This is a genomic window from Streptomyces sp. NPDC031265, from assembly GCF_055570295.1.
Genome location: NZ_JBVIHM010000028.1, coordinates 64,640 through 108,132, shown reverse-complemented (window position 1 = coordinate 108,132; position 43,493 = coordinate 64,640). Strand labels below are relative to the sequence as shown.

31 protein-coding genes and 2 pseudogenes are annotated in these 43,493 nt (G+C 70.6%); 8 read left to right on the top strand and 25 right to left on the bottom strand.

All coding sequences use genetic code 11. The features are described 5' to 3' along the window. The first annotated feature begins 1,363 nt into the window (after positions 1-1,363). Positions 1,364-3,961, top strand: coding sequence for a rifamycin-inactivating phosphotransferase (rph, locus tag ACZ499_RS32275; RefSeq protein ID WP_468679737.1), 2,598 nt, complete (start codon positions 1,364-1,366; stop codon positions 3,959-3,961). 596 nt (positions 3,962-4,557) lie between these two features. Here rph and ACZ499_RS32270 read toward each other — a convergent pair. Together ACZ499_RS32270 and ACZ499_RS32265 are read right to left on the bottom strand one after the other, a co-directional pair. After that, positions 4,558-5,547, bottom strand: coding sequence for a PI-PLC domain-containing protein (locus tag ACZ499_RS32270; protein ID WP_468679736.1), 990 nt, complete (start codon positions 5,545-5,547; stop codon positions 4,558-4,560). 477 nt (positions 5,548-6,024) lie between these two features. After that, a complete protein-coding gene (locus ACZ499_RS32265; RefSeq protein ID WP_468679735.1) occupies positions 6,025-6,651 on the bottom strand; it encodes a TetR/AcrR family transcriptional regulator in 627 nt (208 codons plus the stop codon). 53 nt (positions 6,652-6,704) lie between these two features. On the opposite strand from ACZ499_RS32265, the gene ACZ499_RS32260 reads away from it, so the two are divergent. Then, positions 6,705-7,283 carry an HXXEE domain-containing protein gene (locus ACZ499_RS32260; RefSeq protein WP_468679734.1) on the top strand — a complete coding sequence of 193 codons (579 nt, stop codon included), beginning with the start codon at positions 6,705-6,707 and terminating at the stop codon, positions 7,281-7,283. Between the two features lie 70 nt (positions 7,284-7,353). On the opposite strand, the gene ACZ499_RS32255 is transcribed toward ACZ499_RS32260, so the two are convergent. Further along, entirely contained in the window at positions 7,354-8,880 is a 1,527-nt protein-coding gene (locus ACZ499_RS32255; RefSeq protein ID WP_468679733.1) for an alpha/beta fold hydrolase, read from the bottom strand. Positions 8,881-9,018: 138 nt separating this feature from the next. Here ACZ499_RS32255 and ACZ499_RS32250 point away from each other — a divergent pair, with 138 nt between their 5' ends. Further along, complete coding sequence (locus ACZ499_RS32250) at positions 9,019-9,969, top strand: MerR family transcriptional regulator (protein WP_468679732.1); 951 nt, start codon at positions 9,019-9,021, stop codon at positions 9,967-9,969. Positions 9,970-10,580: 611 nt separating this feature from the next. After that, positions 10,581-11,042 carry a hypothetical protein gene (locus ACZ499_RS32245; RefSeq protein WP_468679731.1) on the top strand — a complete coding sequence of 154 codons (462 nt, stop codon included), beginning with the start codon at positions 10,581-10,583 and terminating at the stop codon, positions 11,040-11,042. Between the two features lie 161 nt (positions 11,043-11,203). On the opposite strand, the pseudogene ACZ499_RS32240 reads toward ACZ499_RS32245, so the two are convergent. Continuing rightward, positions 11,204-11,290: pseudogene (locus ACZ499_RS32240) on the bottom strand (DUF4232 domain-containing protein); the annotation flags it as partial. A gap of 91 nt (positions 11,291-11,381) precedes the next feature. Here ACZ499_RS32240 and ACZ499_RS32235 point away from each other — a divergent pair. From ACZ499_RS32235 to ACZ499_RS32225, 3 genes and pseudogenes are all read left to right on the top strand, one after another. Next, positions 11,382-11,609: pseudogene (locus tag ACZ499_RS32235) on the top strand (ISAzo13-like element transposase-related protein); the annotation flags it as partial. Positions 11,610-12,619: 1,010 nt separating this feature from the next. Next, positions 12,620-13,045 carry a DUF3592 domain-containing protein gene (locus ACZ499_RS32230; RefSeq protein ID WP_385534323.1) on the top strand — a complete coding sequence of 142 codons (426 nt, stop codon included), beginning with the start codon at positions 12,620-12,622 and terminating at the stop codon, positions 13,043-13,045. Positions 13,046-13,793: 748 nt separating this feature from the next. After that, on the top strand, positions 13,794-14,480 hold the full coding sequence (locus ACZ499_RS32225) for a phosphatase PAP2 family protein (RefSeq protein WP_468679730.1): 687 nt from the start codon (positions 13,794-13,796) through the stop codon (positions 14,478-14,480). 7 nt (positions 14,481-14,487) lie between these two features. Here ACZ499_RS32225 and ACZ499_RS32220 read toward each other — a convergent pair whose 3' ends face one another. The 21 genes from ACZ499_RS32220 to ACZ499_RS32120 form a co-directional block, all read right to left on the bottom strand. After that, a complete protein-coding gene (locus ACZ499_RS32220) occupies positions 14,488-15,870 on the bottom strand; it encodes a glutamate-1-semialdehyde 2,1-aminomutase (protein ID WP_468679729.1) in 1,383 nt (460 codons plus the stop codon). 7 nt (positions 15,871-15,877) lie between these two features. Then, positions 15,878-16,429: a dTDP-4-dehydrorhamnose 3,5-epimerase gene (gene rfbC / locus ACZ499_RS32215; RefSeq protein WP_468679728.1), complete on the bottom strand. Its 552-nt coding sequence runs from the start codon at positions 16,427-16,429 to the stop codon at positions 15,878-15,880. Continuing rightward, the gene (locus ACZ499_RS32210; protein WP_468679727.1) at positions 16,426-17,658 is read right to left on the bottom strand and encodes a polysaccharide pyruvyl transferase family protein; all 1,233 of its coding nucleotides are present in this window, start codon (positions 17,656-17,658) and stop codon (positions 16,426-16,428) included. Before ACZ499_RS32210 ends, rfbC begins: the two co-directional genes overlap by 4 nt. Next, entirely contained in the window at positions 17,655-18,602 is a 948-nt protein-coding gene (locus tag ACZ499_RS32205; protein WP_468679726.1) for a glycosyltransferase family 2 protein, read from the bottom strand. The genes ACZ499_RS32210 and ACZ499_RS32205 overlap by 4 nt, the downstream gene beginning before the upstream one ends. Next, positions 18,599-19,909, bottom strand: coding sequence for a hypothetical protein (locus tag ACZ499_RS32200; protein ID WP_468679725.1), 1,311 nt, complete (start codon positions 19,907-19,909; stop codon positions 18,599-18,601). Before ACZ499_RS32200 ends, ACZ499_RS32205 begins: the two co-directional genes overlap by 4 nt. A 5-nt stretch (positions 19,910-19,914) precedes the next feature. Beyond that, positions 19,915-21,276 carry a DUF4910 domain-containing protein gene (locus ACZ499_RS32195; protein ID WP_468679724.1) on the bottom strand — a complete coding sequence of 454 codons (1,362 nt, stop codon included), beginning with the start codon at positions 21,274-21,276 and terminating at the stop codon, positions 19,915-19,917. Next, positions 21,264-22,289, bottom strand: coding sequence for an NAD-dependent epimerase/dehydratase family protein (locus ACZ499_RS32190; protein WP_468679723.1), 1,026 nt, complete (start codon positions 22,287-22,289; stop codon positions 21,264-21,266). Before ACZ499_RS32190 ends, ACZ499_RS32195 begins: the two co-directional genes overlap by 13 nt. A 3-nt stretch (positions 22,290-22,292) precedes the next feature. Then, a complete protein-coding gene (locus ACZ499_RS32185; protein WP_468679722.1) occupies positions 22,293-22,940 on the bottom strand; it encodes a PIG-L deacetylase family protein in 648 nt (215 codons plus the stop codon). Next, entirely contained in the window at positions 22,937-23,731 is a 795-nt protein-coding gene (locus ACZ499_RS32180) for a glycosyltransferase family protein (RefSeq protein WP_468679721.1), read from the bottom strand. The genes ACZ499_RS32185 and ACZ499_RS32180 overlap by 4 nt, the downstream gene beginning before the upstream one ends. After that, positions 23,728-25,002, bottom strand: a complete 1,275-nt coding sequence (locus ACZ499_RS32175; protein ID WP_468679720.1) for a class I SAM-dependent methyltransferase — start codon at positions 25,000-25,002, stop codon at positions 23,728-23,730. The genes ACZ499_RS32180 and ACZ499_RS32175 overlap by 4 nt, the downstream gene beginning before the upstream one ends. Continuing rightward, positions 24,999-26,240 (bottom strand): glycosyltransferase, encoded by a 1,242-nt coding sequence (locus ACZ499_RS32170; protein WP_468679719.1) that lies wholly within the window; start codon positions 26,238-26,240, stop codon positions 24,999-25,001. The genes ACZ499_RS32175 and ACZ499_RS32170 overlap by 4 nt, the downstream gene beginning before the upstream one ends. A gap of 2 nt (positions 26,241-26,242) precedes the next feature. Then, positions 26,243-27,547, bottom strand: a complete 1,305-nt coding sequence (locus ACZ499_RS32165) for an O-antigen ligase domain-containing protein (RefSeq protein ID WP_468679718.1) — start codon at positions 27,545-27,547, stop codon at positions 26,243-26,245. 1 nt (position 27,548) lies between these two features. Beyond that, complete coding sequence (locus ACZ499_RS32160) at positions 27,549-29,081, bottom strand: right-handed parallel beta-helix repeat-containing protein (RefSeq protein WP_468679717.1); 1,533 nt, start codon at positions 29,079-29,081, stop codon at positions 27,549-27,551. Positions 29,082-29,089: 8 nt separating this feature from the next. Beyond that, a complete protein-coding gene (locus ACZ499_RS32155; protein WP_468679716.1) occupies positions 29,090-31,048 on the bottom strand; it encodes an alginate lyase family protein in 1,959 nt (652 codons plus the stop codon). Further along, a complete protein-coding gene (locus ACZ499_RS32150; protein WP_468679715.1) occupies positions 31,045-33,234 on the bottom strand; it encodes a bi-domain-containing oxidoreductase in 2,190 nt (729 codons plus the stop codon). The genes ACZ499_RS32155 and ACZ499_RS32150 overlap by 4 nt, the downstream gene beginning before the upstream one ends. A 24-nt stretch (positions 33,235-33,258) precedes the next feature. Further along, positions 33,259-35,187, bottom strand: a complete 1,929-nt coding sequence (gene asnB, locus ACZ499_RS32145) for an asparagine synthase (glutamine-hydrolyzing) (RefSeq protein ID WP_468679714.1) — start codon at positions 35,185-35,187, stop codon at positions 33,259-33,261. A gap of 3 nt (positions 35,188-35,190) precedes the next feature. Continuing rightward, complete coding sequence (locus ACZ499_RS32140; protein ID WP_468679713.1) at positions 35,191-36,720, bottom strand: Wzz/FepE/Etk N-terminal domain-containing protein; 1,530 nt, start codon at positions 36,718-36,720, stop codon at positions 35,191-35,193. Continuing rightward, on the bottom strand, positions 36,717-38,111 hold the full coding sequence (locus ACZ499_RS32135) for a Wzz/FepE/Etk N-terminal domain-containing protein (RefSeq protein ID WP_468679712.1): 1,395 nt from the start codon (positions 38,109-38,111) through the stop codon (positions 36,717-36,719). The genes ACZ499_RS32140 and ACZ499_RS32135 overlap by 4 nt, the downstream gene beginning before the upstream one ends. Then, on the bottom strand, positions 38,108-39,388 hold the full coding sequence (locus ACZ499_RS32130) for a glycosyltransferase family 4 protein (RefSeq protein ID WP_468679711.1): 1,281 nt from the start codon (positions 39,386-39,388) through the stop codon (positions 38,108-38,110). Before ACZ499_RS32130 ends, ACZ499_RS32135 begins: the two co-directional genes overlap by 4 nt. Then, a complete protein-coding gene (locus tag ACZ499_RS32125) occupies positions 39,378-40,694 on the bottom strand; it encodes a nucleotide sugar dehydrogenase (RefSeq protein ID WP_468679710.1) in 1,317 nt (438 codons plus the stop codon). The genes ACZ499_RS32130 and ACZ499_RS32125 overlap by 11 nt, the downstream gene beginning before the upstream one ends. Before the next feature lie 73 nt (positions 40,695-40,767). Beyond that, entirely contained in the window at positions 40,768-42,246 is a 1,479-nt protein-coding gene (locus ACZ499_RS32120) for a sugar transferase (RefSeq protein WP_468679709.1), read from the bottom strand. Between the two features lie 1,045 nt (positions 42,247-43,291). Between ACZ499_RS32120 and ACZ499_RS32115 the strand changes: the two genes are divergently transcribed. After that, positions 43,292-43,369: a hypothetical protein gene (locus ACZ499_RS32115; protein ID WP_468679739.1), complete on the top strand. Its 78-nt coding sequence runs from the start codon at positions 43,292-43,294 to the stop codon at positions 43,367-43,369. Positions 43,370-43,493 lie beyond the last annotated feature (124 nt).

The window sequence follows — 43,493 nt, the reverse complement described above, 5'->3', positions numbered from 1 at the left end:
CGTGGCGGGCGTGGTGGGCCGCGCTTCCGGCGAGGCGCTGGTCGCCGGCGAGGCGGCCATCGTCGATGAGCACCCCGCGAGCGCCACCGTGGCGACCGCAAGTCCGCCGGTAAGCAGCGATCTACGATCCGGACGTCCGGCTCTGTCCATCGGTCGGTTCCCCTCGATACCACTCAGCCACGTTCCTGCGTCTTGACCAGGCCAATGGTCCAGCGCGGTGTGGGTGCCTCGCAAGCAGGCACAAGCGAGAGCGGGCTACGTTGCTCCGGGCAGCCCACAGAACCGGCTCGGGCGGCGGCGTGCACCCCTGATGCCGAGACCCGCCCTGCCCGACTGGAATCTCGACGGCGGGGTGCTGTCCATCTTCGTGAACATCAACCTCGACGCGATCCGGGTGCCTCCCGAGACGATGAACAACCGCTGTCGAAAGAAACTCGCGAACAAAGCCATCCCGGGGGCTCCTGGCCCCGGGAGTCGTGCGGGAGGACCCTGGACATGTGGTGAGGAAGAACGTCCGGAGGTGCAGCCAGTGCGGCAGTCCGCTGCCCGACGACAGCCGGCGGTCGCGTCGGTACTGCTCAGCGACCTGCCGCACGAAAGCGTGGCGGTGGAAGCGTGAACGAGAGGAGTGGTGGCGGAGCAACGTCGAGTTCGCCGCCGCCCTACGCGAAGGCCGTCCGTATCACCGGCCGAGGAAGCGGTGCCCGGTCTGCAAGGGCTGGTGGTTCACCGGCGAGGCCACCGGCGGCAACCGCAAGCGGGTGGACGCCGTGTACTGCTCCCCGAGGTGCCGCACCCGGGCCTACCGCCAGAGGCTTTCGCGTTCAGAAGGCGTCACGTCGTGACGCCTTCACGTGACGCTACGGGGCTCAGAAACAGGCTCTGAGAGACGGTTCCAGCCCACCTTTTCGCGAGGAGCTTGCCAGTTCCAGCCGCCGGCGAAAAACAAAGGCAAGGAGAGCACTCTCCTTGCCACTCTCAAGTTATAGCGCGATGGGGGGCTTGCGGCAAGACCCGGTTCTCGGCGCAGAATCGTCGGCCGGGGCCACAACGCGCGGAAATGGGGGCACGACGTGCGTGTGTTGTTGTCGACGTATGGGGGACGGGGTGACGTCGAACCAGTGGTGGGACTGGCAGTGCGGTCGCGGGCGCTCGGGGCGCAGGTTCGGGGGTGCGCGCCGCCCGAGAGGGCGGAGCGGCCGACCGGCTCATCGAAGGAAAGGCAACCAGAGATAAGGCAACCAGGGATAAGGCAACCAGAGATGAGGACGTGCCCGACAAGAGGTGCGACAGATCTGGAGGCGCCGGTGATTCGATGGGCCGCTGCCGTGCGACGGAGCATTGCCGCCTTGGAGGTGTCGCGATGATTGAGCAGTACGTGTTGGATCTTCAGGAGGTTGACGAGACGCAGGTCGCGGTCGTTGGCGGCAAGGGCGCGCATCTGGGAGGCCTTTCGGGGATCGAAGGCATCCGCGTGCCGGGCGGCTTTTGCGTGACGACGGACGCCTTCCGGCGGATCATGGCGGAAGCGCCCTCGATCGAGGATCGGCTCGATCGGTTGTCGCGCTTGAACCCGGACGACCGGGAGGAGATCCGCACGCTCAGCGCGCAGATTCGCCGGACCATCGAGGGGATCGCCATCCCGGGCGATCTCGCGGCGGCGATCACCCGTGCGCTCGCCCGGTTCGGCGAACAAGCCGCCTACGCCGTCCGATCCAGCGCGACGGCAGAGGACCTGCCGACGGCCTCCTTCGCCGGCCAGCAGGACACGTACCTGAACGTCATGGGGCCGACGGCGATCCTCCAGCACGTCAGCCGGTGCTGGGCCTCGCTGTTCACCGAGCGGGCCGTCACCTACCGCCAGCGGAACGGCATCGACCACCGTACGGTCCACATGGCGGTGGTCGTGCAGCAGATGGTCTTCCCGCATGCGGCCGGCATCCTGTTCACGGCCGATCCCGTCACGGGCAACCGGAAGGTCGCCACCGTGGACGCCGGCTTCGGCCTCGGTGAGGCACTGGTCTCCGGCCTGGTGAACCCGGACGTCTTCACGGTGCGAGACGGCGAAGTCGTCGCCAAGGCGATCGCCGCCAAACAGCGTGCCGTTCACGCCCTGCCGGCCGGCGGTACGCAGGAAGTGGCGATCGATTCGCAGCGGCAGGAGCAGCCGGCGCTGACGGATGCGCAGGTAGTGCGGCTCGTGCAGCTCGGGCGGCGGATCGAAGCGCACTTCGGCCGGCCTCAGGACATCGAATGGTGCCTGGTCGACGACGGTTTCCAGATCGTTCAGAGCCGGCCGATCACGACGTTGTTCCCCATTCCCGAGGCCGGCGACCAGGAGAATCACGTCTACGTCTCCGTTGGTCATCAGCAGATGATGACCGACCCCATGAAGCCCCTGGGGCTTTCCGTGTGGCAGCTGACGGCCATGGCGCCGATGCACGAGGCCGGCGGGAGGCTGTTCGTCGACGCCACCCGGCGCCTGGCCTCGCCCGCGAGCCGCGCCGCCCTCCTGGACCTCATGGGGAGAGGCGATCCGCTGGTCAGGGACGCGCTGGAGACCGTACTCGACCGCGACGACTTCGTCCCGTCGCTCCCTGACGCGGGCCCCGGCGAGCCGCCCGCCAGTGGCGCACCCGCCCCGATCGAGACCGATCCGGCCATCGTCACCAAGCTGATCGAGCGCAGCCAGGCGTCCATCGACGCCCTGGGGCGCGACATCCGGACGAAGACCGGACCGGCGCTGTTCGACTTCCTGCTGGAGGCCTTCGAGGAGCACAAGCGAGTCCTCGGTGATCCGCTGAACTTTCAGGCGATCATGGCGGGGATGGAGGCGACATGGTGGCTCAACGACAAGCTGCAGGAGTGGCTGGGCGAGAAGAACGCGGCTGACACGCTCACGCTGTCCGCCCCCGGCAACGTCACGTCGGAGATGGGACTGGCGCTGCTCGACGTCGCGGACGTGATCCGCCCGCAGACGGAAGTGGTGGCGTTCCTGCAGGGCGTCGAGGACGAGGGCTTCCTGGAGGAACTGGCGGAGCTCGCGGGCGGGACCGAGGCGCGCGACGCCATAGAGGCCTACCTCGACCGGTACGGCATGCGCTGCGTCGGCGAGATCGACATCACGAGGCCGCGTTGGCGCGAGCGCCCCACCACGCTCGTGCCCGTGATCCTCGACCACGTCAGGAACTTCGAGCCGGGCGCCGCCGAGCGGCGCTTCGAGGAAGGCCGGCAGAAGGCGTGGGAGAAGGAACAGGACGTGCTGTCACGCTTGCGGGCCCTGCCCGACGGGGACCAGAAGGCCGACGAGGCCAAGCGGATGATCGACCGGGTCCGAACCTTCATCGGGTACCGGGAGTACCCGAAGTACGGCATCATCAGCCGCTACTTCGTCTACAAGCAGGCACTGCTGGAGGAGGCCGAGCGCCTCGTGCAGGCGAACGTGCTTCATGAGAAGGAGGACGTCTTCTACCTCACGTTCCAGGAGTTCCACGACGTCGTGCGCTCGAACCGGGTGGATGATCAGCTCATCCAGCAGCGCAAAGACGCGTTCCGGTCGTACCACGCGCTCACACCGCCCCGGGTGCTCACCTCGGATGGCGAGGCCCTCACCGGGGCGTACCGGCGCGACGACGTGCCGGCCGGCGCCCTGGTCGGCCTACCGGTCTCCGCCGGGACCATCGAAGGAAGGGCCCGCGTCATCCTTGACATGGCGGAGGCCGATCTTGAGGCGGGCGACATCCTGGTCACGTCCTACACGGATCCCAGCTGGTCGCCGCTCTTCGTCGGAATCACGGGCCTGGTGACGGAGGTGGGCGGCCTGATGACCCATGGCGCAGTGATCGCCCGGGAGTACGGCTTGCCGGCCGTCGTGGGCGTGGAGCAGGCCACCCGCCTGATCCGGGACGGGCAGCGGATCCGCGTACATGGAACCGACGGGTACGTCGAGATCCTGCCTTGACGGCCCACACCGGGAACATGTCGCCTCGTCCGGTATCACCTGCCTCACCCGAGGTGGGCAGGGGCTTCGGCTTCCAGCGGGGCTGGGCAGCGTCGGAAGAGTTGTCCAGGGGGGAGGGAAAGGGGCGCCGGGGGACGCGAGTGAGGGAGCGGACCGGGCGCTCCGGGAGGCGGTCGGCGGGAGTAACGGGAACGGACGAACGCTTGGCACGCCCCCGGGAGGTGCCCTTCCCGTGCTGCGGAACCCCCTGCTTCCTCCAGCGCAAGTGGCCAGTGGAAACCGGGGTGGTGACGGAACACCGAAGGCGTGAGATCCCAGCTTTCCGGGCGCCATTTGCGCGTCCTTTGTTGTCTGGGCTCTCCTTCCCCTCGCGAAGAGGGGCCTCTTCCGCTGTCCGACCACCCCTGGGAGCTCCGCCGGGGGCTTTGCTCGGTGCCGGAGGCGTACGAGGAAGCACTGCAGCGCTGTGAGCAGACCGGTCGCCTGACGGGGTGAGTCCCTGAGATTCCAAGGCTCCCCGATTGACGGGTGATCAGTTCTCGATGAGTGGGACTCCCGTGGGCCGGGCCCTGGCGGACCCGGCCCGGGGGTGTCTGTTACCTGAAGAGGCGGTCGCTGCTGGTGGCCATGCGGTGGGTGGAGCTGTGGCGGTTCACCCAGTCGCGGACGAGGGTGATGGCGTTGGCGCACTGCCAGCTGTCGTCGTACTCGCGTACTCCGGTGAAGGCGCCGTAGCCCGCGATGATGCCGTCCACACGGGCATCGCCCAGGAGTTTGTCGACGTACCACGGGTCGTTGTACGTGGTCGTCCACGACAGGGTGGCCGCGAGCCGTCCGGCGGCACGGTCCTGGGCGCCCTTCTTCAGTTCCGCGCACGTGTTGTAGCTGGGTTCCGTGCAGTTGCCGAAGCCCTTGGTGATGTCGCTGTCGCCGTAGTCCATCGCCCGGCGACCGGCCGGGAACCCGGAACCGGACCGGTTGAAGGCGCTTTGGGCCTGGTCGCGGGTCCCGGTCGTCGTGATGCCCTCCAGGCTGCCTAGCCTGCCTTCCAGGCTCTTCCAGCCCCGGCCGCCCACGTCCGGAGTGCTGCCGCCGTGGTACTCGTAGAAACCGTAGAGCACCTGGATCCCGGCAGCCGTCAGCCGCTGCGCCTTGTCGCGCAGTCCGGCGACGCTGCACCCACGGTTCGGCTGTTCTCCACAGTAGTTCGGGTCCTTGATGTCCAGCCAGACCAGCGACAGCCGGCGCCCTGCGTCGGCATTGGAGACGATGCGGTCGATCATGCTGTCGAAGCTGGGGCCCCGCCGGTTGTCACCGGCCGAGGAACAGTCGTGATAGGCGCGCCATTCGTTCGGGTTCCACCAGGCACAGACATCGATCTCGATGCCGTTGGCGCCGTGCTTGAGTGCGGCGTCCACGCCGTCGAGGGTGTCGACCCGGTGCGCGATGGCGTAGATTGCCTGACGCTGATCGGCTGCCGCCGCCGGGGTTGTGCCGAGCGTAGTGGCGCCGAGGATCCCGCACAGCGCCGCCACCAGCGCCAGTACCATCCGCGGGCCGGTGCCCTGTCGAAGGTGAGTGGTCAAGAAAGGTTCCCCCTCATGTAGGTGTCCTGAAGCGGAGAGCGGTGGTTTGAGCTGCTTGTCCGTGTCGGGGCGGAAGGTGGCGTGAGCTGTTCCTCGTCATGAAGTGTCGGCCGACGGCACATGTCCCCCCGATCCGGGTGTGCCGTCAGCTGGCGCACCGCGGACTTCGGCCCGCTCGCCGGCTTGGTCGATGCCGGTGGGTGCGGTGCCTGGACTCTCCGAGCCTGCGGGGTGCTGCGCCAGGCCGCCAGGGAAACCTGACATTTGGAGACGTTGGAACGCGGAACATGGCGTGTTCGGGCAGTCGGTTGTGCCCTGATGGCCCTGACCCGCGCGCCTGACCTTGGATGAGACGAACGGTGATGCGTCAGCCTTCGGCGCGATTTTCTCAAGGTGGGGCGTGACAGCACAGCGGCCTGGCTGTCCTTTGGCGGCGGAGTCGGTCTGGCGGAAGACGCCGATCTGCGAGAACTGACTTCATCGTGGGCGCAGGTTCTCGACGGAGGCGAGCTGGATGCCGATGGGCTGCAGTACCGCGTCGACCACCGCCTCCACGAACTCTTCTTCGGCCGGGAGTTGCCGTAGCAGGATCCGCATCCACACGGCGCCCGCGACGAGGTCGACGAGAAGGGCGGGGTCCGCGTCTGCGGACAGTTCGCCGCGGGCCACGGCACGGGCGAACAGTGGCCGTTCCCGTTCGAGGCGGTCGGCGAAGAAGTCCCGGGTGAGGAAGGCGAGTTCGTCCTGGGCGCCGCCGCTGAGCATGGCACGGGCGACGGGGCCGGTGCGCTCTCCGTTCACCAGGCGGGCCATCTGTCCAGCGAGTGCGATCAGATCACCCCGGAGGTTTCCGGTGTCGGGGATGTCGATGTCGAGCAGCTGGGAGCGGAGCAGTGCGGCCCGCAGCAGTGGCCCCTTGGACGGCCACCACCGGTAGATCGTCGTCTTGTTCACCCCCGCCCGCTGTGCGACAGCCTCCACGGTCAGCCGCTGGTAGCCGCGTTCGATGAGTAGTTCCAACGTGGCCTCGTGGATGCGTTCGGCGGCGCGCGGACCGGTGCCTGCCGTGCGTCGCCGGGGACTGCTCATGCTGGATTCACTCATGACGCTAGTGTAAAACACAACGCAACGTTGCGTTGTGATTCTGGGGAGGAAGCATGGCTCGTGTACGGCGCAGGACAACTGCGGAACCGGCGGCGTCCGCGGAGGCGCACGTCGTACCCACCAGTGTCTACTGGGGGTTGTTCGCCGCCTGGGCGGTCAACGATGTGGAGGAACTGCTCACGATGGCCCCCTGGTCCCGCTCCGCCGGACCGCGCCTGAAGGCCCGCTTCCCCCGCGTCCCGGACGCGGTGTGGAACCGGATGGAAGTCACCCAACCCCAGGTGAACACCGCGATCGGCCTGATGGCCCTGGTGATGGCAGCCGCCGCGGCAGACGGTGCCCGCACCCGGGGCCACAGCGCCTTCTTCCGCACCGTCCTGACCGGCTTCGGCCTCCACGGCGTGGTGCACCTCGCCCAGTCGGCGGCCTATCGCGGCCTGACCCCGGGCGTCGCGACCTCCCCAACCGTGGTCATCCCCTACAGCGTGTGGGCACTGTCCCACCTGCGTCGCGCGGGCCTCCCACCCGCCTCCCCGGCCCTCGGTCTCGCCCTGTTCCCCGTGGCGGCGGGCACGGTGCACACACTGGCGCGGCGCCTGACCCGGACGACGAGGCAGGCAACGCAGGCGTGAACCCCCGGGCCCCGCAGCCGGGTTGCGGGCCGCCGCACGGTGCGCTGCGGCCCGCGCCGCCGTCAGGCAGTCAGGTCCTCAGGTGTGCAAGGACCGAGCGCAGGGCGTGGTGGATCGCCTCGCGTGACTCGTCGCCGGGGTCGCGCGTCTCGAAGCCGTGGTGGCCGTTCGGGACGTCGACCACCTCCACGTCCGCCCCGCAGTCCTTGGCCGCGGCCAGGAACTCTGCGACGGTCGTGGCGATCTCGGCCATCTCCAGGCCCACCCGGGTCAGTACGATCGGCAGGTCGCCCGCCTCACGCACCGCGTCCACCGGGTGGAACCGGCTCTGCCCGAGCCCCCAGTTCGGCAGCGGCGCCATGATCGGGTACGTGGCCGCCAGGCAGCGCAGCCACGCCGGGGGAGCACCCAGCCACGGCGCGGAGAGCAGGCCGCCGGCCGAGAAGCACCACAGAGCGATACGGTCCGCGTCGACCCGCGGGTCGGCCCGCAGCAAGTCCACTGCCGCCGCGACATCCTGCGCCGAGAGCGGATAGCCGGTGAGGTCGTGCAGCCGGTGGTCGAGCACTGCGCTCACCACTCCCTCGCCGGCCACGAGGCGGGCGTAGCCGGTGTGCATCGGCCAGTCCCGCGGGGTGGGCAGGGCGTCGGCGGGCACCGGGCCGCCGTGGATGAACAGCACCGCGGGCAGCGGCTCGCCGCCGGTGGCCTCGGGCACGTACAGGTCGACGTTCCCCTTTCGCTCGCGCGCCACATCGGGCACCTCCAGCGGGAACGGCCGCAGGTGCGTGGGCAGTTCGGCGCCGGCGGGGGACAGCCGGTGGCCTTCCCCGACGGCCGCAGCCAGCAGCGCGCCAGTCAGTTCGGCGGGGGAGGAGAGCATCGGCCAGTGCCCGGTGGGGAGTTCGAAGAACGACACCTGCGGGTCGATGAGGGCCTGGAGGGCGGGGTGGCCGAGGTTCACCTGGTTCTGGACCAGCTCGATACCCGCCCCGTTACCTCTGCACAGCACGGCGCTGGTCGGCACGGCCGCGACCGCCCCCGTCAGGTGGAGCGGCTGGAGGAGGGTGCCGAGCGGCTGCGGCGCGGCGAGCCGGGTCAGCTGTTCCAGTGCCTGGTCGGCGACACCGGCGGTGCTGCCCCACCGCTGCCACTCGGCGGCGCTGGTCGGGGCGGGGAGCAGACCTGCGGCTGCCTCACCGCCCTGCTCGGCGAGCTGCGTCAGCTCCTCGCGCAGCGCCTGGTCGGGTACGGCGGCCAGCGCGGGAAGGCCGTCCATCGGCATGCCCGCGTCGACGTAGACGATCCGCCTGACGTGCTCGGCGCGCCGGTCGGCGGCGCCGAGCACGGGGTGGATCCCGTAGTCGTGGCCGACGAGCACGAGGTCCTGGTCCGCGCCGACGGCGTCGATCGCCGCGAGGACGTCGGCGATGTGCGTCTCCAGGTCGGTGCCGGGGCCCGCGGCCGCCCGGCGCTCGCCGAGTCCGGCGAGCGTGACCGCATGCGCCTCGGCGCCCGCCGCGGTCAGCCGCGCCGCCGTCTCCTCCCACACGTAACCGCCGGTGAACACACCGGACACCAGGATGAACGCGGTCATGGATCTTCCCTCTCCCTCTTGCCGAGAACCCCGTACGCGGTGGTCCGCGTGGTTTGCGCGCGGACGGCACCCCCGTTGTCCTTGATCGGCCGTCCGCGCTCACCGGTACGGTAGGAACTCCCCCTGAGGGAGGTTCAAGTGTCGATTTCCCCCGACGGCCTGTGGAGCATCGGTGAACTCGCCGAGCAGGCCGGTGTCACCGTCAAGACAGTCCGCTTCTACTCCGACCGCGGGCTACTGCCGGAGGCAGCCCGCAGCTCGGGCGGGCACCGCCGGTACGGTCCGGCCGCGCCGGACCGGCTTCGGCTGATCCGCTCGCTGCGCGCGCTGGACCTGCCGCTGCCCGAGGTGCAGCGGATCCTCGCCGAGGACGACGGTACGGGCGGGCAGGCACTGGAGGCGGCCGTAGCGGGACAGCTGCGGGAACTGGGCGGCCACATACGGGCGTTGCGGTGGCGCGAGGCGGGCTTGCGGCTGGTTCAGGAGTGCGCGCCGCAGGAGCGTGCCGACCGGCTGCGGCTGCTCGGCGCGGTGGCCGCCCCGCCGAGCACCGACCCGATGGTGCGGTTCTGGCGAGCCTGGCTGCCGCCGCGGATGTCGGCCCGCGCCCGGTCGGCATTCCTCGACGTGGCGGTCCCGGCGCCGCCCGACGACCCGGCGCCCGCTCAGGTGCTGGCCTTCGCCCGGCTCAACGCGTTCGTGACGCAGCCGTGCATCGCGGGCGAGCCCTGCCAGCCGGCGGCGCACACCTCCTCGCCGGACTTCCGCCCCGAAGTGCTGTACGCGGGTCTGGCCGAGGCGTACGAGCTGGCGGGCGCGCAGCTGCGGTGGGGGCGGACGCCGCGCGCGGGGGAGGCGCTGGACTGCTTCGTCGAGGCGTACGCGGCCTCCCGGCGCACGCGCGACACACCTGCCTTCCGTCGCGCGCTGGGCCTGTGGCTCACGTCGGATCCGCGGATCGACAGGTACTGGGAACTGGTGGCCGAAGTGGCCGGCCCCAAGGACGGTCGGCCGGTGCCCACCCCCGGAGTGGCCCACGACTGGCTGCTCGCGGCGCTGACCGCCCAGCCCGCCGCAGCGAGTGCCTGAGCCTGGGGGCTGCTGACGGCATCGTCGGCCAGATCCGTGACGACCTCGCCGGACGCATCCGCGGGGCCATCGGCAAGAGTCCCCGGGCGGCCGTCACCGTCATCGACTCCCAGCCGGTCAGGGCAGCCGGGACCGTCTCCAGGGCTGCTGGGGGTTACGACCCGGGCATGAAGGTCAACGGTCGCCAGCGGCATCTGGTGGTCGACACCGGCACCCGCGGTCTAGAGGCGGGGATCCGATCGCCGCCCGGGTGCCGCAGCGGGACGGGTGCCAGTCCCTCACGGGCACGATGGCGCCAGTGTCATGTCCTGTGCCCGCGACCAGCTCCCTCGGGGGCGGGTCCGCGGCGAGCTCGGCGTCAGCGGACCGTGCCGGCTCTCCGCAGGCCGTGACCGGTTTCCGGCCGTGCTCGGCTGGTCGGCGGGTCCGGTCGGCAGGCCCCGGCGGTCAGGGGAGCCGATGCCCCCCGGGGCCGTGGAGCATGCCCGATCCTGCACATTGGCCGCCTGCTGGACGGTCGAGGCGTCACGGGCTGTGCGGGGCAGCAGGTACCGTAGGAGCACCGATCTCATGAGCCTCCTGACGGGCTGCGTGAACCCAGGAGGAACAACATGACGACGAACCGCGGACGCAAGGACGTGATCCGGGACCGGATGACCACGACCGGCGAGTCGTACAACGTCGCCGCCCGCAATCTGAAGGCGATGAAGGACATGGGCTCCACCGGCGAGGCCGTCCGCACGCAGCGCTGGCGGCCCGCGGACTCGCTGGACCTTCCGTGTCCCTGCGGCGGGACGTGCGAGCCCGGCGAGAAGTGCGATCACTGCCACGCCCGGTACCGGCACGTGGCACGCGCCCCGGGCAGCCTCACGGACGTGGAGGTCTGGGCGGACCGGTACGACTGCACCGGCTGCTCCTCCTCCTACACGCTTGGCGTCACCCTCCCCGGCCGCCCGTGGGGCATCGCCGAGACGGTCATTCAGGGTGCGACCGCCGAACCAGTCGTCCGGGCCCGGGTCTTCCCCGGCGTCGTGCACCCGCTGCTGCGTCCCGGGGCACCCGAGCAGGACTGACGCGGGGCCGCAATGACCTGGCCTTCCTCTCTGCGGAGAGGGAAGCGCGGTGGACACCAGCACCGCGCGGGCACTCAGCGGGTCGGTTCAACCACGGCGGTCGGCCATCGGCCAGCGAGGGATGCCGCCGAAGCAACGATCAGTCTTCCAGGGCGTGCGGGTCAGCCGCCCTGACCGGCGTTTCCGACCGGGCCGACCTTCACCGGGGAGCCGGTGCCGTCCGTTGCGGGCAGCGTGGCGCCGCCGGGCCGTGTCGCGTACGGCGTGGCCGTGGCGTACATCGGGGCCTCAGGCGAGGACGCCGACGACTCCTTGGGCCCGTGGCAGGAATTGATCCGCGTGGACGAGTTGGAGGCCGGCGAGGAACCTTTGGGTCGGGTGCGCAGGTCCGGTGGTGGTCGGAAGAGGGTTGTGGACCTTGATCCGGGTCTGAAGCCCGCGCTGCTGGCAGTGGTGGAACCTGACGAGCGCGGCGATCCGATGTCGCCGTTGCGCTGGACGGTGAAGTCGACCAGGAACCTCGCGGCTGAGCTCACCCGCCGGGGGCACAGGGTGGGCGCGGACACGAGAAGAAGGGACTCGTCGGCGACTACAAGAATGCAGACCGTTGGCGCCGTGTTTGAGTGCGGCGTCCACGCCGTCGAGGGTGTCGACCCGGTGTGCAATGGCGTAGAGCGCCTCACGCTGATCGGCTGCCGCCGCCGGGGTCGTACTGGGCGTGGTGGCGCCGAGGATCCCGCACAGCGCCATCACGAGCGCCAGTGTCATCCGTGGGGCGGTGCCATGTCGAAGGTGAGTGGTCAAGAAAGGTTCCCCCTGATGTGGGTGTCGTGAAGCGGGCAGCGGCAGTTCGAGCCGCTTGTCCATGTCGGGGCGGAAGGTGCCGTGAGCTGTTCCTCGGCATGAAGCGTCGACCGACGGCACATCTCCCCTCTGATCCGGGTGTGCCGCCAGTCGGAGCACCGCGGACTTCGGCCCCGCCCGCCGACGTGGTCGATGTCGGTGGGTGCGGTGCCTGGACCTTCCGAGCCTGCGGGGTGCTGCGCCCCGGCCGCCAGGGAAACCCGGCACTTGGAGACGTTGGAACGCGGAAGATGGCGTGTTCGGGCAGTTGGTTGTGCCCTGATGGCCCTGACACCTGAGCGCCTGACCTTCGATGAGACGAACAGTGATCCGTCAGCCTTCGGCGAGATGTGCTCAAGGTCGCGCGAGACAGAGCAGCGGCCTGTGCGTCCCTCGTGCGCGGGAGTGCCTTTGACGCTGCGGCGGATCCAGGGGGCAAGCGTGAGCAACGTTGGCATCCGCGCCCAGGATGGCGCCGGAGGCTCAACCCGCTCGGCGCGCCGAAGCGATCCGCAGCCATGCGGTGCTACCGCCGAGGTCTCCAGCCGCGGTGACCACTTCACACGCTGGCCAACTACGGGTCGACGACGTCCCACGTGAGTGTGACCGTCACCGCCTGTCGTGGGAAGGTTGAGCAGTTTCATCGTGAATGGGTCGTCAGGAGAAGCCCCGCGCGAGGATTGTCACTGCGCTCCGTCTGCAACCGATGTCCCGGCTCAGGCGTCCGGCAACGCATGGAACGTGAATGGTTTTTCTGTCTCATTCCGCTGACGATCGGCACGGTTTTCCTCTGCTTCGGTGTGTACGGGCTCCGTCGTGCCAAGGCGCTGCGACGCAGTGGTGTGAGTGCCAGGGCGCGGATCGTCCGGCATGACGTCGTGCGCAATGACGACGGTGCCAGATTCCACTACCCGGTCGCGGCCTGGACGGCTGGGGACGGGCGCACCTGCGAGTACGCATCCAGGTTCGGCCGCGCGGCCGTGGGAAACGGCTTCGGCGTGGGGGCGCACGTCATGGTCCGATACGATCCGCAGGCCCCCGACCGGTTCGCCATCGAGGGCTGGGACACGAGAAGTGTCGACCTGCTGTTCACCGCGCTGGGGGCGGTGTTCACCGTGGGCACCGTGACCGTCCTGGTCGTGCGGCTCCTCACTCTCTGAGTGTGGGCCGGCTCCCAGCCTGCCTACCCTCGCGATGCGTCGCTGCGAGCTCGATGGGCGCGCGCCGCTGGATCGACGCAAACGCAGCGCGTCTGCTCCGTAGGCCCCCGCGGGTTTGGTGGGCGGCCGCCGCTTCCAGCTGCAACAGAGGCCGGCGCTGCGATAGCCAAGGCATGGATCGAGCACACGGACCTGCCGACGGGATGTTACGTGGACTATCCGACGGCGGTTTGCGCGACCGCATTGTTGGTTAGGGTGGCAAGTGGAGACTGATTCTGCTGCCCTTGGCCAGGGTGATGGACAGGGGGCGAGTTCGGGGCTGCGCAGGCTGACAGCTCCCGGGCGGGCCGAGGCACACGACGGGGGGCTCGTGGGTGGGGAGTTGGCGCCCAACAGAAGCCGAAGGCCACGTCGGCCGGTGTCAGCGGCGTTGGATCGCTTGGCCGGAGCGGGCCTGGAATTCGGCCTCGCCCAGTTCGCGCTCGACGTGTTTGCAACCTTGCTCGGTCCAGTCGCGCGCAGCCCGTACATCTGACGATCCCCGACCACGTCGGCCGGCGACGGCGGGCAGTTCTCGGGGCGCGGCATCGGTAGCGGCGGGTGACATGGAGTCGGCCCCGACGGGAGATGGGAGGGGGAAGTTGCATAGCATCTGCCGGATGGTCTGCGACGGTGTGGAAGTCACGATCCGGAGCACCATCTGCCGATCACGGCAAGCTACCGCAGGCCGACCGGACGCGGTGGGCGTATGACCGGCCGGCCGGCGCCCGCGGTGCTGCCCCCATCGCTGCGCGCATGGCTCGGGCTGATCGCGGCGCTTGCCACGCTGGTGGTCGTCGTGCTCGGGGTCCTGTACGCCGGCCACGACAAGCCCGGCATGGTGGACAGGTGGTTCATCCAGCCGACGGCGGACAGTGTGCGGCCGCCGTGGCGGTACGTCGCTCTGACCCTGGACTTCTTGGGGGAGCCCGCCGGATCGGCGATGCTCGTCCTGGCCGCCGTGACGGGCTGTCTGCTGCTTCGGTGTCCTCGCGCGGCGGTGCTCATCGTCGCCGGCGTCGGCATGGCCGTGGGGACGGCGACACTGCTCAAGCATCTGGTGGGACGCACCATCCACGGCGAGGGCAACCTGTCCTACCCGAGCGGGCACACCGCCTTCGCCACCGCGCTCGCCCTCGTGGTGGCGCTGCTCGCGACCGGCCGACTCGGCCTCGGCAGGACGGCCGGCACGTCACTCGTGCTCGCCGCGGCGCTGGTCGCCGGCGCCGCCATGGGCTGGGCGCAGGTCGCCCTGGGCGCGCACTACCCGACCGACGTCCTCGGCGGCTGGTGCACCGCGCTGGCGGTGATCCCGGCGACCGCGTGGCTGGTCGACCGGATGGCCGACTGGCTGGCTGACCGGATGGGCGACGCCGGTCGGCGGGAGCGTCGCTGACGTCACGTCATGCCAAGCGGCGGAATACGGGCTTCACCGGCCGCCCGGCCAGCCAGGGGGTGGGGTCAGCGGCGTCCAGTGCCTTCCGGTACACCGCACATGCCTGGGCCACCACATGGATGGTGCGGTCGATGTCGGCGTCGCTGAGCGCGCTGCTCACCACGAACGACGGGGCCAGGACTCCGCCTGCGAGGAGCCGCCGCAGGAACAGGGTGCGGTACTGCTGCGATGGCTGCCGGTTCTCGTCAAGGGTGGCGAAGACCAGGTTGCTGGCCCGGCCCCGGACGACGATGTGGTCGCCGACGCCCATGCTGGCCGCGGCGTCGCGGACACCGGCGGCCAACCGCTCGCCGAGGGCGTGCAGCCGCGCGGTGATGCCCTCCTCGGCGTAGGTGGTGAGCACGGCCATCGCGGCTGCCAGGGAGTGTGTTTCCGCACCGTGGGTGCTGGACAGCAGGAACACCCGGTCGCCGGAGTGACGCAGCCCGCCCAGCTCCATCAGATCGCGGCGCCCGGCCAGCGCTGAGACGGCGAATCCGTTGCCCAGCGCCTTGCCGAACGTGGAGAGGTCGGGGACGACGCCGTACAGGCCCTGGGCGCCCGCCTCGGACCAGCGGAAGCCGGTGATCATCTCATCGAAGATCAGTACGCAGCCGTGCCGGTCGGCCAGCTCGCGCAGGCCGGCGAGGTACCCGGGAGTGGGGTCTCCCCTGCTCGAACGAAGTTGAGAGCTTGGGGAAGGCTCGGTGTGGGTGGCAGGTTCGAGGATCAGGCAGGCGATCTCGTCCTGGTACCGGGCGAGCAGTTCCTCCGTGGCGGCCAGGTCCCCGTAAGGGAACGCCACGGTGAGCTCGGTGGTCGCCGCCGGAACACCGGCGGACATCGGCGTGGTGCCGATGAACCAGTCGTCGACGGAGAAGAAAGGATGGTCGGCGCAGATGGCAACCCGCGGGCGCCCGGTGGCGGCGCGGGCGAGGCGCACCGCGGCGGTGGTGGCGTCGGAGCCGTTCTTCGCGAACTTCACCATGTCGGCGGTCGGCACCGTGGCCAGGAAGAGTTCCGCGGCCTCGACCTCCACGATGGACGGGCGGACGAAGTTGCTGCCGCGGTCGAGTTCCCGCCGCACCGCCTCGATCACGCGTGGGTGGGCGTGGCCGAGGCTGACCGATCGCAGGCCGGAGCCGTACTCGACGTAGCGGTTGCCGTCGACGTCCCACACGTGGGCACCGCGGCCGTGGCTGATGACCGGGGCCAGGTTGTCGGGGTACTGGTCGTCGCCCTTGGCGTAGGTGTGCGCGCCCCCGGGGATCATCGCGTGCAACCGCTCGTTCGCCAGCCGCGACCGGGGCAGGAGGAACTCTTCGGTGTCTTCGGTGTCTTCGGCGTCCACGCGGACCTCACCTCTCCATTTGCTTCAGGACCTCGGCGAGGCTCGGCGCCTGCCGGTCCCGCTGGGACATCGATGTGACCGGCAGCGGCCAGGCAATGGCGAGCTCCGGGTCATCGAAGGCGATCGTCACGTCCTCGGCCGGATCGTGCGGGCGGTCGATCCGGTACGAGGTGTCAGCGGTTTCGGTCAGCGCCTGGAAGCCGTGCGCGCACCCCGCCGGGATGTACAGGGTCACCTGCGTCTCGCCGGACAGTTCGAAGAAGGCCCGGTTGCGGTAGGTCGGCGAGTCGGGCCGCAGGTCCACGATGACGTCGAAGACCTTCCCGTACGAGCACCGCACGAGCTTGGCCTCGCCCGCACCCGAGCGCAGGTGCAGGCCGCGCAGCACGCCCCGGGCCGAGCGGGACAGGCTGTCCTGGATGAAGGTGTCCGGGTCGAGGCCCACCGAGCGGACCAGGTCGGCGTCGAAGGTGCGGCAGAAGAAGCCGCGCTCGTCGGCGTACGGCGTCGGCTCGAACAGGTACGCGCCGGCGATCTCCGGGACTTCGGTCGCTTTCAAGGAGTCTCCCGCAGGGCGTGGGCGTGGTCGGTCGCCGGGAACAGGACCGCGGTCAAGGCGGTGAACTGGTGCTCAAGTTGCCGGGCGGCTGCCAGGTTCCGCTCGGTGAGGGTCCGCCGCAGCTCGGCCGACCGCTTCTCCAGCGCCCGGAACTGCCCGAGCAGCCGGTCGGCGTCGACCTCGCGCGCCGGGTGGCAGTACGCGCCAAGTCCCATCTGGGCCATGAGCGCGTCACTCTTCGCCGCATAGCAGAGGGCGAGCACCGGCGTGCCGGTCTTCAGCGCGCAGATCAGGTTGTGGTACCGGATCGCCACCACGGTGTCGGCAGCCGCCATCTCCTTCATCAGGTCGGCCAGCGAGGACGGTTCGGCAGCGGTGACCAGCGGCGAGTCCACCGCGTCGAGGATCGCGGCGACCACCGACGCATCGCACTCGTCGCCGGTGAGCAGCCGGACCGGCCTGCCCTCCTGGACCAGCGCTCGGACGAACCGGATCGTCCCGTCGAGGTAGCGCCGGTATATCTCCTCGGCCCGGGCGCGGTCGTCGTTGCCGCCGTGGAAGTCCATGACACCGACACAGACCGGGCCCGCCGGGCTCGACGGCGCGCTCGCCGACGGCGTCGGCAGGGAGAAGGCGAGGTCGGGGTAGACCTCGTCACGCGCGGTGTCCACGCCCATCGCCCGCATCGCGTCGCGGGACTGGGCGTCCCGGTACGACCGGTACGCGGCCAGCCGCGCCGACCAGCGCACCAGGGCCCGGGTCGGCCGGTTGCCGATCTCGGCGGCGCCGACGCTGACCAGTGCGATCCGTGTGCGCAGCAGCCGGCCGCTCGCGCAGAGCAGGAACAGCGAGTACGGGAAGCCCCACGGCCGCAGCGGCAGCGTGGCCTCCAGGACGCCCATGCCCGGCACGATCACCACGTCGTGCCGGCGCACCCAGGCGGCGGTGCGGAAGACGTCGACGAGTTTGCCCAGACCCTTCGCCGCGATCGCGCCCGCCCGCGACGCGGTCCGGTACTCACCGCGGTACCAGTGCAGGCGCGTCGCGGGGATCCCGTAGCGGGCCGTGACGGCCTCGGGTCCGCCGCACAGCGCGTCCACGACCGCCTCAGGGTGCTCAGCGCGGAGGTACCCGAGTACGGCCTGGAGCGACCCGTCGTTGCCGAGGTTGCCGGAGCCGAGCAGGCCGAAAACCCCCACGCGCGCCGGTGCCTTGTCCGTGGACGTCATGGCTGCCTCCCCTCACGGCCGGCGACGAGGGCGTCGACGGAGACAGTGAGCCCGCCCGGGTCGACCGGGGCGCGGTCCTCGACCCGCTCGCCCGCGCCCGGCCGGACCCGGCTGGTCATCCACGCGGCCAGGTGGCGGTAGCACGCGCGCCGTTCGGCCGGGGACAACGGCGCCCGCCGGATCGCCGAGGCGAAGCCCCAGACGTACTCGGCGAGCAGTCGGGGCGTCGGGTGCAGCGGCCCGGCCCGGCGCGGGTCCAGGTTGACGCACCGGGAACGCTTGGAAGGGTTCGCCCGCTCGGCGCGGTTGGGGTGGTCGCGGCGGAAGTACAGCAGCTCAGGAACTTGGTGGAAGGGCCCGTGCAGAGTGATCTCGGCGACGAACGTGCGGTCCGCGTGGTGGTAGCTGTCGAGCGGCTTCACCCGGCGCAGCATGTCGGCCCGCATCACCCCGTAGAAGTCGTCGCCACCCGGCTCGAACAGCAGACTGCGGAAGCGCTCCGGCGCGTGCGGCGAGTCGGTGGCGAGCCCGTACTCGTAGGGGACCTTCACCTGGCCGTCTCCGTCGATGACCGCCTGGCCGGTGTGCGCGAGGATCACGTCGGGCCGCTCGTCCAGTGCCTGAACGCAGCGCCGCAGCAGGTCGCGGCCGTAGAGGTCGTCGTGCGAGGCCCACTTGAACAGCTCGCCGCGGCACTCGTCGAACACATGGTTGTGGTTCGGCGTGGCGCCGATGTTCCGGGGCAACCGGAGGTACCGGATGCGCGAGTCCTGCGCGGCGTGCCGGCGGCAGATGTCCTGGGTCCCGTCGGTCGAGGCGTTGTCGGAGATGACCAGCTCGAAGTCCTCGTAGGTCTGGCCGAGCAGGGCGTCGAGCGACTCGGCCAGGTACTCCTCGCCGTTGTACACGGGCAGGCCGATGCTCAGCCTGGGTTGGGCGGTCATGAGGTCCTCACTTCGGGGATGGGGTTGTGGTGGCGCTCGCGCAGGGCGGACCGCAGGTGCAGCCACCACACGGCCGAGCCGCTGACGGTCGCGGCGGCGACGCCCCAGGCCGAGCCGACCGTGCCGGCGACGGCCGCCCCGCCGAGCCCGCCGCTGACATAGCAGGCGGAGGCGAACAGTTGGGAGCGCAGGCTGCGCCGGGCCGCACCGAGCGCGCGCAGCCCGGCCGCCGCGCCGGTGCCGAGGCCGGCGCCCGTGACGGCGAGGGTGACCGGCACGATGAGCTGCGAGGCGGAGTGCCAGACGCCGCCGAGCACGAACTGGCCGAGCCGGTCCGGCATCAGCAGCAGCGCCCCGCCCCAGAGCAGCGCGGCGGCGGCCTGCCCGCCACCCAGCAGGAGGCAGAACCTGCCAAGGCGGTGCGGGGCTTGCCGCAGCACCCGTGCCGCCTCCGGGACAGTGACCAGCGAAAGACCCATCAGCACGGCGAGGAACGGGCCGAGCAGGAGCTCGGCGCCCCGCACCGCACCCACCGCGCCGACCCCGACGATCGCGCCGAGCCCGTACGCCCGCAGCTGGCTCGCGCCACTGAGGCTGACGTTCTCGACCAGGTACCGGTAGCCGAGATCGCGCTGCTCGCGAAGCCACCCGCGCGCCTCGGTCATCCGGGGCCGGATACCGGACTGGATGTAGCCGTACCCCGCCGCCACCGTGGCGGACGCGCCCCAGGCGAGCACGAAGGCGGCCACGCTGCCCACGCGGGCCGCCACCACCAGGGCCGGTACGAGCGCCACACCCCACACGACGTCATTGACGAACGCCTTCCGCCCGGTGCCGGCGGCGAAGAACGAGAACCGCCAGGCGTCCTGCAGCAACAGCCCAGGCATCATGAGACCAAGTGCGGCGAACGCGAGCCCCACGCGGCCGCCGAGGCCGAGCCCGACCACCAGACAGGCCGCCCCAATGGCTGCGCCGACACCCAGTGCGGTACCCGACGACCTGGCCACCGCCCCGCGCCAGGACGCGTCCGACACGCCGCTGAAGCGCACCACGAGGGGATCGGTGGCCAGCCCGCGGGAGACGTTGAGCACCACGCCGTAGGTCACCCAGGCGAGGCTGAACACGCCGAACGCGGTCACCCCCAGCGAGCGGGCCACGTAGATGCCCACCACGAAGTTGCTCACGCTGGAGGCCGCCTGGTCGGCCAGTCCCCAGGACAGGCGGCCGACGAGCGCCCGCTTGGCGGTCCGCCGGGCTTCTCCGGGCGCGTCTGCCGCTGTCGTAGTCCTCTCCCCCTCGGTGGTCATCGGCGTCATGCCTTGATCAGCCCGGCGCCGTGCAGGGCGCCGGCCGCGGCGGCGACGGCGCTGAACGACAGCCCGGACCGCTCGGCGACGTCCAGCAGACTGTGCTCGCCGTCGGAGAGACTGAGTACCCAGAGCATGGCCATCTCGGCCTGCTTGGTGTCGCTGCGGCCGCCGAGCGCGTCGTACAACCCGCGCCGGCCCAGTTGTGGTTCGCCGTAGGGGCTGAGGTTGACGTACCGCCGGTTGCGGTCCAGGACGGTGAATGCCTCGCGGCAGACGGCGAGCGTGTCCGCCATCGCCTCCGGGGAGACGAAGTCCAGGTTGTCGGCCGAGGTGTGGTATTCGGGGTAGCCGGCGTACGGGGTCCGGCTGAGCGAGCCCACGCCGAGGTCGAACCCGGGCGAGCAGAACTGCCGCTCGTCGTAGCCGTACGGAGTGAACTCGGCGACGTGGTGGGGGCGTTCGGATGCGAGCAGCACGTGCCGCATCACCCGGTCGATCTCCGCGTCGCCGCGCCTGCTCTGTTTGTACGTCAGCCGGCCCGGGTCGCCGGCGCAGGCCAGCACCAGCCCGTGCTTGACCCTTCCCCCAGCTCTCGGCTCCTTCCCCAAGCTCTCGGCTTCGCTCGAGCAGGGGATACCCCATTGAGCAGGGGATACCCCATTCACCCGCTCCGCGTTGCGGGCCAGCCAGGTGATCGCCCCGATGGTGCCGGGCGCGAACAGGAACCGGTAGGTGTACCACGGCGTCTGCTCCGCCAGCGCCCGGGCCAGGAACGTCGCCACCGCGACGCCGGCCAGGTTGTCGTTGGCCAGCGACGGGTGGCAGACGTGGCAGGAGACGATCACCTCGTCGGCGACCTGCCCGGGGACCACGTGCTCGGCGTAGGTGAGGTGGCCGTCTGAGAGCGTGGAGTCGATGCGCACCTCGTACTCGCCGTCCGGCAGTGCGTCCAAGGTCTCCTGAGCCAGGCAGAACCCCCATTCCGGCTTGTAGTAGCTGGTGCGGTACGGCACCCAGGCCGGGTGGTCCGGGAGGGTGTGCAGGTGTCCGCGCAGCTCGGCCAGCGACATGGTCGCCGACACCGGCACGCTGTAGCCGAGCACGTGCAGGCTGGACGCCGCGAAGTCGACGACCCGGTTGCCGTCCGTGTCGGCGATGTACGCGTCCCGGATGTTCCACTCCTGCGGCACCGTCCAGTCGAGCACCTGGGTCCCGGTGGGCACCTCGTGCACCTGCAGCGGAACGTACTCGCCGACGATGTCCAGGGTGGCGCGCACCCCGTCGCCGGTGATGCTCCGGCACAGCGGGTACAAACGCTCCACCAGCGCGTGCATCTCCGCGCCGACCGAGGTCATCGGCGCCACCGCAAGGTGTCGTCGACGGAACCGGCCTCGGACGCCGCGCGCAGCACGGCCAGCCGGGTGAAGCGCCGCTCGAAGTCCTCCTTGGTCAGCCCGTGTTTGCGGTAGGCGTCGGCGAGTTCGAGCGCGCCCCGCTTCACCGTCCACTCGCAGTCGAAGCCGGGCACCGCGGCGCGGAACCGCGAGAAGTCCACCCGGTACGACCGCGGATCGGCACCGGTCTCCCCGGTGATCACCACCCGCGAGCCGGATACCGCCTCGGCTACCTGCTCGGCGATCTCGGCGACCGTGACGTTGTTGATCTCGCTGCCGATGTTGAACGCCCGGTCGTGCACCGCTTCCCGCGGCGCGATCAGCGCGGCCGCGAAGGCCCGTGCGATGTCGGCGGCGTGCACCAGTGGGCGCCAGGGGGTGCCGTCGGAGAGTACAAGCACCTCGCCGGACAGGAGCGCGTGGCCCACCAGGTTGTTCAGCACGATGTCGGCGCGCAGCCGGGGTGAGTAGCCGAAGGCGGTGGCGTTGCGCATGAACACCGGGCTGAAGTCGCCGTCGGACAGCGCGTGCAGGTCGTCCTCCACCCGCACCTTGGACTCCGCGTACGGCGTCACCGGGCGCAGCGGGGCGTCCTCGGCCACCAGGTCGTCACCGCCCGCGGCGCCGTAGACCGAGCAGGTCGACGCGTACAGGAAGCGCCGCACTCCGGCGTCGCGGGCCAGCCGGGCCAGCCGCACGGACGCGTGGTGGTTGATGTCGTAGGTGAGCTCCGGCGCCAGCGATCCCAGCGGGTCGTTGGACAGCGCGGCCAGGTGGACCACGGCGTCCACCCCGGCCACGTGTTCGGCCGTGACGTCGCGCAGGTCCACCCGCCGCCCCGGCGGGTCCGCGGGCGGCGGGCCGAGCACGCAGTCGGCGAACAGGCCGGCGTCAAGGCCGACGACCTCGTGCCCGGCGGCCGTGAGTACCGGAGCCATCACGGTGCCCAGGTAGCCCTGGTGTCCGGTCAGTAGTACGCGCAAGGTTCATTCCCCCAGGTTGAGCGTGAGTTTGGTGACGGCGAACGCCTCGGCGTAGCGCGCGTGGCATTCGATGCCGCGGATTCGTGCAAGACCGAGGAAAGCCTCCCGGTCGTACCAGGGCCGGTTCCGTTGCGAGGGGTAGTGCTCCTGCAGCAGCCGCACTTTCTGTTCGGCGATCTCCGGCGACAGCGGCTGGTACGCCGCCGGACGGCCGAGATCGCCGTCCCATTTGACGATCTCGTAGCCGAGTACGAGGTGGTCACGGAATGCGGTGGGTATCAGCTTCGCCAGACCGCGGTGATCCTGGTGCGCGTCATCGGTGCGCGGGGCCAGCACGAGATCCGGATCGGTCCGCTCGCGCAGCTCCTCGACCGCGGCCTTGGCCTCGTCCCAGTGCGCGGGCAGCCGGCCGTCCGGCAGCTTGAGCACGGTCAGCCGCAGTTCGGCGCCTGGGCAGAAGGCGGCGAGCGCGGCCTGCTCCTCCTGCTCCCGCTCGCTGCCGCCGCCGGAGAGCACCAGCGCGTCGATGCGGATACCCGGCCGCGCGAGGCACAGCGTCAGCAGCGTGCCGCCGGCGCCGATGGCGATGTCGTCGCAGTGCGCGCCCACCGCGACGATCCGGCCCAGGCGCCCGGCCCCGAGCCGGATCACGCGGTCGCCCCCGCCCCGTCCCGTTCCCATACGGCCCACGGGCGGTCTCCCCGGGCGTAGGCGGCGTCGAGCGCGGCCCGCTCCTTCACGGTGTCGGTCGGCTTCCAGAAACCGCGGTGCTGGTGCGCCACCAGCCGCCCGCGCTTGGCCAGTTGTGCGCATCCGTCGGCGACCAGGTCTCCGTTCTCCGGGATGTGGTCGAAGACCTCCTGGCGGAGCACGAAGTAGCCGCCGTTCTCCCACAGCGGCATGTCGCTCACCGCGGTGATGCCCCCCACCAGCCCGTCCTCGCCCAGGTCCACACAGTGGAACGAGGACTGCGGCGGCACCACCATCATCGACGCACCGGCGTCGCGCCGGGCGAAGGAGTCGATCATCTCCGGCAGCGGGGCGTCGGTGAGCACGTCGGCGTAGTTGGCGAGGAACATCTCGTCGCCGTCCAGGTGGTGCCGCACCCGGCGCAGCCGCTCCCCGATCGGTGACTCGGTGCCGGTCTGCACGAACGTGATCGTCCAGGAGGCGATGTCGGTGGACAGCAGCTCGGTCTGCCCGCCCCGCAGCACGAAGTCGTTGGACGTCGTCTCCTCGTAGTTGAGGAAGAAGTCCTTGATGTGGTGGGCCCCGTACCCGAGACACAGGATGAACTCCGTGTGCCCGAAGTACGCGTAGTAGCGCATGACGTGCCAGATCAGCGGCCGCGGGCCGACCATCGCCATCGGCTTGGGCATGTCGTCGGAGTCTCCGTTGCGCATACGCAGCCCATAACCGCCGCAGAACAGTACGACCTTCATGACTTGGCCTCGACAATGCTCAGTTCCGGGATGGGAAAGACCAGCCGGCCGCCCCAGGCGTGCACGAAGGACAACTGCTCGACCAGCTCGGCCCGCAGGTTCCACGGGAGGACGAGGACGTAGTCCGGTCTGTCGGCGGCTATCTGCTCGGGCGGCAGGATCGGGATGCGGGTGCCCGGGGTGAACCTGCCGTGTTTGTAGGGGTTGCGGTCGACCGTGTACGGGAGCAGGTCGGGCCGGATGCCGCAGTGGTTGAGCAGGGTGTTGCCCTTGCCCGGGGCGCCGTAGCCGACCACCGTCTCGCCGCGCTCGGCGGCCTCGATGAGGAACCGCAGGAGGTCGCGGCGCACCTTGGCCACCCGAGCGGAGAACTCGGTGTACCCGGACAACTCCTGCAGCCCGGCGGCCTTCTCCCGGTCCAGCACGTCACTCACCCTTCCCCAAGCTCTCGGCTCCGCTCGAGCAGGGGATACCCCATGGGACGGCTCGCCGGCCGCCTCGGCCGGCCGGGCCCACAGTCGGATGGAGCCGCCGTGCGTGGGCAGCAACTCGACGTCCACGAGGGCGAGTCCGCCGCTCGCAAGCGCCCGGATCGCGGACGCCACCGTGTAGTACTGGAAGTGCTCGTGGTAGATCGTGTCGTACTGGTTCTCCTCGATCAGGGTCAGCAGGTGCTGCACCTCGACGGAGACCCAGCCGTCGTCGGCGACCAGGGCGCGCAGCCCCTGGGTGAACCCGACCACGTCGGGGATGTGCGCGTACACGTTGTTGGCCACGACCAGGTCCGCCGGGCCGTGCTCGGCTCGGACGGCCGAGCCGGTGGCCGGGTCCAGGAACTTTGTGAGCGTGGGCACACCCGCGTCCCGCGCCGCGGCGCCGACGTTCACCGACGGCTCGATACCGAGGCAGCGGATCCCGCGGTCCACCACGTGCCTCAGCAGGTACCCGTCGTTGCTCGCGACCTCGACCACGAAGGCGTCGGTGCCGAGACCCACCCGCTGTACGGCGTCGGCGACGAACGTGCGCGCGTGCTCCACCCAGGAGGTCGAGTAGGAGGAGAAGTACGCGTACTGCGTGAACGTCTCCTCCGGCGTGATCAGCGGAGGGATCTGCGCGAGCCAGCAGTCGGTGCAGACCCGCAGGTGCAGCGGGTACGCCGGCTCCGGCTGATCCAGTTGGTCCGCGGCGAGAAAGCTCTCGCACGGCGGGGTCGCTCCAAGATCGACGACGCTCGCCAGCGCCGCTGAGCCGCAGAGTCGGCATCGTGTCATTTACTGCCCCCCATTGATTCCCTCCCCACCGGCGGCGGGCTGTCCCCGCCGCCGGACCGACCCGCGATCGCGGTGCGGTACTCATCCACCAGGCGCTCCAGCCCGACGGCCGGGCTGAAAGCCTGCTCGTAACGGCGCCGGCCCGCCTGGCCCATCTCCCGGTTGGGGGCGGGCTCGGCCGTGATCCGTCGCAGGCAGGACGCGAGCGAGGCGGGCTCGCCCGGCCGGTGCAGCAGCCCGGTCACCCCGTCCTCGACGAGTTCGACGAAGGCGCCGTGACCGGCGGCGACGGCCGGGACCCCCGCCGCCATCGCCTCCACGACCACCAGGCCGAACGCCTCCAGCCACGTCGAGGGAGCCACCACGGCGACCGATTGCGCGATGGCCTGCCTGCACTGGGCCGGGTCGTACAGGCCGACGTACCGCACGTCGTCCCGGCCCGCCGCCCAGGCGGTCACCTCTCGCTCCAGTGGCCCCGCGCCGGCGACCATGAGCGGCACGCCCACACCGCCGTCCGCGGCGATCTCGTCCCACGCGGCCATGAGCAGCCGCACGCCCTTGGCCTCCGCGAGCCGGCCGAGGTAGAGCAGGTGCTCGCCTGCGCCCGATCGGCGGGCGCCCGGTTCGGGCACGAAGTTGTGCTTCACCGCCAGCCGCTCGGGTGGCATGCCGGCCCGCACCAGGACGTCGCGCTGCGCCGCGGAGATGCAGAAGAACCGCTCCACGCCGGACCACCACCGCCGCCGGTTGACCGACAGGCTGACCGCGAGCGGCACCGTCGCCAGCCGGGAGCTCCGGTAGCAGCCGTGCCGGACGGCGGGCAGCGGCGCCGCCCCGACGCACTCGGTGCACGGCCGGCCGTCCCGCTGCAGCGTGCCGGGCGGGCAGACCTGGGTGTAGTTGTGCAGCGTGGCGACGGCGGGCACGCCGGCGTCGGCGCAGGCGGCCAGAACCGCGGGCGACAGGAGCGGGAAGACGTTGTGGACGTGGACCACGTCCGGCCGTTCGGTGCGGAGCCGTGCGGCGAGCTCCGAGCGGACCGCCGGGTTCCACGGCACAAGCAGTGGCACCGCGGCCTTGGCAAGCAGGGACCGGGCGGCGATGTCGTCGCTGCGCCGCTCGAACACCTCGACCCGGTGGCCGGCCGCGCGCAGCAGCTCCACCTCCTGGTCGACGACCTTGTTCTCCCCGCTCGGCTGCGCCGAGGAGTAGCGGTTGTGCACCACGAGGACGTGCATGCTCAGGTCACCTCCGATCTCTGGGCCCATCGCGGGATGCGTCGTCGGGGGACTGCGGGCGTCGAGAGGGGAGTGGCCGCGGCAGGTGCCGCCAGCAGCGAGGCGGCCACGGCCAGATGCAGCAGATAGGGCGAGGCGTCGCCCAGCCCTGCCTCGGTGTACGACGCGATCGCGCAGTAGCTGATCAGGAAGATCGCGCAGGCCCTCGACAGCGACGGTGGCCGCAGCAACGCGACGCCGGCAAGGACGATGATGATCGCCGCCACCAGGCCGACGCCGGTCAGACCCTGCTCGTTGTAGACGGCCAGCCAGCTGTTGTCGATCGGCAGCCCGCCGAACGACTTGTCGCCCAGGCCCACGCCGAACAACTTCTCCGCGGTCGTGCGGGGCGCTGCCAGCAGGGCGTCCCAGACCTTGGCCCGACCGGTGAGGTTGGAGAAGTTCTCCTGGCTCTGTCCGCGCAGGAACCACGCCTGTAGCGCCGAGGCGAACCCCACCGCGGCCACCACGGCGCACAGCACCGCCCAGGTGAAGAACCGGCGGGCTGCGGCGCTGGTCAGGACGAGCGAGCCGATCGCCAACGTAAGCCCGATGAACAGGCCGAGCGTGGCCGTGCGGGTATGGGTCAACGCGAGCAGGATCAGTGACGGCACGATGACCACCGCCGCGCTGGCCCGGTCGGTCCGGCGGCCCAGTACGAGCAGCACGGTGAGCCCGGTGATCACCGCGGCGTACTGTCCGATCTGCGGCGGGGTGAGCGGCCACAACGCGCCGACAAGGCGCCCGCCGTAGAGCTCGGGCATGGCCGCGCCCGGTGAGACGAGCAGGCCGGCGGCCACCGACCCGAGCACCGCGAAGTACATCCGGATGTGGTGCCGGACCAACGTCAGGCCGCCGTCCCACCAGCGGCTGAGCAGCCACAGCGTGCCGACGAAGAGAGCCAGCCGGGCGCACCGGAACAGCGCGCCGAACCCGGACTCCAGGTGCGCGCTGGAGATCACGCTCGGCACCAGCAGCAGGGTGAGCAGGAACAAGAAGGCGCCGGCTTGGATGCGCAGCCGGAGATTGAGCACCAGCGCCAGCGCGAACGCGGCGACCAGCGCGCCCATGGTGACCAGCTGGATGAGGGAGCGGGGCAGCGGGATGATGGTCTTCGCCCCGGCGGAGCCGAGCGTGTTGAGGATCAGCAACCCCCAGACGATCCCGACGACCCTCGGTGTGCCGGCAGGGCGCGGTTCGGCGCCGGGCTGCGTGCCCGCCGTATCCGGTCCGCCCGGCAGCCCACCGCGCATCAGGTTCCCGCGCATCTCAACCACCGGCCTGTGGGGCGAAGGTGCTGCCCGCGTCCTGCTGGTACGGCGTGCCCTGCCACTGCCCGGAGTCGAGCACCCGGCTCGGGTCGTGGGCGACGAATTTCCATGGGCCGGTGTAGACGTTGTCGTGCCAGCGGTTTTGCTGCTTGAGGGTGATCGCCTCAGCCACCCGTTCGCCCTGGTACGGCGACCAGTCCGGATAGGTGCCGTAGTTGGCCAGCACCGCCATGCGGTCGCACTTGACCGTGCAGTCGACGACGGTCCTGTCCAGCACGAAGCGGTTGTTGTGGATGTCCACCCGCTGGGTCTTCCACCGGCAGTCGGTGTAGAGCGGTGGGGTGGTGATCGCCGGCCGCGCGCAGCGGTCGGAGTGCGGCACCAGCAACGTGCAGTCGCCGGACGAGGTGTTGGCCGGGCTGTTGCAGAACCGGTCGGCGTTCTCCCACAGGGTGATTCCGGACCAGTTGTTCTCCAGCACGTTCCGGTCGATCTCGATCTTGTCCGTGCGGGCTCGGATCCGTGGTTCGCCGCCGGACTCGGACAGGTAGATGGTCGGATACGGGAAGGTGTCGCCGCGGTCGGCGTACTTGCGGCCCTGGACCCAGTTGTTCCGCAGGATGGTGTTGTTCCGGATGACCGCGTTGTAGCTGGTCTCGTAGATCAGCGCGGCACCGTCGTTGGCTTCGAGCACGTTGGCCTCGATGCGGAAGTCGTTGTTGTTGGTGTCCGCCCATAACCCGGCTCCGCGGTTGTCGTGCACCCAGTTGCCGCGTATGTCGGCGCCGTTGACGGCCCAGAACTTGACGCCTCCGGTGCAGCCGCAGCCCGGCTTGCGCCGCTCCCAGTCGTCTGTGTTGTTGGCCACGATCTCGTTGCCCTCGATCACCAGGCCGCTGATGGGGTCGCCGTCCTTGTACGCGTTCATGCCGTACTGGCCGTTGCCGCGCAGGCAGCTGGCGCGTACCTGCTGGCGGGCCCCGGCCATCAGCCCGGCGCCGGAGTTGTGCTGGATCGTCGCGTGCTCGATCACCCACCCGTCGGCCGAATCATGGTTGACCACGCCCTCGTTCTGCGGCGCGACGAATCCCTGCACGGTCAGGTAGCGGATGGTGACGTTGCGGGCGGTGCCGCCGAACGCGTACTGGTTGGTCTTGCGGCCGTCGAGCACCGCGCCTGGCGCGCCCAGGTAGCTGTTCCCCTCCTTGGGGATGACCTGGGCGTAGCGGTCCGGGTCGAGCGTGTGCTTGCCCGGTCGAAGCCAGAACGTGGTGTTCGGGGGGCTGCTCTTGGTCTTCGCAGCCAGGTCACCGGCCACCGCGGGGTCGACCGTCACCGCGCCCGCCGGTGCCTTCGCCGGCCCGGCCGCGGGCTTGGCGCACACCCGGGCCACGGATCGGGCTGCGGACGTGGATGGCGCGGCCTTCGGCTCCGCCCCGGCGCCCGGCATGCTCTCACAGCCGGTCGTCGCCAGCAGGGCCAGCGCCAGCAGCGCCGCCGCCGATGCCCAGTGCCGCCTCTTGATCCCCACGCGCCCCCCTAGCCGCGGAACCTGAGCACGGTGGTGAACCCCTGCGCGCCTTCGGCGAAGCCGGTGCCGACCAGCGTGGTGGTGGGTTCCTTGCGCCCGAAGCCGGCGGAGTACCAACCCAGCGGCGGGTCGGTCTCGCCGCGATGTGCCCGCCAGGACAGCTGCCCGGGCAGGTCGAGTACGGCGGAGCGGTCATCGCCGTCCCGGGTCCAGGTGAGCACCGCCTGGTTCCCCGCCAGGTCCGCGGCGATCGCCGGGCCGAGGTGGAACGCCAGGTGCACGGCCCGGCGCGGGCCGCGCACCTCGTCAACCATCCGCAGCTCGTTGGCTGCGGCGGTCAGCTCCACCCGGCGGCGGTGCACGGAGGGCTGGTATCCGTCGTGCTCGGCACACCAGCGGGCCACACCATCGCCGGATGGGTCCGCGACCAGGACGCGGCTGCGGGCATGCCGGGTCCACAGGAACGGGCCGCCGGAGACGGACTGGTCACCGCCGTCCAGTCGCAGGGTGTTGTGGCCGAGGGTCGACCGGAAGTACTTCCGCCACTCGGGCTGCCCGTGGTAGCAGTACGTCCCCGGGTCGGCGAGCACATCGATCCCGTCGTGCCGGACCTCCACGGACAGCGCGTCCGCGTGGGCATGCGCGGCGATGGACAGGAAGCCGTGCGGACCACCGTCGCAGCGGCACCAGATCTCCGCCGGACCGCGCAGGATGGTCATGCCCGCGTCGGCGAAGTGGCCTGGTCGGCTTGGAGGGCGGGTCACGGCCGGTGCGGTTCCATCTTTCGAGTACGGCCGGATGAGCGCGGCCAGCAGCGGGGTGCGCACATCGGTGGCGGGCACGTCCGGCCACCAGGTGAGCCGGCCGAACACGGCGTCCCCGGTGGCCAGGAGCGAGGCCCAGCGGTCGGTGCCCGCGCCGTCCACGACCAGACCGTGGCCGTCGTCCGCGTCCCCCTGGCGCGGCGGCCGCAGCCGGCTGTCCACGATGGCCGCGAGCGCGTCGGTCATCCGCAGCAGCACCAGCCGGATGGACGCGGGGACCGGCACGCCGGCGGCATCCGCCTCGGCCACCGCGGCCAGACCGAGCTCCAGCACCAGTCCGTGGTACTCGGTGGCCAGTTCGCGGTTGAGGCCGGAGGCGAAGGTGTTGCCGCGCAGGTGCCGCTCCAGCGACCGCAGCGCGCCGGCTCGCCAACGCGCCGAGGAGGGGAACCACCCGAACGCGCAGGCCGCGGCGAACTGCCCGGCGGCCTCGGCGATGACGTGGTTGTTCGCCGAAGACCCCCGGCTGGGGAAGGCGGCCAGCCAGCGCTGGTGGTGCCAGATCTGGTTTCGCGCCACCGGGTTGTCCTCGAACAGCCCGGCCGCGCCCGGCCAGCCGTCGAGCAGCCGGCGGATCCACACCCAGGAAAGCAGCCGGATGCCCAGCTCGATGCCGCTGATCCAGTGCACGCCGCGCAGCGGTGCGTTGGCCGCCCACCACAACCGCAGGTGCTGGGCCACTCGCTCGGCGTACCGCTCGTCCCCGGTGACCGCGTAGGCGGCGGCGAGCACGGTGAGGTACTGATGCCGGGACAGCTCCCAGATCTGCTTGATGTCCCCGACCGCGTCCTCGTTGCGGTACGGCACGTCGAAGGCGTAGCCCCACGGAGCCCGGCGCCCGGTCTTCGGGTCGCACCACCAGTCCGGGTCGGCGAGGTCGTGGCGGTCCACCCCGAAATACTCGGCGTGCCCTTCCATCAGCCGGTCCGCGGCCGCGATGAGACGTTTCGCGGCGTCCGGTGGCACTGCGGCGATGGTCCCGGCGGGCAGTACCGCGGTGAACCGGGCGCCGGTCGCGCTCGGGCAGTTCGGCCGCGCCGACCGCCACCGCCGCCTGCGCACCGCGTCGCCCACCCGGCCGCCGACCTCCCGTGGTCCCATCCGGGACAGCCGCCGTAAGTACCAGCCCGCGCTCATGGTCATCGCGCTCTCGCCAACGTCACGGGTGCGCCGCCGACCAGGCCGGCCTGCACGGCGAGGGTGGCCGCCGTGGTGGCGACCAGCGACTCCAGCGGCACCGGCATCGGCCCGCCGGTCCGCACGGCCTTGATGAACGCGGCCAGCTCGGCGTTCTGGCCCTTGTCCCGGGCCTTGGGCAGCCGCGAGCTGACCCATTTCTTGCTGCTGTACACCGAGGCACGGACGAAGTCGTCGAGTCGCAGCACCTTGCCGTCCGCGATGAGGTCCAGCGTCTCCTTGGGGAAGCCGGCCGCGCCGGTGGTGACGTAGCTGATGGTGGCGGTGGACCCGTCCGGGTAGCGCAGCACGACCTGCAGGTCCTCGTTGCCGGACGTGGCGAACGCGTACACCGATACCGGGTCGGCCCCGAGCAGCCAGCTCGCCGTGTCGATGAAGTGTCCGCCCTCACCGGCGAAGCGGGAGCCCTCGGTGCCTTGTTGGAGGTACCAGCTGCCGTGCTGGAGCCGGCCCGCGTTGACCAGGTAGCGGAGGCTCGCCGGACCGCTCCGGGCGCCGAACCTCTGCCGAGCCTCCCGCAGCAGCGGCGCGAACCGGCGGTTGAAGCCCACCTGCAGCCGGTCGTTGCCGGACTCCTCCACCGCCGCGAGCACGCCGGCCAGCTCGTCCTCACTGAGCGCCAACGGCTTCTCCACGAACACCGCCTTGCCGGCAAGGAGCGCCCTTCGGGTCAGTTCGGCGTGCGAGCTGTGCCGGGTGACGACGAACACCGCGTCGATGGACTTGTCGCCGAGCACGGCGTCGAGATCGGTGGTCGCCCCGGCGAAGCCGAACTTCCGCTTCGCGTTGGCCGCCGACAGCGCCGTCGTGGTGACGACCGTGGACAACTCGACGCCGTCGCGCTGTGCCAGGTGCGGCAGCAGCATCGACGTCGCGTAGTTTCCCGCGCCGACGAACGCCAGCCGCACCGGCGCCTTGGCGGACCGGGCCGGGGTGGATGCTCCGCCGCTGCGCCGCACCGCGGGCACGGCCACCGCCGGGGCCTCCGCTTCCCCCGCTTCCTCTTTCTGCTCGGGGTACCGGAACAGCACAGCCACGGCCTTCAGGTCGCCGTCCTTCAGGCGCTGGTACGTCTCGACGGCGTCATCGAAGTCGGCGATGTGGGAGACCAAGGGCTCCACGTCGACGCGGCGGCGGGCGAGGAGATCGAGGAAGCACGCCAGGTTGCGGCGCTCGGTCCAGCGCACGTAGCCGATCGGGTAGTCCCGCCCCTCCAGCTCGTACTCCGGGTCGTAGCGCCCGGGGCCGTAACTGCGCGAGAACCGGACGTCGAGCTCCTTCTCGTAGTACGCGTTCCACGGCAGGTCCAGGCGGCACTTGCCGATGTCGACGACCCGGCCGCGGTCCCGGCAGAGCCGGGCGGCCAGCTCGACGGGCTGGTTGCTGCCGCCGCCGGCGGCCAGATACACCTGGTCCACGCCGTGACCGCCGGTGAGCTCGGCGACGGTGGCTTCCACGGCCGTGGACGCGGGATCGCCGCAGGCCGCAGCGCCCAGGCGCTCGGCGAGCTCGCAGCGCACCGGGTCGGGGTCGGCCCCGACGACGCGGACTCCCGAGGCGGCAAGCAGCTGGACCACCAGCTGCCCGATCAGCCCGAGGCCGATGACCAGTGCCACGTCGCCGAGTTGTGACTCGCCGCGGCGGACGCCCTGCAACGCGATCGACCCCACGGTGCCGAAGGCGGCGTGCCGCGGCGCGAGGCCGTCCGGCACCCGGGCGTAGAGGTTCTTCGGTACCCAGTTCAGCTCGGCGTGCAACGCGTGCTCATTGCCGGCGCAGGCCACGAGGTCGCCGACCTTCACGTCGTCGATCCCGGTGCCGACCTGCTCGACCACCCCGCACAGCGAGTAGCCCAGCGGCGTGTAGGAGTCCAGCTTGCCCATCACCTTGCGGTAGGTGGCGGGCACCCCGTTGGTGGCCACGCTCTGCATGACCTTGGCCACCTGGTCCGGCCGGGAGCGGGCCTTGCCCAGCATCGACATGCCGGCCTCGGACACCTTCATGAGCTCGGTCCCGGTGGATATCAGCGAGTAGGCGCTGCGGACCAGCACACCGCCCGGCTTGCACCCCGGCACCGGCACATCGAGCACCGCCAACTCGCCACTCTTGTAGTTCTGCACAACTTGTTTCACCCGAGCTCCTCTTGTTTCAACGCGTCAGGCCGCCCGGCTCTGGCCGGAGCCAGAGGTCGCGCCGCGATACCAGTACTCGAGGGTCAGCACATGCCACAGATGCTTGGAGAAGTCCCGCTGCCCGGCGGCGTCCTCGGCGACCATGCGCGCCAGCGCGTCGCGGCGCAGGAGCCCGGAATTGACGAGCACGCCGTCGTTGACCACCTCGCGCACCAGCGGTGCCAGATCCCGGCTCATCCAGGCGCGCAGCGGGGCGCTGAACAGGCCCTTGGGCCGGTACACGATCTCCCGGGGGAGGATCGAGGTGGCCGCCTCCTTGAGGACGGCCTTGCCCTGTCGTCCGACGATCTTGCGATCACCGGGCACGGCGAACGCCGCCTTGACCACCTCGACGTCCACGTACGGCACCCGCACCTCGGTCGACGCGGCCATGCTCGACCGGTCCGTGTACGTGAGGTTCAGGCCCGGCAGGAACATCCGGGCGTCGCCCAGGCACATGCGGTTGACGAAGTCGTCGAGGGCGTTGTCCTGGTAGATGTCCGCGTGCTCGGTCAGCACGTCCTCCACCGTCCCGGCCAAGTCCGGATGGACCAGGGCGAGCAGCTCGTCCTGGTCGTACATGGTGTAGCTGCGCCGGAACGCGGTCTCCTCCGGCAGATCGGCGAAGGAGAGGAACCGCTTCGCGAAGCGCACCGACCGGTACCCCCGGCGGGAGGTGGCGACCGGCAGCCGGTCCACGGCCCTGGACAGACCGCGCCTAAGGGGGCGCGGGATGCGCTGGTAGCGCAGCGCGAGCAGGTTGGCCAGGTGCTTGCGGTAACCGGCGAACAGCTCGTCGGCGCCCATCCCGGAGAGCATCACCTTGACCCCGGCCTCCCGGGCGGCCGAGCAGATCAGGAAGGTGTTGATCGCGGCGGGGTCGCCGATCGGCTCGTCCAGGTGGTAGGTCATCTCCGGCAGCAGGTCGAGCACATTCGGAGCGATCTCGATCTCATGCAGGTCGACACCGAACTGCTCGGCCACCTGCCGGGCATAGCGCAGGTCGTCCGGCATCGCCTCGAACTTGGCGTCCTCGGCGCGGAACCCGATCGTATAAGCGGAGATCCCGGGTCGGTCGCGGGCCGCCAGCGCGGTCAGGTAGCTGGAGTCAAGACCGCCGGAGAGGAAGGTCGCCACAGGTACGTCGGAGAGCAGGTGGCGCCGAGTCGACTCCTCGACGATGGCGGCCACATCCGGCTGCTCGCCGCTCAGGGCCTGCTCCCGGGCCTCGGCGGCGATGTCACGCAGGTTCCAGAACCGGCCGCGCTCCACCCGGCCGTCGGGCCGGCACCTCAGCCAGCTCCCCGGCGGCAGCTTCTCCGCTTCGCGGAACGCGCACCGCGAGTCCGGCACCCAGTAGTACAGCAGCGAGGCCACCAGCGCCGCATGGTCCACCTGCAGCGACCCGCCGGTCACGGCGGCGAGCGCCTTGAGCTCGGAGGCGAAGACCAGGCCCGTACCGCGCCGGAGCAGGAACAGCGGCTTGATGCCGAGCTGGTCGCGGGCGAGCACCAGTTCACCGGTTCGCTCGTCGAAGATCGCGAACGCGAACATGCCGCGCAGCCGGGGCAGGCAGTCCGTGCCCCAGCGTCGCCAGGCCTCAAGCAGCACCTCGGTGTCTGAGGTACCGCGGAAGCGCACCCCGGCGGCTGCCAGTTCGGCACGCAGTTCGGGCGCGTTGTACAGCTCGCCGTTGTACGTAAGGGCGAGGCCGCCCGAGACCATCGGCTGGGCGCCGGTCTCGGACAGGTCGATGATGGCCAGTCGGCGGTGCCCGAGGTGCACTTCGCCGTCACCGGCGGGGTGGTTGTACCGGCCCGCCCCGTCCGGACCGCGGTGGGCCAGGGTGTCGGTGAGCCGGTCGGTCACGGCCTTCCCGTCCGGCCATTGGTAAGTACCTGCGACGCCACACATGTTCTACCGCGCCTCCTGGTCGCTGTCCGGGACCCGTGCGGCCGGCATCGGCGGCCGCTCCGTCCGCCGCCGGCCCGTTCCGTTCTGACGGGCCAGCCGCTCGTTGTGGCCGCGCAGCGCGGTGTGCAGCCCGTCCCACAGTGTGCCGTCGGTCCGGTCACGCGGATCGGGGTCGATCAGCACCACACCGATCACCGGAATGCGCTGGTCAGCGAGCTGCCGCGCCACGGTGTGCAACCATGCGGCGCTGCCGTGCCCGGCACGCATGACGAGCACGGTCTGGCTACCGAGGTACTGGAGGTCGGTCCACGCCGTGCCGGGAGCGACCGAGCCGACGCCGAGCCGGCGCTCCTCATGCAGCACGGCCGCGGAACGCTCGCCGCTGACCACGGTCGGGCCTCCTGGCTTCTGGCGGCTGTTGGCGAGCTGCGGGCCGGGCAGACCATCGATGATGACCACTGGGCCGTCCGGTGCCAGTGCCTCGGCGAGGTCCAGGGCGATCACGCTCGTGCTGTGCGCACAGCCCAGTTCCAGCAGCGACACCGGTTCAGCGGAGCCGCGCACGGTACGGGCCAGGGTCGTGGTGAGCCGTTCGCGCGCCGCCCGGGTCCGTCGTCGCCGCCACAGCCTGCCCGACCGCAAGGACGCGCGGGGCAGCTCCGCGATGACCGAGGCGCCCAGGTTCGCCGCGATCTCCCGGCGCAGCACGGGGCGGTCCGCCACCACCGTGCCGACCGCGGCCAGCGCGAGCCCGAGGACGAGCCCGAGGACGAGTCCGATCGCTGCGTTGGTGACAGCGGCCCTGGGCAGGGAGTGCCGCACCGCGCGCGGGCCGTCCACGATCTGCGTGCCGGCGATGAGCTTGGGCGTGCCGGTGCGTGCCTCCGCGGCGCGCTGGTCGAAATCGGCGATCCGCGAGTTGAGCTCGGCCCGGCGGGCGAAGAGCGACTCGATGCTCGCCGACGCTTTCGGGTCGCTCCCCGGCGATCGGTTCCCGATCGCCTTGTTGACCTGGGCGAGTTCGTCCCGCATGCGGTCACGCTGGTCGAGCAGGGCCTTGGCCTCGGCCTTCGCGGCCTCCTGCATCCGTCTCACATGGTCCGCGACGAAGGCATCGGCCAGCGCCTTGGCCCGGGACACCGCTTCCGCGTCGCTGTCACCTGTCACATCGATCTGCAGCAGGTTGTTGGTCAAGCCGGTACCCCGGTAGTCCCGCATGAAGTCTTCCGGGTTTTCCGGGGACTTGAGGGACTGCAGGGCCTTGCTGGCGATCCGCGTGGTCCCCAGCAGCGCGACGTCGGTGCGGATCAGCGTTCCGGGGTCGTTCGGCTGGTCCTCCTGATGTGCGACCAGCACCTTGGTCACCGCGGTCGGCGGCGGCGGCATCAGGACCGCCATCGCCGCGCCGACCAGCAGCCCCAGCAGGGCCATGGCGCACCAGAGGCGGCGGCGTCTGCGCACCGCCACCACCAGCGCCTGCAGGTCCAGCAGCGGAGCGGCGGCCGACGACTCCGAAGTCTTGCTCGTCGTCACACAGAACCTCCCCTCGCGTGGCCGCGAACCGCGAGCGCCGGCGTGGCGTGATGCGGAGGAGGGCCGGCAGTGCGCGTCGGACGCGCCCGGACCGTGGTGGCGACGACGATGCCGACGACCTCATGCCCTGCGTCCGCACACGCCTCGGCGATGCCGGCGAGCTCCTCTGCGGTCCAGCTGCCCGCGCTGAGCACGACCAGGGCACCGGACTCGGTGTCGCGGTCCGGCACCATCGGCTGGGACACCGGAACTCCCATCACCCGCAGCATGGGGTATCCCCTGCTCGAAGAGGGGGAAGGACCGCTCTTGGCCTCGGCGACGAGCTGCCCTGCGGCCCGGTGGGCGATCTCGTCGCCGTCCGGTACGACCACCAGCAGCCGCCGGGGGGCCGGCAGTTGGTCCCGGAGGCGAGCGCACACCCGCCGGTAGCGGATCTGCCTGCTGGCCTCGTCGCCGGACGTCTGCGGGGTCGGTATGTCCCACCGGGTGTCGATGCCAAGCAGCTGGCGGATCCAGGCCCGTGGGTCACGGCCTTTCGGCCGGTGCGCGGGCTGTTCATCAGGTACGTCGACGGTGCCGAGGAGCGCCGAGCCCAGTGCCGCGGCGATCTCCGGTTCGGTGCGCAGTCGGCGATTCACCCGTGCGGCGGCGAGATGGCCGATGACCGCGAGCACGAGGAACAGCAGCGCCCCGGCGACGATGAGCTGCATCCTCGTCGGCGGTGCCTCGCCGGTCGGCCGGGCCGCCGGCCCCATGACGACCATGCCGGCCTTGTTGACCGCCGGATCGGCCTGGTCCAGTTTCTTCATGGCCTCCTGCAGCGCGGTACGCAGCTTCTCGAGTTCGGTGCGGGCCTGCACGCTCTCCACGGTCTGTCCGGGATCGGCCGCATTGGCCAGGTCGGTGATGCGGCGGTTGGTCTGCTCCACCTTCTGCCGCAGTGCCTCGGGCCCCGCTGCCGCGTCGGGGTCGGTGTTGTCGCCTGCGATCCGCGCGGCGAATGTGACGAATTGCTGGGCCAACTGGTCGGAGAGCCGCTGCGCGCGCTCCGGGGTGTCGGCCGTACCCGAGATCTTGATGATGTTCCCGTCGGCGGCCTTGGCGCTCACTTGGTCCCGCAGCTCGGCGCCGCTGACGCCGGTCCAGCCGAGCGTGGCAGCCGCACGGTCGACCACCGCCGAACTGGTTGCGATCTCCGCCTGAGTCAGCAGTTCGCGCTCCTCCCACTGCCCCGGCAGCAGTACCGATGCCGACGCCGTGTACCGCGGCGGAAACAGCATCGAGGTGCCGTAGCCGACGAGCGCGCCCACCACGGTGAGGATGGCGAGAAGCCGCCAGCGCCGACGGAGAATCCGCCCGACCGTGACCAGGCGTATCGGGTCATCGCTCAACGGCGCGGCCTCCTGCTTGTCCGGACCGGGTAGCCCGCAGATGCCGGAGTGTGGTCACTGCAGGCAACGGCGTAGGCGGCGAGCAGCGACGCTTGCGAGTTCCGCCAGGAAAGCCGCCCGCTGATCCGCTCCTGGCCGATCTTGCCCATCCGGGCCCGCTTCTCCGGATCGTCAAGCAGCAGCGCGATGAGCTTGGCGAATTCGGCCTCGTCGTTGGCGGGTGCGTAGACGGCGGCGTCACCGGCCGAGACTCGCGCCTCCCGGAGGTCGAAGGAGACGATCGGTCGGCCCATCGCCATGTACTCCAGGACCTTGTTCATGGTCGACACGTCGTTGAGCGGGTTGCGCGGGTCGGGGGAGAGGCACACGTCCGCGGTGGACAGGTAGCGCACCAGATCGGCGTCCGGAACGCGCCCGGTGAACTGCACCTGCTCGGAGAGCCCGAGCCGCCGGGACAGCTCCACCATCGCGTCGAAGGCGTCGCCGGCGCCGACGAACACCGCATGCCAGTCGGTCCGCCCGAGCTCGTCGCGCATCTTCGCAAGGGCCCGCAAGGCGTAGTCGACGCCGTCCTGAGGGCCCATGACGCCGAGATAGCACAGCAGATGAGGCTTGCCGCGCTTCAGCTCCGGCTCGGGCGGTACCGGTTGGAACCGGTCGGTCTCGGGCGCGCTGCGCACCACGAAAACGTCCGCCGGTTGCCGACCGCCACGGCGTATCGCGACGTCCCGGTAGCTCTCGTTCGTGGCGAGCACGACGTCAGCGGCCCGGTAGGTCAGCCGTTCCAGCGCGCACACGGCGCGGTAGAGCAGATCTTCGCCGCGGTCGAACCGGGAGAGGTACAGCTCGGGTACGAGGTCGTGCTGGTCGAAGACGAACCGCGCGCCGCGCCGCTTCAGCCACAGTGCGGGCAGGAACAGCAGGTCGGGCGGGTTGCAGGCGTGGACCACGTCGACCGGACCGACCTTGCGGGCCAGCCGGGCCGTATGCCACAACGCCGATCCGTACTCCCGCAGGTAGCCGGCCGGCCCTCCGGTGGCCGCGCGCAACGGGTAGCGGTGGATCCGCACGCCGTCGATCTCTGCCTCCGGCTCCGTGTCCCGCGTACGCCCCCGGGGACAGATGACGTGCACCGTCCAGCCCGCGTCGCGCAGCGTCGTGCACTCCTGCCACACCCGCCGGTCGAACGGCACCGACAGGTTCTCCACCAGGATCAGCGCGCGCCGGTCCGGCCGGTCGCCGCCGGCTGTGTCACCGAACGATGTGTTACCAAGCAAGGCCCACGTACCCCGGTTCGGCCCGGCGCGCCTCGGCGTCGGGAAGGTGGATGAGGTCGACGATCACCGGTCCTTCGCCATGGGGCAGCGCCGCAAGCACGGCCGGATCCCTGGTCCCGACCAGGCACACCTCGGCGTGCTGGAGCACCTCCTCGACGGAGTCCGCGAGCAGCTGCGCGAGGTGCGGCAGCCGGGTCTCGATGTACTCGCGGTTGGCGCCCATCAGCCGGGAGAGGCTGACGTTGGCGTCGTGGATCTTCAGGTCGTACCCCTTGCCGAAGAGCCTCTCCGCCAACTCGACGAGCGGGCTCTCGCGGAGGTCGTCGGTGCCGGGTTTGAAGGACAGCCCGAACAGGCCCACCCGGCGCCTGCCGGTGCGCTCGACCAGGTCCACCGCGCGCTGCAGATGGTCGGAGTTGGAGGGCAGCACATGGGCGAGGATGGGCACCGAGACGTCGGCCCGCTGCGCCGCGTGGACCAGGCTGCGCAGGTCCTTGGGCAGGCAGGAGCCACCGAAGGCGAAGCCGGGCCGCAGATAGGCGGAGCTGATGTTCAGCTTGCGGTCGGCCAGGAACACGTCCATCACCTGGTGCGAGTCCACCCCGAGCGCCTGGCACACCGCACCCAGCTCGTTCGCGAAGCCGATCTTGAGGCCGTGGAACGCGTTGTCCGCGTATTTGATCGCCTCAGCCGTCGGGACCGGCACCCGGAACACCTCGCCGGGCAAGCCGTCGTACAGCGTCATCACCGCGTCGCCGCTTGCCGGGTCGAGCTCGCCGATGACGGTCTTGGGCGGGTCGAAGAAGTCCCGCACGCTCGTGCCCTCGCGCAGGAACTCCGGGTTGACCGCGACCCCGATGTCCACCCCGGCCGTGCCGCCGACGTACTTCTCCAGGATCGGTACCAGCAGGTTCAGGCAGGTGCCCGGGAGCATGGTGCTGCGGAACACCACGGTGTGCCGCCCGCCCCGCTCGGCCAGCGCGGCGCCGATCTCCTCGGTGACCCGCTCCAAGTACGTGGTGCACAGGCTGCCGTTGGGCTCCGACGGCGTGCCCACGCAGACCAGCGACACCTCGCTGCCCATGATCGCCTCGCGGACGTCGCCGGTGGCGCGTAACGCTCCGCTCCGCACGACCTCGGCGATGAGCTCGCCGATCCGCTCCTCGACCACCGGGGCCTTGCCTTCGTTGACCAGGCCGACCTTCACCTGGTTCACGTCCACCCCGATGACCTCGTGCCCCATGCTGGCCAGGCACGCGGCCGACACGCAGCCCACGTAGCCGAGCCCGAAAACGCTGACCCTCATGACCCGTTCCTCCCCCCAGGCAGGCCGTCCCGGCCTGCGGTCCGCGCGCCGGCCGGACGACGACCGCCGCGCATCAGTAGGCCCCCTGCCCGTAGAGCACCGCACGCAGCGTCTTCCACAAGATCACTGCGTCCAGGGCGAGCGACCAGTCCTCCACGTACCGCAGGTCAAGGCGGACCGCCTCCTCCCACGGCAGGTCGCTGCGTCCGCTGATCTGCCACAGGCCGGTGAGCCCGGGCTTGACAAGCAGCCGCCGCCGGATGTCCGGACCGTACGCCGCGGATTCCTCCGGTAGCGGAGGCCGCGGACCGACGAGCGACATCGATCCGGTGAGCACGTTGAAAAGTTGCGGGAGTTCGTCGATCGAGTACCGGCGCAGTACTGCTCCCACCTGGGTCACCCGCGGGTCCCGGCGGAGCTTGAACAGCAGGCCGGCGCCCTCGTTGCGGTCGGCCAGTTCGGCACGTGCCCCGTCAGCCCCGGCGACCATGGTGCGGAACTTGAGAATGGTGAACTCGCGGCCGTCCTTGCCGACCCTGCGCTGGCGGTAGACCGCCCCACCCCGGCTGTCCACCAGCACGAGCAGCCCGACGAGCACCATCAGCGGCGCGAACAGCATCAGCAGGATTGCCGCTCCCATCCGGTCGACGACCTCTTTGACCGCCCGGCGGCCCCCGGTGAAGGTCGGCATGCTGACCCGCAGCAGCGGGATTCCGAGCACCGCGTCGACGTGCAGCCGCGGACCGGCCACCTCCATCAGTACGGGAGCCACGACCATCTCGGCGTCGCTGCCTTCGAGGTTCCAAGCCAGCCGCTGCAGCCGGTCCGGTGACCAGTGCGGGTCCGGTGTGACGGCGACGACACGGTAGCCGTCGCGACGGACGTGGCCTGCGACGTCCGTCAGCCGGCCGACGACCGGCACCCCGTCCAGTTGGTCACCGTCGAGCCCGAGACCATCCGTCGTGCATACCGCATCCACCCGCCAGCCGAGGTGCGGGAACTTGCGGGTTCGGGTGATCAGGTCGCGCACGGTGGCCGGGCTCCCGGCAGCGAGCACCGGTCGCAGGCACCGTCCTTCCTTCCGCTGTTTGTGCAGCCAGAGGCGCAGCAGATACCGCGCGGACATGGTGGTGAGCGCGATCGCGGGAATCGCGACGAAGATCCAGAGCTTGATGTTGCGCGAGGTGAGGGCGATCCCGCCGAGCGCCAATACGACGGCCGCCGTGAACAGTGAGCGTCCGAGCCGGCGGAATTCCTCGGCGCCCTGGCCGAGTACGGCCGGAGCCCACGCCCGGCTCACCGCAAGCGTTCCCAGCACCAGCAGCTCGGTTCCGAAGGTGAGAATTCCCCACTTTTCGTGCCAGTTGGCCGCGTCCCGGGCCCCGAAGAGGATGCCGATCGCCGCCACCACGAAGGCGGTGGCCAGGGTGTCGCTGGTGATCACGGCACGGCGGTACCGCTGCTCCCAGTCGATCTCGGGCTGGCTGATTGCCCCGTTCGCCAGACGTCTTCGCGTCGACGGAAACGGGCTGACTAATCCCCCCTGCCGCACAGGACCCCCCAGGTCACCAGTGGTTCGACGTGTTCGCCCAACACTGCCCCTCCCCCCGGGAGGCCCCCGCCCCCCCGCACTGTTTCTCCCCTCGGGAGGCCCACGCCCCCCGCACATGAAATCCCGGCTATTCAGCGCTACTTGAGCAACCCACCCTGGCGACAGCAGACCGCATGTCCTGCCAGACTCCCGAGGCGCGCGGGAACCCGTCGAAACCTCGGGTGCTCCCCGCACCCGAAGCCCCTGTCGGGCTCCAAGAATTGATCACCCCCATGTCTGGCGCCGGGGACGTGACTGCTGACTGTCCCTAACGTCGGACCTATAGATCATTATTGGTCGCCTCGTACCCGAGCAGCTGAAGCACGGACAATCTAGAGCATCGGAGCCAGTATGTAGAGGGGATGTGTGTAATTTGTGCTCAGCTTTCTTTGGGCTGGATCCACCGATCAGTGACCGCCTACAGGTGCCTTGACGCCACCGTGCGCTCCAGCAGCGCGCCCGACCCCCGGGCGCGGCTTCTGCGCGGTAGTGTCCGGCGAGCTGCAGCGGGCCTTCTACGGCGCCCAGTTCGGCAACAACTTCCCGCTGTTCGTGCACTACAGCGTGCCACTGTGGGTGCCCGAGGCGGGCGGGGCGATCGACCGGGACAACGGGGCGGACGACTTGATCGTGTCGGTGTTCGCGGCATGTCCAAAAGCGAGCGCAACCGCCTCAAGGTCCGGGTGCATGCCGCGATGTCGGCCCAGGCACTGATGGGAGGGGCGCGGACAAGAACAGCTGGTGCTCGAAGTACGGGGCAAGCCTGGATCAAAATTTGTTTACGCTCATTTGACGCCCATCTACTCGTAGAGCCTGGCTGGAACGCCCGAAAACAGGACCTGAACCTGGGGTTTATCCCGCAGGGACCAATTGCGCATCTTCCCGATGACGCATTACGTGGAGTGCATGGCGATGGCTGGGGTGCGTCAGGGCTGGGACGTCGTCGGAGCCGACCCGATCCCGCTCCGGGTCGTGTGGAAGCCCGCCCTCACCGACGCCGACGAAGATGTGGATCGCCGGACTCGGCGCACTCGGCGGGCCTGTGCTACATCTGCACACCCGGTACAACCTGTCGCTTCTGTGAGCTGGTCCGTCGGCACAACCGTGGGGGGGGGGGGGGGGAGACCCCCGCCCCGCCCCCTCCTTTCTCCCCCGGGCTCCACTCCCTTTTTCTTTTTGTGCTTTCAGGGCCACAGTGGGAGAAGGGA

Coding starts and splice junctions, on each gene's coding strand:
- ACZ499_RS32210 (WP_468679727.1), bottom strand. CDS start 17,658: ATGACGTCCACGGACAAGGCACCGGCGCGCGTGGGGGTTTTCGGCCTG.
- ACZ499_RS32230 (WP_385534323.1), top strand. CDS start 12,620: ATGGAACGTGAATGGTTTTTCTGTCTCATTCCGCTGACGATCGGCACG.
- ACZ499_RS32165 (WP_468679718.1), bottom strand. CDS start 27,547: ATGCGCGGGAACCTGATGCGCGGTGGGCTGCCGGGCGGACCGGATACG.
- ACZ499_RS32170 (WP_468679719.1), bottom strand. CDS start 26,240: ATGCACGTCCTCGTGGTGCACAACCGCTACTCCTCGGCGCAGCCGAGC.
- ACZ499_RS32260 (WP_468679734.1), top strand. CDS start 6,705: ATGGCTCGTGTACGGCGCAGGACAACTGCGGAACCGGCGGCGTCCGCG.
- ACZ499_RS32200 (WP_468679725.1), bottom strand. CDS start 19,909: ATGACCACCGAGGGGGAGAGGACTACGACAGCGGCAGACGCGCCCGGA.
- ACZ499_RS32115 (WP_468679739.1), top strand. CDS start 43,292: ATGTGGATCGCCGGACTCGGCGCACTCGGCGGGCCTGTGCTACATCTG.
- rph (WP_468679737.1), top strand. CDS start 1,364: ATGATTGAGCAGTACGTGTTGGATCTTCAGGAGGTTGACGAGACGCAG.
- ACZ499_RS32155 (WP_468679716.1), bottom strand. CDS start 31,048: ATGACCATGAGCGCGGGCTGGTACTTACGGCGGCTGTCCCGGATGGGA.
- ACZ499_RS32265 (WP_468679735.1), bottom strand. CDS start 6,651: ATGAGTGAATCCAGCATGAGCAGTCCCCGGCGACGCACGGCAGGCACC.
- ACZ499_RS32245 (WP_468679731.1), top strand. CDS start 10,581: ATGACGACGAACCGCGGACGCAAGGACGTGATCCGGGACCGGATGACC.
- ACZ499_RS32175 (WP_468679720.1), bottom strand. CDS start 25,002: ATGACACGATGCCGACTCTGCGGCTCAGCGGCGCTGGCGAGCGTCGTC.
- ACZ499_RS32255 (WP_468679733.1), bottom strand. CDS start 8,880: ATGACCGCGTTCATCCTGGTGTCCGGTGTGTTCACCGGCGGTTACGTG.
- ACZ499_RS32225 (WP_468679730.1), top strand. CDS start 13,794: ATGACCGGCCGGCCGGCGCCCGCGGTGCTGCCCCCATCGCTGCGCGCA.
- ACZ499_RS32205 (WP_468679726.1), bottom strand. CDS start 18,602: ATGACCGCCCAACCCAGGCTGAGCATCGGCCTGCCCGTGTACAACGGC.
- asnB (WP_468679714.1), bottom strand. CDS start 35,187: ATGTGTGGCGTCGCAGGTACTTACCAATGGCCGGACGGGAAGGCCGTG.
- ACZ499_RS32125 (WP_468679710.1), bottom strand. CDS start 40,694: ATGAGGGTCAGCGTTTTCGGGCTCGGCTACGTGGGCTGCGTGTCGGCC.
- ACZ499_RS32180 (WP_468679721.1), bottom strand. CDS start 23,731: ATGAAGGTCGTACTGTTCTGCGGCGGTTATGGGCTGCGTATGCGCAAC.